The sequence below is a fragment of the Pseudomonas sp. PS01297 genome (genome assembly GCF_029959305.1).
GTDB classification, from domain to species: domain Bacteria; phylum Pseudomonadota; class Gammaproteobacteria; order Pseudomonadales; family Pseudomonadaceae; genus Aquipseudomonas; species Aquipseudomonas helleri.
The window spans coordinates 113512-171182 of record NZ_JASCPQ010000002.1 but is presented as its reverse complement, the minus strand read 5'-3'; the positions used below and the strand labels follow the sequence as shown (position 1 = coordinate 171182).

Below are 57671 nucleotides of genomic sequence, written 5' to 3'. Positions count from 1 at the left end.
TCCAGAGTGGTGGCGCCAATGATGTTGCTGGTCACGAACGGTTGTTGGGTGACATACGCCAAGGCCATTTGTGCCGGATCCAGCCCGTGTTCGCGGGCCAGTGCGATGTAACGCTCGCTGGCGGCAACCGACTGCGGGTTGGAATAGCGCGAAAAGCGGCTGTAAAGGCTCAGGCGGCCTTTTGCCGGGCGGGCGCCGCCGTTGTACTTGCCGGTCAGCATACCAAACGCCAGCGGCGAGTAGGCGAGCAGCCCGCACTGTTCGCGGATGGCGATTTCCGCCAGGCCCACTTCAAAGCTGCGGTTAAGCAGGTTGTAGGGGTTCTGGATCGACACCGCGCGTGGCCAGCCACGGCTCTCGGCCAACTGCAGAAACTTCATGGTTGCCCACGGGGTTTCGTTGGACAGGCCGATGTGGCGGATTTTGCCAGCTTTGACTTGTTCGTCGAGGGCTTCGAGGGTGTCCTCCAGCGGGGTGAAGTCTTCGTCGGCTTTGTGCGTGTAGCCCAGTTGGCCAAAGAAGTTGGTGCTGCGCTCGGGCCAGTGCAACTGGTACAGGTCGATCCAGTCGGTTTGCAGGCGCTTTAGGCTGGCGTCCAGCGCTTGCACGATGTGGGCGCGGTTGTGTTTCAAGTTGCCGTCACGGATGTAGTCGATGGTGTTGCCCGGGCCGGCAATTTTACTGGCCAGTACCCAGTCGGCACGGTCACCACGGGCCTTGAACCAGTTGCCGATGTAGCGCTCGGTGGTGGCGTAGGTCTCGGCTTTGGGCGGGACGGGGTACATCTCGGCGGTGTCGAGGAAGTTGATGCCGGCGTTTTTCGCGTACTCGATTTGCTCAAAGGCTTCATCTTGGGTGTTTTGCTCACCCCAAGTCATGGTGCCGAGGGCAATGGCACTCACATTGAGGTTGCTGCGGCCTAGCTGGCGGTAGTCCATCGGTCACTCCTTCGGGGAAAGAATCATAAAAGCAGGTTGTAATTTTTTGCGCAATCTGGATAATCGTCGACCTCTTTCTGCAGTGGAAGTGATGCGCCGCCTGCCGAAGAATCTTGCCGTTGAACGGACGCGCTGACCCGAGCCCCCGATAGCGTCTGTATCCGGCTGCCTTTGACTTGTCAAAGTACGCACTATTCAGTAAGATCCGCCGTCTAATTTACAGGGCGGCCCCTGAGGCTATAAAGAATGAAAACTTTTACTGCTAAACCAGAAACAGTAAAGCGCGACTGGTTTGTCGTCGACGCTGCTGGTCAGACCCTGGGTCGTCTGGCCACCGAGATCGCGAGCCGTCTGCGTGGTAAGCACAAGCCTGAATTCACTCCGCACGTTGACACCGGTGACTACATCGTTGTTATCAATGCCGAGCAGATTCGTGTTACTGGTGCTAAGACCTCTGACAAGATGTACTACTCTCACTCCGGTTTCCCGGGCGGGATTAAGTCGATCAACTTCGAAAAGCTGATCGCCAAAGCTCCTGAGCGCGTGATCGAGACCGCGGTTAAAGGCATGCTGCCTAAAAACCCACTGGGTCGCGACATGTACCGTAAGCTGAAAGTCTATGCGGGCGCTGCTCACCCTCATACTGCTCAGCAGCCCCAAGAACTGAAGTTTTAACGGAATAGTTCATTATGTCGGCGACTCAAAACTACGGCACTGGCCGTCGTAAGACTGCAACCGCACGCGTTTTCCTGCGTCCGGGTACTGGCAACATCTCCATCAACAACCGCTCCCTGGAAAACTTCTTCGGCCGCGAAACTGCCCGCATGGTAGTTCGTCAGCCGCTGGAACTGACCGAGACTGTTGAGAAATTCGACATCTACGTTACCGTTCTCGGTGGCGGTGTAAGTGGTCAAGCTGGCGCAATCCGCCACGGTATCACTCGCGCTCTGATGGACTACGACGAGACTCTGCGTAGCGCTCTGCGTAAAGCAGGCTACGTAACTCGCGATGCTCGTGAAGTTGAACGTAAGAAAGTCGGTCTGCGTAAAGCGCGTAAGCGTCCGCAGTACTCGAAGCGTTAATTCGCAGCTTCGTTCAAAAAGCCCAGCCTCCTCACGGAGCTGGGCTTTTTTTATGGGCGCAGAAAAGTTGCTGTGACAACGTGCCACATCCGCCAACTGCCTGTGCTGCAAGGGCTGCAGCCTGTCCCTCCCGGTAATTACCTTGTTTTAGTGTGGTCTTTTCATTACCATTCGGCAAAATTTTTATAAAGATTAGTTTGCTACTTACTAGATGCCTGATTTAACAGGCCGCAAAGCTGATGGGAGAGGACGGAATGAGCAAAGTCGACGTTAATGTCGGTCGGCGTCGCTTCCTCGTGGCAGCCACATCCGTGGTGGGTGCTGCAGGAGCGGTGGGGGCGGCGGTCCCGTTCGTGGGGTCGTGGTTCCCCAGTGCCAAGGCCAAGGCCGCTGGTGCGCCGGTAAAGGTCAATATCGCCAAGGTCGAACCGGGCCAGCAAATGGTTGCAGAATGGCGTGGTCAGCCAGTGTTCATCGTCCGCCGAACAGAAGAAATTCTGGCCAATCTGAAGAAAATCGATGATCGGCTTGCGGATCCAGACTCCAAACAGTCAGATCAACCGACCTACGTAAACCCCGAATTACGCTCGATCAAGCCCGAAATCCTGCTGCTGATCGGCATCTGCACCCACTTGGGTTGCTCGCCTACTTTCCGTCCTGAAGTGGCTCCTGCCGACCTTGGCAAGGATTGGGTGGGAGGATATTTCTGCCCGTGTCATGGTTCGCACTATGACCTGGCGGGCCGCGTCTACAAGGCTCAGCCTGCCCCGCTAAACCTGCCTGTGCCGCCTTATTACTATGAGTCGGACAACATTATTGTCGTTGGCCTTGATGGGGAGACCGCGTAATGAGCAAGTTCATGGATTGGATTGATGCTCGCTTCCCGGCCACCAAAATGTGGGAAGACCACCTCAGCAAGTACTACGCACCGAAGAACTTCAACTTCCTCTACTTCTTTGGCTCTCTCGCCTTGCTGGTGCTGGTCAACCAGATCGTTACGGGCGTGTGGCTGACCATGAGTTACACGCCGACGGCAGAGGACGCGTTTGCCTCGGTCGAATACATCATGCGTGACGTCGAATACGGTTCGATTTTGCGTCTGCTGCACTCCACGGGGGCATCGGCGTTCTTTATCGTGGTGTATCTGCACATGTTCCGTGGCTTGCTCTACGGCTCTTATCAGAAGCCGCGCGAACTGGTCTGGCTGTTCGGCATGATGATTTATCTGGCTTTGATGGCCGAAGCATTCATGGGCTATTTGCTGCCATGGGGGCAAATGTCCTACTGGGGCGCCCAGGTGATCATCTCGCTGTTTGGGGCGATCCCGGTGATCGGTAATGACCTGACGCAGTGGATTCGCGGTGACTACCTGATCTCCGGCATTACCCTGAACCGCTTCTTCGCGCTGCACGTTGTCGCACTGCCCATCGTGATTTTGGGGCTGGTGGTGCTGCACATTCTGGCGCTGCATGAAGTGGGCTCGAACAACCCCGACGGCATTGATATCAAGAAGTACAAGGACGAGAACGGCATCCCGCTGGACGGCATTCCGTTCCACCCGTACTACACCGTAAAAGACATTGTCGGCGTTGTGGTGTTCTTGTTTATCTTCTGCTCGATTGTGTTCTTCTTCCCTGAAATGGGCGGCTACTTCCTCGAAAAACCTAACTTTGAGCAGGCTAACGCCTTCAAGACGCCGGAGCATATTGCCCCTGTCTGGTACTTCACGCCGTTCTACGCGATCTTGCGGGCCATCCCGGACAAGCTCATGGGCGTGATCGCCATGGGCGCTGCGATTGCGGTGCTGTTTGTGTTGCCCTGGCTGGACCGCAGCCCTGTTAAATCCATGCGCTACAAAGGCTGGATGAGCAAGATCTGGTTGTGGGTGTTCTGCATCTCGTTCGTGATTCTGGGTGTATTGGGTGTGTTGTCGCCGACCCCGGAGCGCACATTGTTGTCGCAGGTGTGTACGTTCCTGTACTTCGCCTACTTCATTCTGATGCCGTTCTACACCCGGCTTGAGAAGACCAAACCGGTTCCGGAAAGGGTGACTGGCTGATGAAAAAGTTATTTGCCGTATTAATGCTTGTGATGATGCCGGTGCTGTCCTTTGCGTCCGAACAGGGCGTGCACCTTGACAAGGTCGACATCGATGTTTCTGACAAGGCCGCGTTGCAAGATGGTGCGCGTACCTTTGCCAACTATTGCATGGGCTGTCACAGCGCCAAGTTTCAGCGTTACGAGCGGGTGGCTGACGATCTGGGGATCCCTCACGATGTCATGCTGAAGAATCTGGTGTTCACCGGCGCCAAAATTGGCGATCACATGAACATCGGCATGCAGCCTGAAGACGCCAAGACGTGGTTTGGCGCGGCGCCGCCTGACTTGACCCTGGTTGCTCGCGTGCGCGGTACAGATTGGCTCTACAGCTATCTGCGTTCGTTCTATGAAGACCCGTCGCGCCCTTGGGGTGTGAACAATACGGTCTTCCCGAATGTGGGCATGCCAAACGTGCTTGCGCCGCTGCAAGGGCGTCAAGTTATCGGTTGCAAGCAAGTACAGATCGTCGAAGACGGCAAGAAGCAGTATGATCCGCTCACCGGCACGCCTTTGACACATGAAGCGTGCGACCAGCTGACAGTGTTGCCCAAGACCGGCACGCTGACTGAAGAGCAGTTCGACGAGAAGATCAAGAACCTTGTGACCTTCCTGGCCTATTCGGCCAACCCGGTGAAGCTGGAGCATCAGCGCATCGGTACGTACGTGCTGCTCTATCTGGCCTTCTTCTTCGTCTTCGCTTATTTGCTCAAGCGCGAATACTGGAAGGATGTGCACTGATACCGTTACATGCATTGCTGTTAATCGTGCGCGCCCAAGGGTGTCTCTAAAAAGGTAACAGTGCAGGACACAGTGAAAGCGGGGCCAACTTGGCCCGCTTTCGCGGTTCTGCTGTTATGGGAGGCATTTCTTGGGCGCGTTCGTTTTTCCGCTCCTGATAATTTCAACAAGCGAGGAGGACCGCCATGGGCGTGACCAATCGGTTGGCCTGTTACTCCGACCCCGCCGACCACTATTCCCACCGAGTACGTATTGTACTCGCCGAGAAAGGTGTCAGCGCCGAGATCATCAGTGTGGTGGCGGGTCGTCATCCGCCAAAACTGATCGAAGTGAATCCGTACGGCAGCCTGCCAACCCTGGTCGATCGCGACCTGGCGTTGTGGGAATCGACTGTCGTGATGGAATACCTGGATGAGCGTTACCCGCATCCGCCGTTGTTGCCGGTGTACCCGGTAGCGCGGGCCAACAGCCGTCTGCTGATGCACCGGATCCAGCGTGACTGGTGCAACCTGGTCGACTTGATCCTCGATTCGCGTACCAAAGAGCCGGCACGTGTGCAGGCGCGCAAAGAATTGCGCGAGAGTCTGACCGGCGTGTCGGCATTATTTGCAGACAAACCTTTTTTCCTCAGTGACGAGCAAAGTCTGGTCGACTGCTGCCTATTACCGATACTCTGGCGCCTGCCTGTTTTGGGTATTGAGTTGCCGCGGCCTGCCAAGCCGCTGCTTGACTATATGGAGCGCCAGTTTGCGCGTGAGGCTTTCCAGGCAAGCTTGTCTGGTGTCGAACGCGACATGCGCTAAGGCTTTAGGAGCCCTTGATGAATTCAAGTCGACCTTATCTGGTGCGTGCGCTCTATGAGTGGATTGTGGATAACGATTGCACTCCGCACTTGCTGGTTAAATCGGACTACCCGAAGGTGCAAGTGCCTCAGGGTTTTGCCAGTGACGGACAGATTGTCCTGAACGTATCCCCGAGCGCCGTGCGTAACCTGCACATGGACAACGAAGCAGTCAGCTTTGACGGGCGTTTTGGAGGTGTGCCACACACGTTGTACGTGCCGGCAGCTGCCATTCTGGGTATTTACGCCCGGGAAAACGGCCAGGGCATGATGTTTGATCTTGAAGAAGCGTTTGACGTGGATGATGAGATCGAGCCGGACGACGACAGCCCGCCACCAGACACCGAGCCGCCGCGCCCTAGCGGACGGCCAAGCCTCAAAGTGGTGAAGTAACAAAAAAGGCGACCTGCAGAGGTCGCCTTTTTTGTGGTCGCTGTCCCGTCTTGTAGGAGCGCGCTTGTCTCGCGATCTTTTGATCTTTAAAGATCGCGAGGCAAGCTCGCTACAGGTAATTAGTCAATGTACTCAAAGAGTTTGACGATCTTCTGCACGCCGGACACGCCTTGTACCAGGTTGGTAGCGCGGGCGGCTTCTTGCTGGGTGACCAGGCCGAGCATGTAAACAATGCCGTTCTCGGTCACGACTTTAATGCGCGAACCCGGAATGGCGTTGTCAGTCAGCATTTGGGTTTTGATCTTGGTGGTCAGCCAGGCATCGTTGTTGCGCGCCAGGATCGAGGAGGGCGCCATGACTTGCAGCTCGTTGTTGACCTTTTTGACCCGTTGCACAGCCGCAGCGGCTTGTTCAGCCTGGGCCTTGAGGTCGGCGCGTGGGGTTTGGCCTGCCAGCAGCACGATGCCGTTGTAGCTGGTGACAACGATGTGCGAGCCGTTATCCAGATCCGGGTTGGCCTTGGCGACGTTGACGGCCACTTTGGTTTCAATCAGTGAATCATCAATTTTGCTGCCGAACGTGCGGGTGCCACGGTCGTCTTCAATCGGTGTGTCACGGGTAGCGGTCAGCACTGAACTGCAACCCGCGGTCAGGCCGAGGCACAGCGTCAATGCCACGAGGCTAAGGCGCTTAAAAGTCATTCTTCACTCCCAAACAGTTGGCTGTCGATCAGATCGCACAGGCAGTGGATCGCCAGCAGGTGGACTTCTTGAATGCGTGCAGTGACAGTGGACGGAACGCGGATTTCCACGTCCTCAGGCAGTAGCAGCGAGGCCATGCCGCCGCCGTCACGGCCGGTCAGGGCGACTACGATCATTTCGCGATCATGCGCCGCTTGAATGGCCTGAATGATGTTGGCTGAGTTGCCGCTCGTGGAGATCGCAAGCAGTACGTCGCCGGGTTGGCCGAGGGCGCGGATCTGCTTGGAAAAAACCTCGTTGAAGGTGTAGTCGTTAGCGATCGAGGTAATCGTCGAGCTGTCAGTGGTCAATGCAATGGCAGGCAAGCTGGGGCGCTCGCGCTCAAAGCGGTTGAGCAGCTCGGACGAGAAGTGCTGGGCGTCACCGGCTGAGCCGCCGTTGCCGCACGAGAGCATTTTGCCTTCGTTGAGCAAGGCGTTGACCATCACTTGGCTGGCAAGCTCGATGTGCGGAGCAAGTACCGCCATCGCCTGCTGCTTGGTGTCGATACTGGCCTGAAAAAGCTGGCGAATCCGGGATTGCATGTCCATCTATGTGACCTTAATTAGGGCGGCTGGTCGGGCGTGATCCAGGTGTTCCTGAGTGACTTCCCGGCACAAAAATGTGCAGCCCGCAAAGCAAAGCAAAATCGTTTTAAAAAGGGTGCTGAAATCGGCCCTGCAGCGTTTTAGCTGTCAAAGGCGTTCCGTAGCCAGTTCAAGTGAGGTGTTGCGCTATCCATGGCTACCACGTCGAATCGGCACGGGTAGTTGGCCCAGCGTGATTCGCGTTGCAAGAAGTACTGGGCGGCCATAATCAGCTTCTGACGCTTGCGAGCATCAACGCTGGCGAGTGCGCCACCCCATTGCGCATGTTGTCGGTAACGAACTTCGACGAATACTACTGTATCGCCGTCAAGCATGACCAGATCCAGCTCGCCGCGCTTGCATAGCCAATTTTGCGCCAGCAAGCGTAAACCGTGTTGCTCAAGATGCCGTAGCGCAGTGCGCTCGGCATCTTTGCCTGTTTGCTGGCTTGAGCGATCGGGCATCAGTTGGGTGTGTCAGGCAGGCGATGAATCTGCCCGTTGGCGAACTCGGCCCATGGCAACTGACGCTGAATGTGCTGGCTGGAGTCCATGCTGAGGCTACCGGACAAGCCGTCGACACGGTTTTCAGGCAGTGCCTTGAGCTGGCCCAGACGCGACGACAGTTCGAAAGCGTCTACGCCCATGGCGTACAGGCGGCCCAGGCTACCACCGGCTTGGGGCCATTGCGCTGCTACTTGCTGGCGCAGTGGGTTGGCGGTGTCGAGCAGCCAAGGGGTTTCGCAGAAGCGGATGCCGTTCATGTCGTTGTACTGGTTCTGGTCGCCGCTGGCACTGAAGACGTGCGAGGTGGCGTAAACCGGGATATCACCAGCGTACTGGTAGTTCAGGGTCGGTTTGATCTGTTGGGCTTGCTGCGGCGTTGCGGCCAGGAAGATGAACTCCATGTCCTGACGGCGCGATGGCTGGCCAGAGCCGCCAGCGTTACGCAGTTGCACCAGATCGGCGACCTGTTGTGCCAGGGCAACCGGCTTGTCGATGTGTTCGACACCGACAATAGTGCCGCCGTTGGCTTCCCATTCCTGACGGAAGGCTTTAAGTACGCGGTCGCCCCATTCGCCTTGCGGCACCATGGCGCCTGCGCGGGTCAGGCCGTCGGCATGGGCGCGGCGAGCCACTTCGCGGGCTTCGTCTTCAGCCGCCAGACCAAACTGGAACAGTTGTGCCGGGCCTTGGCCGCCTTCGCTGTAGTTAAGGGCCAGGGTGGTAATCGGCAGTTGCTGGTGCATGTTCAGTTGCTTGACCAGGGATTTCTCCAGCGGGCCGACCACCAGTTGCACGCCATCGGCCTGGGCCTTGCGATAGAAGTCATCCAGCGAGGTCAGGCGCGAGCTGTCATAGAACTGAACGCTCGGCGGGTTTTGACCGGCTTGCTGGGCTTGATAGTAGGCCGCCATGAAGCCGTCGCGCAGTGCCTTGCTGACAGAGGCCAGTTGGCCGTCTTGAGGCAGCAGCAGGGCGATTTTGGTCAGCGGTTGGCTGGCCAGTTCCTTGAGCTTGATCAGCGTGGCTGGCAGTTGAATGGCTGCCGGGTGCACCGGGTTTTGTGCGCGCCATTGATCGATGGCGTTTTGCTGGTCTTGCAGGCTGCTGGCGCTCTTGATGGCTAGCGCCAAAGACATCCAGCCGCCCAGTACACCAGGCTCGGGCGTGCGCAGTTGGTCAGCCGGCAAGGCGGCAACCAGTGCCCAGATGGCCTCGTTGTTACTGTTGGCTGCGTCGTCGGTCAGGCTCTGGCTCATGGCAACACGCTCGCGCGCGGCGGCCAGGGTTTGACCGTCCGCCTCCAGCGCCAGGGCGCGAACCTTGTGGGTGCGCATTTGCAGGTCGGCCGGCATCTCATTGAGGCGCGAGACGCTTGGGTGATTCAGGGCGACCAGAGCGTCCTTGGGCTGATTGCGGCTCATCGCCAGTTCAGCGGCCAGGGTGCTGGCAAACACCTGTTGTGCAGGCTTGAGCTGATCCAGCGGCACTTGCGCCAGAATTTGCGCAGCGCGCTGGTTGTTGTGTTGGCGTATGGCAAGGTCGGTTGCGGACAGGCGCAGCAGCGCTGCTTTTTCCGGGTCCTTGCTCGCAGAGGCCTCTTGCAGCAGCTGTTCAAGGCTGGCATCGGGCGTACGTGGGAGTTCGCCAAGGCTGGACGAGGGCGAGCTGGCGCAGGCCGCCAGCAAGGCAGCGAGGCAGAGGGCAGTGAACAGCCGCAGGCAAGCGATCATGTAGTGTTCCTGATACTCGAACAAAAGAGTGGCGAAGTGTACCCAAGCGCTGGCCGGGACGCGATCTTACTGGTGATAAAGCTTCACTTTAGATGAGTTATGGCCACTGCGATGGGCAGTGTTTTGCCGGTTGAGACTTTTGGCCGCTCCTTTAAGGGTGCGTCCAGCCAGGCTCTACGCGTTACAATGGCGCCTTTAACTCTCATGAGGTGCGCGTTTTGACTGCTCCAGGTGCTTTGAATTCCGTTGTTGGCTCACTTTATGTGGTGGCCACGCCCATCGGTAACCTGGACGACATCAGTGCGCGTGCGCTCAAAGTGTTGCGCGAGGTATCGCTGATCGCGGCCGAGGACACGCGCCACTCGCTGCGTCTGATGCAGCATTTTGGTATTACGACGCCGCTGGGCGCCTGTCACGAGCATAACGAGCGGGATGAGGGGAACCGCTTCATCCAGCGCTTGCTCGCCGGTGAGGACGTGGCGTTGATCTCAGACGCGGGGACGCCGCTGATCTCTGATCCAGGCTACCACCTGGTGCGCCAGGCACGTGCGGCCGGGGTCAAAGTGGTGCCGGTGCCGGGTGCGTGCGCCTTGATTGCCGCTTTGTCGGCCGCGGGCTTGCCCTCTGACCGTTTTATCTTCGAAGGCTTCTTGCCGGCCAAGGCTGTGGGCCGTCGCTCGCGTCTGGAAGCAGTAAAGGAAGAACCGCGTACGCTGATTTTCTATGAGGCGCCGCACCGTATTCTGGAATGCCTGCAAGACATGGAGTCGGTGTTTGGTGCTGATCGCCCGGCATTGTTGGCGCGGGAGCTGACCAAGACCTTTGAAACTCTCAAGGGCTTGCCTTTGTCCGAACTGCGCGCTTTTGTTGAGGCAGACAGCAATCAACAGCGTGGCGAATGCGTCGTGCTAGTTGCCGGCTGGACAGCTCCCGAGGCTGATCAAGTTGTCAGCAGTGAAGCCATGCGCATTCTTGATTTGTTGCTTAAAGAGATGCCGCTCAAGCGTGCGGCTGCATTGGCTGCTGAAATAACCGGTGAGCGCAAAAACGTGTTGTACCAAGTTGCGCTTGATAAGCAGAAAGCAGAGTAACGAGTAGTGGCGTTTAGCCTTGATTTAAGAATCGGGCTTTAAATATAGCCGCAGAAGTTTGGTTGTCGGGCGCTAATGCACGCTTTAAAGCTTGTTCTATACGCTGCGTACAGTTAACCTTCGCGCCGGAGAGTCGATTGGACAGTCGCTGCCCTCTATGAAAATTAGGGGGGGGAGGAAAGTCCGGGCTCCATAGGGCGAAGTGCCAGGTAATGCCTGGGAGGCGTGAGCCTACGGAAAGTGCCACAGAAAATAACCGCCTAAGCGCTTCGGCGCCGGTAAGGGTGAAAAGGTGCGGTAAGAGCGCACCGCACGTCTGGCAACAGTTCGTGGCTAGGTAAACCCCACTTGGAGCAAGACCAAATAGGGTCCCAAGGCGTGGCCCGCGCTGGGACCGGGTAGGTTGCTAAAGATGTCCAGTGATGGCCATCGTAGACGAATGACTGTTCAAGACAGAACCCGGCTTACAGATCGACTCTCCACCTTTTTCCCCCTGCTTGTTTCGCAAGCAGATATGCATGTAGACATGCTCGCTTCACCCCCTCGCTTTAGTTGCATGAAGAACCGCTCATCTTAATGTCAAAAAAACCTCACTCTTAAGAAACCACTTTAAGTTTGAAGTCCTGCGCATTGAATTAGCTGCGGATCGCCCCTCCAAAAAACCTTTCGCTTATTGCTGTACGTCTATTTACCCACCTAAATCTCAGTAATGTAAGGATTTTCCTTCGGGCCGCGCCTTGACGGTGTGGTAGGGGCATTCCTATAGTGTGCGCAAGTGGCGAAAAGTGGCATAAAGTGGGTTTTCCAGACGTAAAACGCTAATATTTGGAGTGCCGCCTCGTGTTTCGCGGAGCTAACGCAATCAGTCTCGATGCCAAGGGCCGTCTCGCAATGCCGAGCCGGTACCGTGACGAGCTGAATTCGAGAAGCTCCGGGCAACTGATTGTGACCATTGATGCGGTGGATCCCTGCTTATGTGTGTACCCGCTCGATGAGTGGGAATTGATTGAAACCAAGCTGCGGGCGTTGCCGTCGTTACGTGAAGAAAACCGACGTTTACAACGCTTGTTGATTGGTAATGCCGTCGATCTTGAGCTCGATGGCAGTGGTCGTTTTCTGGTGCCGCCGCGTTTGCGTGAGTATGCCAAGTTGGACAAGCGCGCGATGTTGGTGGGCCAGTTGAACAAGTTTCAACTGTGGGACGAGGATGCCTGGGAAGCCGTTTCTGCCGCTGACCTTGCAGCCATTCAACAACCGGGCGCGATGCCTGATGAACTGCGTGATTTAATTCTGTGACTATTGATAGCGACTTCAACCACATCACCGTACTGCTCGATGAAGCCGTAGAGGCTCTCGCCGTACGTCCTGATGGATGCTATCTGGATGGCACCTTTGGTCGCGGCGGACATAGCCGCCTGATACTCCAGCATCTTGGCCCCCAGGGGCGTCTCCTCGGGTTTGATAAAGATCCACAAGCGATTGCGACCGGGCAAGCGCTAGCGGCCGAAGACGGCCGCTTTGTCATTGTGCAGCGCAGCTTTGCTGAAATGGGATCCGAAGTGGCCGAGCGCGGCCTGGCCGGCAAGGTCAGCGGTGTCTTGCTCGACCTGGGCGTGTCTTCGCCACAGCTTGACGACCCGGAGCGTGGCTTCAGCTTCATGAATGACGGCCCGCTGGACATGCGCATGAACCCGAATGCGGGCATTAGCGCGGCGGAGTTCGTCAACACCGCCTCCCACGAAGAAATTACCCGTGTGTTCAAGGAGTACGGCGAAGAGCGTTTTTCCGGTCGCATGGCCCGTGCCGTGGTCGAGCGCCGTGAAATCACGCCGTTTGAGCGCACTGGCGATCTGGCTGAAGTGCTTAAAGTTGCCAACCCGGCTTGGGAAAAGGGCAAGCACCCTGCGACCCGTACGTTCCAGGGCCTGCGTATTCACGTCAATAACGAACTCGGAGACCTGAAGGCCGGTCTTGAAGCGGCGCTGGAGTCGCTGGAAGTCGGCGGCCGTCTGGTTGTTATCAGCTTCCACTCCCTCGAGGACCGTATCGTCAAGCTGTTCATGCGTGATTTGGTCAAAGGTGAACCGGACAACCTGCCCCGTGGCTTGCCTGTCCAGCACAAAGCCTTTGAACCCAAGATCAAAATTCATGGCAAGGCGCAGTTCGCTTCTGAAGCCGAACTCAAAGCCAACCCGCGCTCGCGCAGCGCTGTCATGCGCGTTGCGGAGAAGCTTCGTTGAACAACCTTTACGCCAAACCCCTCCCCGGCGGAAGCTTCTTCATGCTGCTGCTGTTTGTTGTCGTGCTGGTTTCAGCCGTGGGCGTTTCTTATAGCGCGCACTGGAACCGCCAATTGCTCAACACCCTGTATGGGGAGCTGAGCGTGCGCGACAAGGCCCAGGCAGAGTGGGGCCGCTTGATCCTTGAGCAGAGCACCTGGACTGCCCATAGCCGTATCGAAACCCTGGCCAGCGAACAACTGAAGATGCACATCCCCGGTGCAGCAGAAGTTCGGATGGTGACGCCATGATCAAACTCGAAGGCGCGCTCTATCCGTGGCGTTTTCGCGTGGTGCTGGGTTTACTGGCGCTGCTGGTAGGCGCGATCGCTTGCCAGATTATCTACCTGCAAGTGATCGACCACGATTTCTTGAAAGGTCAGGGTGATGCCCGCAGCTTGCGGCACATCACTATCCCGGCACACCGTGGCTTGATTACCGACCGTAATGGCGAGCCTTTGGCGGTCAGTACGCCGGTGACCACGCTGTGGGCCAACCCAAAAGAAATGCAGGCGGGTAAAGATCACTGGCCGGCATTGGCACGCGCGCTTGGGCAGGACCCTAAAGTGCTGACTGCGCGCCTTGAGCAGCAAGCCAACAAAGAATTCATTTACCTCGTTCGTGGCCTGACGCCCGAGCAGGGGCAAGTCGTGCTCGACCTCAAGGTTCCGGGCGTTTACGGCATTGAAGAGTTCCGCCGCTTCTACCCGGCCGGTGAAGTCACTGCGCACATGGTGGGCTTTACCGATATCGATGACAAAGGCCGTGAGGGTGTCGAGCTGGCCTATGACGAATGGCTGGCCGGTGTGCCGGGCAAGCGACAGGTTATCAAGGACCGACGCGGTCGTCTGATCAAAGACATTCAAGTCACCAAAAACGCCAAGGCAGGGAAGACCTTGGCGTTGTCGATTGACCTGCGCCTGCAATACCTGGCCAACCGCGAACTGCGCAATGCGCTGGTCGAAAACGGCGCCAAGGCGGGCAGCCTGGTGATCATGGACGTGAAGACCGGCGAAATCCTCGCCATGGTCAACCAGCCGACCTACAACCCGAATAACCGTCGCAACCTGCAACCGGCGATGATGCGTAACCGCGCCATGATCGACGTGTTCGAGCCGGGTTCAACGGTTAAGCCGATTTCGATGAGTGCGGCGCTGGAAACCGGTCGCTGGAAACCAACCGACAAGGTTGAGGTGTATCCGGGTACCTTGCAGTTGGGCAAATACACCATCCGTGACGTATCGCGCACTGAAGGCCCGGTGCTGGACCTGACCGGCATCCTGATCAACTCCAGTAACGTGGGTATGAGTAAGGTCGCCTTCGATATCGGTGGCGAAGCGATTTTCCGTCAGATGGCGAAAATGGGCCTGGGCCAGGACACCGGTCTGGGCTTCCCTGGCGAGCGTGTGGGTAACCTGCCTAACTACCGTGAGTGGCGCAAAGCCGAAACCGCGACCCTGTCTTACGGCTACGGTGTTTCCGTGACCGCGATCCAGTTGGTTCACGCGTTCTCGGCATTGGCCAACAACGGCAAGCTGGCACCGCTGACCTTGCTCAAAGCCGACAAGGACAAGCCCGTACAAGCCACGCAAGTCATGCCGGAGCAGGTCGCCAAGACCTTGCAAGGCATGCTCCAGGAAGTGATCGAAAACCCGCGTGGTGTCTGGCGTGCCAAGGTGCCGGCGTATCACGTCGGCGGCAAGTCGGGTACAGCGCGTAAAACCTCGTCCGGCGGCGTTAAAGGCTACGCGGTCAACTCTTACCGTTCCCTGTTTGCCGGTTTTGGCCCGATGAGCGATCCGCGCTACGCGATCGTGGTCGTGATCGATGAGCCGAGCAAGGCGGGCTACTTCGGTGGTCTGGTATCGGCGCCGGTCTTCAGCAAAGTGATGTCCGGAACGTTGCGCCTGATGAACGTGACCCCGGACAACCTGCCGACGGCAGCAGAGCAACAAGCTGCGACCGCTGCAGCAGCCAAAGGAGGGCGCGGCTAATGTCCCTGAACCTGATCAAGATTTTCCCAAACGCGGGTCACGACGTGATGATCCGTGAGTTGACCCTCGACAGCCGCAGTGTGCGTGCCGGTGATTTGTTCCTCGCGGTGCCGGGCGCCAAGCTCGATGGTCGTGAACACATTGCCGATGCCTTGCAGCGTGGCGCAGCCGCCGTGGCCTATGAAGTCGAAGGCGCTTCGGTGTTGCCGATTACCGACGTACCGCTGATCCCTGTCAAAGGCTTGATCGCCCAACTGTCAGACCTGGCCGGGCGCTTTTATGGTGAACCAAGCCACGCCCTCAATCTGGTGGGTGTTACCGGCACCAATGGCAAAACCAGCGTGACGCAACTGGTCGCCCAAGCGCTTGATCATCTGGGCCAGCACTGCGGCATCATTGGCACGCTGGGAACCGGTTTTTACGGTGCGCTGCAAAGCGGGCGCAATACCACGCCGGACCCGATTGCGGTGCAAGCCATGTTGGCCGACCTGAAAAAGGCCGGGGCCAAAGCCGTTGCCATGGAAGTGTCGTCCCACGGGCTGGATCAAGGTCGTGTCAGCGCGTTGGCGTTCGACGTGGCCGTGATGACCAACTTGTCCCGCGATCATCTGGACTATCACGGCACCATGGAGGCTTATGCAGCCGCCAAGGCCAAGCTGTTTGCCTGGTCTGATCTGCGCTGCCGGGTGGTGAACCTGGATGACGAGTTCGGCCGTCAACTGGCGAGCGAAAAACACCCCTCGAAACTGATCAGTTACAGCCTCGAAGACAGCAGCGCTTACCTGTATTGCCGCGACGCGGTGTTCGATGACGACGGTGTGCGCGCCACGTTGGTAACCCCGCAAGGCGAGCACCTGTTGCGCAGCACCTTGCTCGGTCGTTTCAACCTGAGCAACGTCCTGGCGGCGGTTGGCGCGCTGCTCGGTCTCGATTATGCGCTCGATGAAATTCTCAAGGTTTTGCCCAAGCTGGACGGCCCGGTGGGTCGCATGCAGCGCCTGGGCGGCGGCAGCAAGCCGCTGGTCGTGGTCGATTATGCTCACACCCCGGACGCCCTGGAAAAAGTACTGGCGGCCCTGCGTCCTCACGCCAAAGGTCAATTGCAATGCCTGTTCGGCTGCGGCGGTGACCGTGATCGCGGCAAGCGCCCGATCATGGCTGAAGTGGTCGAGCGGTTGGCTGACGCCGTACTGGTGACAGACGACAACCCGCGCAGCGAAGACCCGGCGCAGATCTTCAGCGATATCCGTGCAGGCTTTGCCAACGCTGACAAGGTGACCTTTGTCGCCGGTCGCGGTGCTGCCATTGCCCAGATCATCGCCAATGCCCACGCCGAGGACGTCATCGTGCTGGCCGGTAAGGGGCACGAGGACTATCAGGAAATCAACGGCGAACGCCACGATTTCTCAGACCTGGTCGAAGCTGAAAAAGCCCTGGACGCCTGGGAGGCTGCACATGCTTAAGCCGTTGCTGTTGAGCGAAGTGGCAGCCACCCTGAACGGCCGTTTGGTCGGTGAAGACGCGCGTTTCAGCGGCGTCAGCATCGACAGTCGCGCCATTGGCCAGGGCCAGTTGTTCATAGCCCTGACTGGCCCGCGTTTTGATGGCCATGACTACTTGAATGACGTCGCTGAAAAAGGCGCCGTCGCAGCCTTTGTTGAGCGCGAAGTGCCTGAGTCGGCCTTGCCTCAACTGGTGGTCAAGGATACCCGTGTCGCGCTGGGCCAATTGGGTGCGCTGAACCGTGCCGGCTACGACAAGCCTGTTGCGGCCATCACCGGCTCCAGCGGCAAAACCACGGTTAAGGAAATGCTTGCCTGCATCCTGCGCACGCGTGGCCCGGTGCTGGCGACCAAAGGCAACTTGAATAACGACTTGGGTGTGCCGCTGACCCTGCTCGAACTAACTCAGGAACACACCTCGGCGGTCATCGAACTGGGTGCTTCGCGCATCGGCGAAATCGCCTACACCGTGGCCATGACCAAGCCCCACGTTGCGGTGCTGAACAATGCCGGCACCGCCCACGTGGGTGAGTTCGGCGGCCCTGACAAAATCGTCGAGGCCAAAGGTGAAATTATTGAAGGCCTGGCGGCAGATGGCATCGCCGTGCTCAACCTCGATGACAAGGCTTTTGCCATCTGGCACGCCCGTGCAGCCGGTCGCCAGATGCTCAGCTTCTCGCTGAAAAATCCTGAAGCAGATTTTTACGCCAGTGACTTGAGCCTGGATGCGCGGGGTTGCCCACGTTTTACCTTGCACAGCCCGCAAGGTATCGAGCCGGTTCAAATCAACCTGTTAGGCACCCATAACGTGGCCAACGCTTTGGCCGCCGCGGCCGCTGCCCATGCGCTGAGTGTGTCGTTGTTCGGCATCAAAACCGGCCTTGAGGCCGTGCAGCCGGTCAAAGGGCGTGCGGTCGCGCAAGTGACTAGCACAGGCCTGCGAATTATTGATGACACTTACAACGCAAACCCCACCTCAATGTGCGCTGCCGTTGATATACTCGCCGCCTTTTCCGGTCGTACCGTCCTGGTACTCGGAGACATAGGCGAGCTGGGTGAGTGGGCGGAGCAAGGACATCGTGAAGTAGGCGCTTATGCCGCCGACAAGGTTTCAGCGCTCTATGCGGTGGGACCGCTGATGGCTCATGCCGTCGCTGCATTTGGACACCAGGCTCGTCACTTTGCCAATCAGGCTGACCTGATCACGGCACTTCGCACTGAGCACGAAAAAAACACCACTATTTTGATCAAGGGCTCGCGCAGCGCAGCGATGGAAAACGTCGTTGCGGCACTGTGCGGTTCCTGCGGGGAGAAACATTAATGCTGCTGCTTCTAGCGGAGTATCTACAACAGTTCTACAAGGGCTTCGCAGTCTTCCAGTACCTGTCCCTGCGCGGGATTCTGGGCGTACTGACCGCGCTGTCGTTGTCGTTGTGCCTGGGCCCGTGGATGATCCGCACCTTGCAAAACCGTCAGATCGGCCAATCGGTGCGTAATGATGGTCCGCAATCACACCTGTCCAAATCCGGCACCCCGACCATGGGCGGTGCGTTGATTTTGTCGGCCATTACCATCAGCACCCTGCTGTGGGCTGACCTGAGCAACCGTTATGTGTGGGTCGTGTTGCTGGTGACCCTGCTGTTTGGCGCCATCGGCTGGGTTGACGACTACCGCAAGGTCATCGAAAAGAACTCGCGCGGGCTGCCAAGCCGCTGGAAGTACTTCTGGCAATCGGTGTTCGGTCTGGCTGCGGCGATCTTCCTGTACGTGACCGCGCCAAGCGCCGTCGAAACCACCCTGATCCTGCCGATTCTTAAAGATGCCAGCATTCCACTGGGCATCGGCTTTGTCGTGCTGACCTATTTTGTGATCGTCGGTTCGAGCAACGCGGTCAACCTGACTGACGGCCTCGACGGCCTGGCGATCATGCCCACCGTGATGGTCGGCGGCGCGCTGGGTATCTTCTGCTATCTGTCGGGCAACCTGAAATTCGCTGACTACCTGCTGATCCCGTATGTCCCGGGCGCCGGTGAGTTGATTGTATTCTGCGGCGCACTGATTGGCGCCGGTCTTGGTTTCCTGTGGTTCAACACCTACCCGGCACAAGTGTTCATGGGCGACGTCGGCGCACTGGCACTGGGCGCTGCGCTGGGCACCATCGCGGTCATCGTGCGTCAAGAAATCGTGCTGTTCATCATGGGCGGTGTGTTCGTGATGGAAACCCTGTCGGTGGTCATCCAGGTCGCGTCGTTCAAGCTGACTGGCAAGCGGGTGTTCCGTATGGCGCCGATTCACCACCACTTTGAACTCAAGGGCTGGCCTGAGCCACGCGTGATCGTCCGTTTCTGGATTATCACCGTGATCCTCGTGTTGATCGGCCTTGCCACGCTGAAGCTGAGGTAGAACCTGTGTCTCTGATCGCTTCTGACCACTTCCGCATCGTTGTCGGCCTCGGCAAGAGCGGCATGTCCCTGGTACGCTTTCTGGCGAGCCGGGGTGTGTCGTTTGCCGTGGCAGACACGCGGGAAAATCCCCCGGAGCTGGCCACGCTGCGCCGTGACTATCCGCAGGTGGACGTGCGTTGTGGCGAGCTGGACGTCGAGTTCCTGTGCCGCGCCGACGAGCTCTACGTGAGCCCCGGCCTGGCTCTGGCGACGCCTGCGCTGCAAGCGGCCGCTGCCCGTGGGGTGAAACTGTCGGGCGACATCGACCTGTTCGCGCGTAACGCAAAAGCGCCCATCGTGGCAATCAGTGGTTCCAACGCGAAGAGCACTGTGACCACGCTGGTGGGCGAAATGGCCGCGGCGGCCGGCAAGCGTGTGGCCGTGGGCGGCAACCTCGGCACCCCGGCGCTGGACCTACTCAGCGATGACATCGAGTTGTACGTGATGGAACTCTCGAGCTTCCAGCTCGAAACCACCAACGATCTCGGCGCCGAAGTCGCCACCGTGCTTAACATCAGCGAAGACCACATGGACCGTTACAGCGGCCTGCCGGCGTACCACTTGGCCAAGCACCGGATTTTCCGTGGCGCTCGCCAAGTGGTGTTCAACCGTCAGGACGCGCTGACCCGTCCGCTGATGGGCGAAGGCCTGCCGTGCTGGTCGTTCGGCTTGAGCGTTCCCGATTTCAAGGCGTTCGGTCTGCGCGAAGAGCAGGGCGAAAAATACCTGGCCTTCGAATTCCAGAACCTGATGCCTGTGCGTGAATTAAAAATCCGTGGCGCACACAACCAGGCCAACGCCTTGGCTGCGCTGGCGCTGGGGCATGCCGTGGGCTTGCCTTTCGACGCCATGCTGTCGAGCCTGCGCACTTTTGCCGGTCTCGAACATCGCTGCCAATGGGTCCGCGAACTGGACGGCGTGAGCTATTACAACGACTCCAAAGCCACCAACGTCGGTGCTGCCCTGGCCGCCATTGAAGGCTTGGGTACGGACATGGACGGCAAGTTGATCCTGATCGCCGGCGGTGACGGCAAGGGCGCTGATTTCAGCGGCCTGCGCGATTCCGTCGCCAAACACTGCCGCGCCGTGGTGTTGATGGGCCGCGATAGCGGTCTGATCGCTGATGCGTTGGGTGATGCGGTTCCGCAAATTCGGGCCACTTCGCTGGACGACGCCATTGAGCAAAGCCGTGCACAGGCTCGCCCAGGTGACGCGGTACTGCTGTCGCCCGCGTGCGCCAGCTTTGACATGTTCAAAAATTACGAAGAACGCGGCCACCTCTTTGCGCGCGCAGTGGAGGCATTGGCATGATCTTCGGCTTCCTCAAACCTTATCCTTCGCCCTTGATCACGGGCCGTGGCATAGACCTCGACTTCCCGCTGCTGGCCGGTTGCCTGGCGCTGCTGGGCCTGGGGCTGGTGATGATCACCTCGGCATCGTCCGAAGTGGCGGCGTTGCAGTCGGGTAACACGCTGTACCACATGATCCGGCACCTGTTTTACATCGTGCTCGGTCTGGGCGCGTGCATCATGACCATGATGGTGCCGATTGCGACCTGGCAGCGTCTGGGCTTCATGTTGCTGATCGGCGCCTTTGGCTTGCTGGTCATGGTGTTGCTGCCGGGCATTGGCCGTGAGGTCAACGGTTCGATGCGCTGGATCGGTTTCAGCTTCTTTAACGTGCAGCCTTCGGAAATCGCCAAGGTGTTTGTGGTGATTTACCTCGCCGGCTACCTGGTGCGTCAGCAAAAGGAAGTGCGCGACAGCTGGATGGGCTTCTTCAAGCCCTTCATCGTGTTGCTGCCCATGGCCGGTCTGTTGCTGATGGAGCCTGACTTCGGCGCCACCGTCGTAATGATGGGCGCAGCGGCGGCCATGTTGTTCCTCGGCGGTGTGGGCCTGTTCCGCTTCGCATTGATGGTGGCGTTGGCAGTGGGCGCGGTGTTCGTGCTGGTTCAAGCACAGCCGTACCGGATGGCGCGTCTGATTACCTTTACCGACCCATGGTCCGACCAGTTTGGTTCGGGCTATCAACTCACCCAGGCACTGATCGCGTTCGGTCGCGGCGAGTGGTTCGGGGTGGGCTTGGGCAACAGCGTACAAAAGCAGTTCTACCTGCCCGAAGCGCACACCGACTTCGTGTTCTCGGTATTGGCTGAAGAACTCGGCGTGGTCGGTTCGTTGCTGACCGTGGCGCTGTTCGTGTTCGTCTGTGTGCGCGGCATGTACATCGGCATGTGGGCAGAGCGCGCCAAACAATACTTCTCGGCTTACATGGCGTACGGCTTGTCGTTCCTGTGGATCGGCCAGTTCCTGATCAACATCGGGGTAAACGTCGGTTTGCTGCCGACCAAAGGCCTGACCTTGCCATTCCTCAGTTATGGCGGCAGTTCGTTGGTGATTTGCTGTGTGTGTATGGGTTTGTTGCTGCGCATCGAGTGGGAGAGTCGAACCCACCTGGGCAGCGAAGAGACCGATTTCAAAGAAAGCGACTTCGCAGAGGAGCCGAACCATGGGCGCTAATGTGCTGATCATGGCGGGCGGCACCGGCGGGCATGTGTTCCCGGCGCTGGCTTGCGCGCGTGAGTTTGAAGCGCGTGGCTACACCGTGCACTGGCTCGGAACACCGCGAGGCATCGAAAACGAACTGGTTGAACCGGCAGGCTTTACCCTGCACCGGATCAACGTCACGGGCCTGCGTGGCAAAGGCAAACTGTCGCTGCTCAAAGCACCGTTTGTGTTGCTCAAGGCCTTGTTCCAGGCACGCACAATCATCCGCCAACTCAAGCCCGTGTGCGTGCTCGGGTTTGGCGGCTATGTGACCGGGCCGGGCGGCCTGGCGGCCAAAACCTGCGGCGTGCCGGTGATCATTCACGAGCAGAACGCCGTGGCCGGTACCGCCAACCGTTTGTTGGTGCCGATGACGAGCCGTGTGTGTGAAGCCTTCCCGCAGACATTTGCTGCTTCGGACAAGCTGCGCACTACCGGCAACCCGGTGCGCCCCGAACTGTTCACCCTGGCGCCCCGCGCTGCACTCGAAGGGCGCAAGGCGCGCTTGCTGGTGCTGGGCGGCAGCCTGGGCGCCGAGCCCCTGAACAAATTACTGCCTGAAGCCTTGGCCAACGTAGCGGCTGAGCTGCGCCCTGAAGTGTTTCATCAGGCGGGCAAAAAACACGATGAAATCACCGCCCAGCGTTACACCGCGGCCGGTGTCGAGGCGGATGTTCAGCCCTTCATCAAAGACATGGCCCACGCTTATGGCTGGGCCGACCTGGTGGTTTGTCGCGCAGGCGCGTTGACCGTCAGTGAACTGGCTGCGGCCGGTCTGCCTTCGCTGCTGGTGCCGTTGCCCCACGCGATTGATGACCATCAGAGCCGTAATGCTGACTTTTTGGCACGGGAGGGCGCGGCCTTCCTGATGCCGCAAGCGACAACTGGCGCGGCCGAACTGGCGGCTCGCCTGACAGAGGTATTGATGCAACCGGAACGACTCAACAGCATGGCGGCCAACGCGCGTCGCCTGGCCAAACCTGATGCCACCCGTAACGTTGTCGACATCTGCCTGGAGGTGGCCAATGGTTGAGAATCAAAAAGCCATGCCGCAACCGGAAATGCGCCGTATCCGTCGTATCCACTTCGTCGGTATCGGCGGCGTGGGCATGTGCGGGATCGCTGAGGTACTGCTGAACCTGGGCTATCAGGTGTCGGGCTCTGACCTCAATGCATCGGCTGTCACCGAACGCCTTGAGTCGTTTGGCGCGCACATCTTTATCGGCCACCGTGCCGAGAACGCTGCCAACGCCGATGTACTGGTGGTGTCCAGCGCTGTAAACACCTCCAACCCGGAAGTCGCCAGTGCGCTTGAGCGCCGCATTCCGGTAGTGCCACGGGCCGAAATGCTGGCTGAGCTGATGCGCTATCGCCACGGCATCGCCGTTGCCGGCACGCACGGCAAAACCACCACCACCAGCCTGTTGGCCTCGGTGTTCGCGGCCGGTGGCCTGGACCCGACGTTCGTGATCGGTGGCCGTCTGAATGCAGCAGGCACCAATGCCCAGCTGGGCACCAGCCGTTACCTGATCGCTGAAGCTGACGAGAGCGATGCCAGCTTCCTGCACCTGCAACCGCTGGTTGCGGTCGTCACCAACATCGACGCCGACCACATGGCGACCTACGAAGGCGACTTCAACAAACTGAAGAAAACCTTCGTCGAGTTCCTCCACAACCTGCCGTTCTACGGCTTGGCTGTGCTGTGCCTGGACGATCCGGTGGTGCGTGAAATCCTGCCGCTGGTTAAACGTCCAACCGTGACCTACGGCTTCAGCGAAGCCGCTGACGTGCGCGCAATCAATGTGCGCCAGCAGGGCATGCAAACCTTCTTTACCGTGCTGCGCCCAGATCGCGAGCCGCTGGATGTGTCGGTCAACATGCCGGGCAACCACAACGTGCTGAATGCCTTGGCCACCATCTGCATTGCCTCCGATGAAGGCATCAGCGATGAAGCCATCGTTCAGGGCTTGTCGGGCTTTCAGGGCGTGGGTCGACGTTTCCAGGTCTACGGCGAACTGCCAGTCGACGGCGGCAGCGTGATGCTGGTGGACGACTACGGTCACCACCCGACCGAAGTTGCTGCAGTGATTAAAGCCGTGCGCGGTGGCTGGCCTGAGCGCCGCCTGGTCATGGTCTATCAGCCGCACCGCTTTAGCCGGACCCGCGACCTGTACGACGATTTCGTGCAAGTGCTGGCCGACGCCAACGTGTTGCTGTTGATGGAAGTCTACCCGGCGGGCGAAGAGCCGATTCCGGGCGCGGACAGCCGTCAGCTGTGCCACAGCATCCGTCAGCGTGGCCAGTTGGACCCGATCTACATCGAGCGCGGCGTTGAGCTGGCGCCGATCGTCAAGCCGCTGCTGCGTGCGGGCGACATTCTGTTGTGCCAAGGGGCGGGCGATATCGGCCGTCTGGCACCGCAACTGATTAAAAGTCCGTTGTTCGCCGGCGCTGTGATCGCTGCCAACGAGGGGAAACTGAAATGACTGCTGCCTACGCCACGCTGTTTTCGACCATCGCCCCCGCCGATTTCGGCCGGGTAGCGGTGCTCTTTGGCGGCAAAAGTGCTGAACGTGAAGTGTCCCTGAAATCGGGTAATGCCGTTCTCAAGGCACTGCTGGACGCAGGTGTGAATGCCTTCGGTATCGATGTGGGCGATGACTTCATCAGCCGTATCACTGCTGAAAAAATCGACCGCGCCTTTATCATCCTCCACGGTCGTGGCGGTGAAGACGGCAGCATGCAAGGCCTGCTGGAATGCTTGGGCATTCCTTACACCGGCAGCGGCATTCTGGCGTCGGCCTTGGCCATGGACAAGCTGCGCACCAAGCAGGTGTGGCACAGCCTGGGGATTCCAACGCCGCGTCACGCCGTGTTGAGCAGCGAAGCCGATTGTATTTCTGCGGCGAAGGAACTGAGCTTCCCTTTGATCGTCAAACCGGCCCATGAAGGTTCAAGTATCGGTATGGCCAAAGTGAACAGTGCAGACGAATTGATCGTCGCCTGGACTGACGCCAGTAAGTACGACTCGCAAGTGCTGGTTGAGCAATGGATCCACGGTCCTGAGTTCACCATCGCCACCCTGCGTGACCAAGTGTTGCCACCTATCGCACTGGGCACGCCGCATACGTTCTACGACTACGACGCCAAATACGTGTCTGAGGATACTCAGTACCGGATTCCGTGCGGCCTTGATAGCGACAAAGAGCAAGAGCTGATGGAACTCACGGCCAAAGCCTGTGAGGCGATCGGGATTGCCGGTTGGGGCCGTCTGGACGTGATGCAAGACGTCGATGGCCAGTTCTGGCTGCTTGAGGTCAACACCGCGCCGGGCATGACCGACCATAGCCTGGTGCCGATGGCGGCCAAGGCGGCGGGTCTGGATTTCCAACAACTGGTGCTGTCGATTCTGGCCGCCAGTGTTGAGTCACGAGGTTAAGACCATGCCAGGCGCATCGCTTCGTCATCAGCAACCTGTCCCCGGCCGCAAGCCGGTGCCACGGGGTGCCAGCCGGATGGTGGCTAAAGAGCCGATGTCGGTGCGTGTGCCAAAAGCCAATTTTGGCTTTTTGAAAGTGCTGTTTTGGCCTGTGTTGCTGGTGGCCCTGGGGTTCGGTACGTACGAAGGCGCACAACGCCTGATGCCGTACGCGGACCGCCCGATCACCAACATCAATGTGCAGGGTGACTTGACCTACATCAGTCAGCAGGCCGTGCAACAGCGTATTGCTCCTTATGTGGCTGCGAGTTTCTTCACGGTCGATCTGGAAGGCATGCGCACTGAGCTGGAACAAATGCCATGGATTGCTCACGCCGAAGTCCGTCGGGTGTGGCCGGACCAAGTGGTGATTCGCCTTGAAGAGCAACTGCCGGTTGCGCGCTGGGGCGATGAAGCATTGCTGAATAACCAGGGCCAGGCGTTCACCCCGCGTGAGCTGGCCAACTACGAACATTTGCCGCAGCTGTTTGGCCCACAACGGGCCCAGCAGCAAGTGATGCAGCAGTATCAGGTGTTGAGCCAGATGCTGCGTCCGATGGGTTTTTCAATTGCCCGGCTGGAATTGCGTGAGCGCGGTAGCTGGTTCCTGACCACCGGAGCCGGCAGTGCAGGGCCTGGGATCGAGCTGCTGTTGGGGCGCGATCACTTGGTAGAAAAAATGCGTCGCTTCATAGCCATCTATGAAAAAACGCTGAAAGAACAGATTACAAACATTGCGCGCATTGATTTGCGTTATGCCAACGGATTGGCCGTCGGCTGGCGGGAACCTGTGGCACCCACGATAGCCCAACCCGCTGTCGCGAAGAATTAAGAAGAGGCAGGACCCATGGCAAATGTGCAAAGCGGCAAAATGATCGTTGGTCTCGATATCGGTACCTCCAAGGTGGTGGCGCTGGTAGGCGAGGTTGGTGAAGACGGCACGATCGAAATCGTCGGTATTGGCACGCATCCGTCCCGGGGCCTGAAGAAGGGCGTGGTGGTCAACATCGAGTCCACCGTGCAGTCGATCCAGCGCGCGATTGAAGAAGCGCAGCTGATGGCCGGTTGCCGGATCCACTCGGCGTTCGTCGGCGTTGCGGGCAACCATATCCGCAGCCTGAACTCCCACGGCATCGTTGCCATCCGTGATCGTGAAGTGAGCACGGCTGACCTTGAGCGCGTACTTGACGCTGCCCAGGCAGTGGCCATTCCGGCAGACCAGCGTGTGTTGCACACCTTGGCGCAGGACTACGTGATCGACAACCAGGAGGGCGTTCGTGAGCCGCTGGGCATGTCGGGCGTACGTCTGGAAGCCAAAGTGCACGTGGTGACTTGCGCGGTAAATGCTGCGCAGAACATTGAGAAATGTGTGCGTCGCTGTGGCCTTGAGGTGGATGACATCATCCTCGAGCAACTGGCGTCGGCTTACTCGGTATTGACCGATGACGAGAAAGAGCTGGGCGTGTGCCTGGTCGACATCGGCGGTGGCACCACGGATATCGCGATCTTCACTGAAGGCGCTATTCGTCACACTGCGGTGATCCCGATTGCGGGCGATCAGGTCACCAACGACATCGCGATGGCGTTGCGTACCCCGACCCAGTATGCCGAAGAAATCAAAATCCGTTACGCCTGCGCACTGGCCAAACTGGCCAGCGCGGGTGAAACCATCAAAGTACCGAGCGTGGGCGACCGTCCTCCGCGCGAGCTGTCCCGCCAGGCCCTGGCCGAAGTGGTTGAGCCGCGTTACGACGAATTGTTCACATTGATCCAGGCAGAGCTGCGTCGCAGCGGCTACGAAGACCTGATCCCGGCCGGCATCGTGCTGACCGGTGGCACTTCGAAAATGGAAGGCGCTGTCGAGCTGGCGGAGGAGATCTTCCACATGCCGGTTCGCCTGGGCGTACCGCACAGCTTCAAAGGCTTGTCCGACGTTGTGCGCAACCCGATTTACTCCACCGCTGTGGGCTTGTTGCTGTACGGGCTGCAAAAGCAGTCAGACGGTATTTCCATATCGGGTATCAGCAACCGCGACAGCTACAGCAGTGAAGAACAAAAAGCCCCTGTGTTCGAGCGCCTCAAGCGCTGGGTTCAGGGCAACTTTTAAAGCTTGAGCAGTAAAAGATTCAAAAGCAGTAGAAGTAGGCGAAATAACTAGAGAATGTAAGGAGAGGGACCATGTTCGAACTCGTAGACAACATCCCGCAGAGCCCGGTAATCAAAGTTATCGGTGTTGGTGGTGGCGGTGGCAATGCTGTTAACCACATGGTTAAGAGCAACATCGAAGGCGTGGAATTCATCTGCGCCAACACTGACGCACAAGCGCTGAAGAACATTGGCGCGCGTACCATCCTGCAATTGGGCACCGGTGTGACCAAAGGCCTGGGTGCTGGCGCCAATCCTGAGGTCGGTCGTCAGGCCGCTCTGGAAGACCGCGAGCGCATCGCTGAAGTGTTGCAGGGCACCAACATGGTGTTCATCACCACGGGCATGGGCGGTGGTACCGGTACCGGTGCTGCGCCGATCATTGCCGAAGTGGCCAAGGAAATGGGCATCCTCACCGTTGCGGTGGTGACACGTCCGTTCCCGTTTGAAGGTCGCAAGCGCATGCAGATCGCTGACGAAGGTATTCGTCTGCTGTCCGAAAGCGTTGACTCGTTGATTACGATTCCGAACGAAAAACTGCTGACCATCCTCGGTAAAGACGCCAGCCTGCTGTCGGCTTTCGCCAAGGCCGATGACGTACTGGCCGGTGCCGTTCGCGGTATCTCCGACATCATCAAGCGTCCGGGCATGATCAACGTCGACTTTGCCGACGTGCGCACCGTGATGAGCGAAATGGGCATGGCAATGATGGGCACTGGCTGCGCCAGCGGTCCTAACCGTGCACGTGAAGCGACCGAAGCGGCTATCCGTAACCCGTTGCTCGAAGACGTGAACCTGGAAGGCGCTCGCGGCATCCTGGTAAACATCACTGCCGGTCCTGACCTGTCTCTGGGTGAGTACTCCGACGTGGGCAGCATCATCGAAGCGTTCGCTTCTGAACACGCAATGGTCAAGGTCGGTACGGTTATCGATCCGGACATGCGCGACGAACTGCACGTGACCGTGGTTGCTACCGGTCTGGGCGCGAAAATCGAGAAGCCGGTCAAGGTTATCGACAACACCGTTCAGGCATCGTACGCAACGGCTTCGGCCCAGCCAGCGCCTTCGCGTCAAGAACCGCGTGTCGAGCGTCAGGAGCTGCCAGCGGTTAACTACCGTGACCTGGACCGCCCAACCGTGATGCGTAATCAGGCTCAGCATGGCGCAACAGCGGCTGCGAAGCTGAATCCGCAAGATGATCTGGACTACCTGGACATCCCGGCATTCCTGCGTCGTCAGGCTGATTAATGAAATCAATCAGGGGGATTCAGGTGATTGGTGTTCAGCAAAGGCTCGGTCTGCTATTATCGCCAGCCTTTGTTGATACCAGTTCGCAATTTGCGCTGAAGCGGCCAATGCCATGATTAAACAACGCACCCTGAAAAATATTATCCGTGCCACAGGTGTCGGCCTGCACTCCGGTGAGAAGGTCTACCTGACCCTCAAGCCTGCGCCTGTGGACACCGGCATCGTGTTTTGTCGTGCAGACCTTGACCCTGTGGTGCAGATTCCTGCTCGCGCGGAAAACGTCGGCGAGACGACGATGTCGACCACGTTGGTCAACGGCGACGTAAAAGTAGACACGGTAGAGCATTTGCTCTCGGCCATGGCTGGCCTTGGGATCGATAACGCCTACGTCGAACTCTCCGCGTCTGAAGTCCCGATTATGGACGGTAGCGCCGGACCTTTCGTGTTTTTGATTCAATCTGCCGGCCTGGAAGAACAGGACGCGCCGAAGAAGTTCATCCGTATCCTGCGTGAAGTGACAGTGGAAGATGGCGACAAGCGCGCTACTTTCGTCCCTTTCGAAGGCTTCAAGGTGAGCTTCGAGATCGATTTCGATCACCCGGTTTTCCGTAACCGCACCCAAAGTGCAAGCGTGGATTTCTCAAGCACTTCGTTTGTAAAAGAAGTCAGCCGCGCGCGTACCTTTGGCTTCATGAGTGACATCGAGTACCTGCGCAAGCACAACCTCGCACTCGGCGGCAGCGTGGAAAACGCGATCGTAGTCGACTCCGATGGTGTACTGAACGAAGACGGCCTTCGCTACGAAGACGAATTCGTGAAGCACAAAATCCTCGACGCCATTGGCGATCTCTACCTGTTGGGCAATAGCCTGATTGGTGAGTTCAAAGGCTTCAAGTCTGGCCATGCCCTGAACAACCAGCTGCTTCGCAAGCTGATTGAGCAGACCGATGCATGGGAAGTCGTGACCTTTGAAGACGCCAGCACTGCACCGATCTCGTACATGCGTCCGGTTGCGGCAGTTTAAGTAAAACTTCATTCTCTAGTTTTTGAAGGCCACCCTCGGGTGGTCTTTTTTTTGGACTGGTGTCTAACGTAAATGTGCAGGAGCGAGCTTGTCTCGCGATCTTTTGATCTTGGCTGGGGCAGCTTCGCCACCCATCGCAGCCTTCGTGCCTCGGCAGCGGCTACAAGCCGGACGTAGCCTCGCAAAGCTCGTCAACTGCTACGGGCGGTGCACATTTGTAGGCGCAAGCTTGCTCGCGATCTTTTGATCTTGGCTGGGGCAGCTTCGCCACCCATCGCAGCCTTCGTGCCTCGGCAGCGGCTACAAATCGGACGTAGCCTCGCAAAGCTTGTCAACTGCTACGGGCGGTGCACATTTGTAGGAGCGAGCTTGCTCGCGATCTTTTGATCTTGGCTGGGGCAGCTTCGCTACCCATCGCAGCCTTCGTGCCTCGGCAGCGGCTACAAGCCGGACGTAGCCTCGCAAAGCTCGTCAACTGCTACGGGCGGTGCACATTTGTAGGCGCAAGCTTGCTCGCGATCTTTTGATCTTGGATGGGGCAGCTTCGCCACCCATCGCAGCCTTCGTGCCTCGTCAGCGACTACAAATCGGACGTAGCCTTGCAAAGCTCGTCAACTGCTACGGGCGGTGCACATTTGTAGGAGCGAGCTTGCTCGCGATCTTTTGATCTTAAAGATCGCAGCTGCCGTCAAAGGTCATGTGCATGGGGGGCTCGCCTACACCAATGGCGGTTTCACCGCATTCAACCCCGTCTCATTGATGTTCACGACTCGGTTGCGTCCGGCCTTCTTGGCTTGATACAACGCCTTGTCAGCAGCGCTCAACAACGCGTCCTGGGTTTCACCCGGCTTGGCATAGCGGGTGCACGAGCCCAAGCTGATGGTCAGCTTTTTATGCTCCGGTAACACCGGGGGCATTTGCTCGACGGCGAGGCGGAGTTTCTCGCACAGCAGGCGCGTATTGGCCGCCTCAGTTTCGGTCAGTACCACGGCAAACTCTTCGCCCCCGTAACGGGCCGCCAAGTCAGAAGGGCGGCGCACATGGGCCTTGATCACGGCGGCGACCTGGCGGATGGCTTCATCCCCTGCCTGATGGCCGTAGAGATCATTGAAAGCCTTGAAGTGGTCAATATCTATCATCACCAGCGACAGCGGGCAGCCTGTGCGTTGCGCCCGGCGCCATTCCAGATCCAGGGCCCGGTCCAGTGTGCGGCGGTTGGCCAGCCCGGTCAGCGGGTCGGTTGACGCCAAGGCGGCTAGATCACGCTCGGCATGAAGGCGCAAATTCAATTCGCGAATCAGCAGCCAGGTCAGCCACAACAGGCCCAGGCATAACAGTAGCGTGACGCTGCCGATCACTAACGCCGTGTGCTGCCAATTACTGAAAATGCTCGAGGCCGCTATCGCCACTACCACGATAATGGGCAGGTCGTGCACCTGAGCGAAGGTGTACAGGCGCTCGTGGTGATAAATGCCGGACATGGCGATAAAACTGCCAAAGCGCTCATTTAAAAAACGCCGGAAGTTGGGCGCCTGGCTGAGGTCCTGGCCGATTGAGATTTTACTGGTCGGCGGGTACTGCAACATCAGCGTGCCATCCGTGTCGAGCAAGCTGATATTGCCACTGGGGCCAATGTCCAGGCCTCTAAACAGATTCTGGAAATACGATATTTTCAGTTTTCCGACAGCGACCCCGGCAAAAGTCCCGTCCTCAGCCACCAGTCTGCGACTGAGATAGATGATCCATTCGGGGCTGTCTGAACTGGCGAGATAGGGGTGACTGATGAACAGCTCATCGCGGGTGCTGTTTTGTTGCACGCTGAACCAAGGTTGTTGGGTGGCGTTCGCGGGGATGCTGACGACTGGTTTTGAGCGGGCAATCAGCTTGCCTTGAGCATCCAGTACAAAAAAACCGAAAGATGAGGGTGCTTCGTTGGTTCTGTCGAAGAGCAGGGATTGCCGGGTCTGGGCAGGCAGCGTCGCCAAGGCCTGGGTGTGCAGCAGGTCGATGAGGTTAATCAGTGCGGAGTCATAAATAGAGAAGGTATTGCGAATGTCGCGATTGATCAGTTGCACGATGTTCAGGGCGGAACGCTTGGCATCTTCTTCGGTGTTGCGGTATTCCCGGACCAGCAAATAGCTGACGATGCCGAGAATGACCAAGGCTGAAAATGTCGTTGCCCCGATCAATGTGCGGCGGGTAATGACAGGAGTGCGCGCAGAATACTTAATGGCTTTACCCTCAAGGCTATAAATCGTGCCTGCCTCTAAGGTACAGCGCTGGAGGTTTAAGGCCAGCTAAAAAGCTGGCCTTAAGGTCACGATTTAAAAGATGTTCAGAGGATAGTCAACAATCACGCGGTATTCATCGACATTGTGATCGACTGTTTCATACGCCGCGTTTCCACGGTTGGTTGCCCAGCGCAGGGTAAAGCCCAAGTCTTTGGCCTTGCCTTCCTGAACCACGTATTTGGCGCTCAGGTCACGCTCCCAGTGGAACGCGTTTTTGCCGTTGGGGTTGTACCAGTTGCTGTAACCGATGCTGTTCGGATCCGCCTTGGTCAGGTCCACTTCACCGCGTGAATACGAGGCGCTGGTGGTCAGGCCAGGGATGCCGAGGCCAGCAAAGTCATACTCGTATTGCAGTTTCCACGAGCGTTCGTTCGGGCCGTTGAAGTCCGAATACTGCTGCGAGTTATCCAGGTAAATACTGTCGCCCTGGTTGATGTAGTCAAACGGCGTGTTGCCGTTGACGCGTTGGTACACGGCGGTGACTTTGTGCCCGTCCATCCCCACTGCAAAGTGCAGGCTGAAGGTGTTGTTGTTGATGGCGCCCAGCAGCGCGTTGCCTGTGTCCTGCGTGTGGTAGTAGTGGAAGCCAGGGTTCAGGGTGATGCCGTTGCTCAGCGAATGGGTGTAGTCCAGATCGTAGTAGTACTGGTTCCAGACGTTTTGCAACTGCGAGGCATACAGGTTGCTGGTGACCCCCGGGATGCCGCTGAAGGCTACGCCAGCCCAGGTCAGGTGCTTGGTGGTCTGGTCGTTCAGGTTGCCGTAGGTGGTGGTCAGACGGCGCATGCCGCTCTGGTTGTAGGGCTTGTCGTAAGTAACTTGACCGCCTTCCAGCATCCAGCCCGCAAAGCTGTGGTTGGTCAGGCTGATGCCCTGGAACGTTTGCGGCAGCATGCGGGTTTCACCGCCTGCGATCACCGGGTTGGTGATGAACAGGTCACCGGCTTTCAGTTCGGTATCAAACGCACGAATTTTCAGCGCCGCACCGCCCGACGAAAAGTCGGTGGGCGCATTACCGTTGCCGCCACCGATCGGCAGGATACTGCTACCGCTGGTCCCGCCACCGCCATCCAGCTTGAGGCCGAGCATGGCGTAGGCATCCAGACCAAAACCGACCACGCCAGGCGTGTAGCCCGAGGCGAATTTGGCAATGAAACCTTGGCCCCACTCCTTGCCGTCATGGGTGTCCGGGCTGTGGATGTCGTGGTTCATGTAGTAGTTGCGTAGATGCAGGTCGAGGGTCGAGCCGTCGATGAACCCCTCTTTTGAGGTGTCGTCATCTGCCTGTGCAATCAGAGGGATCGTTGCAGTCAGTGCGATGAATAGGGGACTGAGTTTCAGCGCTTGTTTCATCAGTCGGTTGCTCCTTTAAAGTGACGGCAGTTTTTATTTTCTTTGAGAATTCAGTTCTTATTTGTAGGCGCTTCACGGTCTGTGCGCCTTTTTTTAAAACAAAAAAAAGCCGCTATCATAGCGGCTTTTGAAACAATCAGTCACATGCGTGTCATCAGACTGACTGGGTCGGGAAATATTTGCACGTGAAATCAGCTGTCTTTTGGTTCATCTGCCGGGCTGACTTTGACCTGTGTTTGCTGGGATTTGACATCATTTTGATGGCTGGCAGCGAGCTCGGTTTGACGCTGTTCAAAGGCCGCTGCGCGGGCCTCGTTCTTGGCGATGAACGCAGGGGATTCTTCTGCCATGGCCAGAGGCGACAACATCATAGACGACAAAACGAAAACGCTAGCCATACCCATACTGGTGGACATTTCAGGACCTTCTTGCAGAGCAAGTGTTGTGTGATGGGCTAAATCTATAGTGCCGACGGGGATTGAAACAGCGTCATTCCGTACAAGGACTGTTGCGATTTAAGTAACAAACTGGCGTAGATTGACAGGCAAGCAACGCCCGGCTGCCTCAAAACCTCATGACCTTAAGTGTTTGGCATAAAGAATGTGTTAAGTGTGGATTCGCCCTTTACCCCATAGCTGTTTGTGCCATATAGCTCGGTGTTGTACATCTTGCCCGGCACTAGATTCGGCACCGAAGCTTTGGTGGTAGTGCCAGTCACTCGTACGTGTTGCTTGGTGCCCGTGTCCTGTTCCTCTAAGATTAAATTTATGACCTCTGAGAAATGTATGTATTGCCAAGCGAACGTTGCAATGCCGAATTGAACGTAGGTAAAACCTATTGATTCTTTGGTAGGGCGATAAGAAGGCGTGTCCTTGTTGGAGGTATTTGCGTGGAACGCGGCTGTTCTCGAATGGTTGCCACTGCTATCAACAGCATAAACATATACTTCATAGTTAATATTTTTAGCCAGTGAGACAGTGGTTTGAAGAGCGCCCAGGACTGGAGGGTCTAGTACCTTGTAGAGTTGATTGTTAATGATTACTTCGTAGTGCGATATTCCACGATTGTCCGAAGAAGCGTTCCAGAAAATGTAGAGTCTACCTTCCCTGTAGCGATAGAGGCACAGCAGGTTGGCAGGCACCGTGGGGTATTCCTGATCCCAGACTGGATCACCATACATAAAGGTATAGTTGGAATTGTAGGCTCTTGCTCCCTTGGTTCCGTAGGCATTAATACCCCAGACAAACACATGATAATTTTTGAGAGGGATTAAGTTATCAAACGTATAAGTCAGATCGCTGCCAGCATAAAATGCTTCTCGAAGCGGTTGTCCGATAATTTTTCCGTCCACACCGCTTTCCCCGCCTTGAACATCCTTGGTGTCGTAAAGGTGGATTTTATATTTGACAATGTTATGGCTGCCCTTCCAGGTGGTAACGCCAGTAGTGAGTTCCTGGCGAAGTACTGTTTGCCCATTGATAGGTGTTGTTGCATGGCTGCTGGTTTCTTTTGTACTGCCGGGATAGGTGATTGAGGTGGACTGGTTACCCTCTTGGTCTACGGCGAACAGAGTCAGGGTATAGTCCCATGAACGATTCACGGGTATAGTGTTGCCGCTGTAGAAAGATTCATAGGTTTTTTCGGTATCCGTTTTAATGATCAACGTGTGGGTGCGGTAAATTTCCCCACCGTCAAAATTAACCGTTAATTGCTGAGTGATCGGGTCATATGAAGTGTTCAGATTGGACGGCGAGGGCGGAGGCGTCACACTGGGTTGATAGGCGTTAATGCGCTTGATGGCGTAATCGCTAGTCAGTCCGAAACTGTTGACTGCATGCGCGGTTATCAAGTAGGCGTCATAGTTGGGGAGGTTGCTAAACACCACACCTAATGCCCAGCGAGAGGCGGTATTACGTAGAATAGGCTCTCCTACGGGTTTGCCGTCTACAATGTCTTTTTCAGCATAAATTTCAAAAATATAGTGATCGGCATTATAGATGGAGTGCTTGATAAGCATTGAACACGCATATTTGCCGTCACGCTGAGAATAAACAATTTCAGGGGGCAACGGTTTATCGCTCTCTGTTGGTGGATCCATTCCTTTAAGGGGTTTGACCAATGGCGTTGAACGGTTACCGGCCACGTCGACGGCATACAGTTTAAATTCGTACTCCTGTCCTTTGCGGACCTCGAACTCTAGCTGTTGCTGCGGGGTGCGAAGGTTATCAAGCTTGATTTCATCTCCACCATTGAGTGAGTAGAGGTAGTGGTCAACACCAAAATTGTCAGTAGAGGCATTGAAGTTTATGAAATAGGTGCTCCACCCGCCATGCCAGAATTCATTGTAAACGGTGGGCTGAGACGGGGGCTCTTTGTCATTCAGTCGTTCAGATTTATACAGGTTGGCGCTGATGCAGTAGGGGACAATGGAAGAGTTTTCAATAAAATCCACATTAATGATGTTGCTGTTAATTAATGCTTGAGCGTGAGGCTCGAATTTTTTGTTGATGTAGTCTGAAATGTCCATGGCGCCATAGAGTTTTTTATACCTGACGACTTGCAATGACCATAGCTTGGATTTATAGGTCTCAACGGTATTCTTATCAATATAGATATCAAGTTCTTGCTCGGAGGGAATGTCCTTGCCTACCCAGTAGTGTGGGATGTTACTCCAGATCGCAGGCTGTGCGCCAAACGCGTTCGTCGCGATGATAATGTTGTGGCCTGCGTAGCGGGTGCGAATGTCCCCGAGTGTTAAGTCGGAGGCAGATCTGGGCACAATTTTTGTTGAACTGTCAGTGCCTGAAAACCCTTGAGTCAGTTGTGTTAGCAAACGCTCATAGTCGCTGGGTCGAAAGTTTTTAAATTCTTGAAAATGTAAAATAATGAGTTCGTGTTTTTTTGAGTTGTAGTCGTTTTTGAAAAATGCATTGCAGTCTTTAATGAGCCCCAGTACAGATCGGTTAGATGAAAAGGGCCCGTGGAAAAAATCGAATCCATATAACGTGCCATTGAAAACTCTTGCATTGACACGCAAATCGAACACGCGCGCACCCTGTGCGATCTGGAAAGGAAAAGTATCATTTTGACAAGTTACCCAGCCCTCTACAGGGCCTGATATCCCTTTTTTATCCATCCCAGCATTGTGTGTAGAGGGGAGGCTGAGCTGGTGTAGTTTTAAATTGTCGAGACTGCTGCCGAGGTCGGTCATCCAGGTGGATAAATTATAATCAGGTGTCTTATTTGATATTTTTTTCATGGTGATAATGGCTCTTAATGAGTGGGGCAAATTAAAAGCCTATCGACAGGCATAGGGTATTTCTACTGGTGCTTCTGATAGGTGTCTGAAGCTTTTGCCGATTTTATAATGCTTCTAGTTTGGTTTTTTTCGTGATGTTAGTAGTCGTGACTTGGGTATAAGTTCGTACGGCGATGCCCGCAGTAAATGCCCAGGCGACGTTAAGTGACTGTCTAAGTTGTTGTTTTGGCGCTAATAAATAAAAGTGCGCTGGAAAACTTCGTTACTTAACTGAATCGAAACATTCAGTCATCTGGATAACGCATATTTTAAATTTCATCATGTTGGCAAATGCAGCCCAAAGGTATTGCGCCCTTCGCCAGTGCGCACAAACACTTCGCCACCGTGCATCTGCGCGATGGCTTTGACGATGGCCAGGCCAAGGCCGTGGTTGGCAACGCTGTTGTGGCGTGACGCGTCCACGCGGTAGAAGCGCTCGAACAGGCGCGGTAAATGCTCGTCGGCAATCGGTTCGCCCGGGTTGCTGATACTGATGCTTGCCTGATGCGCGTTTTGCTCGATCTGTACATCAATCTGCTGCCCGGGTGCGGTGTGCTGCACGGCGTTGCTCAGCAAGTTGATCAGCGCCCGGCGCAGATGGGCTTTCTCGATGTTGACCTGGGCATCGCCGCTGACCCGTACCGCAACGTGGGCGTCTTCGAGAATGAACTCCAGATAGTCCAGCGTGGTGGCTACTTCATCTGCCAGCGAGGCGCGGGTCAGTTTGCTGGCTTTGCTGCCTTGGTCGGCACTGGCCAAAAACAACATGTCATTGATGATGCTGCGCAGACGCTCCAGTTCTTCGAGGTTGGATTGCAGCACTTCAAAGTAATGCTCCGCCGACCGCCCGCGGGTCAGCGCCACCTGGGTCTGGCCAATCAGGTTGGTCAGCGGTGAGCGCAGTTCATGGGCCACGTCGGCATTGAACGACTCAAGGCGGGTGTACGCCTGTTCAACCCGGTCCAGGGTTGAGTTGAAGCCATTGACCAAGTGATCCAGTTCAGGCGGCAGCGGTGACAGATGCAAGCGCCCGGACAAACGCGGTGGCTCAAGTTTCTGGGCTTTTTCAGACAGCGTGATCAGCGGCTTGAGCCCGATGCGCGCCACCCAATAACCCAAGGCAGACGCCAGCAAAACGCCAATGATCGCCAGGCTGATGAGTGCCATCAGCAGGTGGTGCTGGGTTTGGCGAAAGGTCTCGGTATCGATGCCGATCAGAAACCGCAGCGCCGGGCGTTGTTCCTTGGCCGGGATCTGGCTGATCAACACCTTGAACGGGTACGCCTCGCCGGGCAATTGCAGGTCGCGCACGCCCGTCGGGCCTTGGGCGAACGCGCGTATTTGCGCGTCAGGCGAGCCATATTCGTAATGGGGGTCATTACTGATGGCCCAAAAGCGGATGCGTTTGTCTTCTTCACTGAGCAAGGTGAATTTGGAGGTGATCTTGGCCCAGTGATCGGGGTTGCCGAAGCGATTGATCGACGATTCCAGCACGCTGAACCGCGCATCCAGTTCGGCTTCGGGCAGCATGCTGATGCCCTTGTCGACTTGCTGGTACAGCGCCCCGCCAATCAACACAAACACCAGCAAGGCCACCAGCGTGAACAATACGCTCAGGCGCATCGCGATGGAGTTCAGACGGTTAAACACCACGACGCTCCAGCACATAGCCCATGCCACGAATGGTGTGCAGCAATTTGTGTTCGAAAGGCCCGTCCAGCTTGGCCCGCAGGCGCTTGATTGCGACCTCTACGACGTTGGCATCGCTGTCGAAGTTGATGTCCCAGACCATCTCGGCAATCGCCGTTTTAGAGAGGATTTCACCCTGGCGCCGGGCCAGCACGCTGAGCAGCGCAAACTCTTTGGCCGTCAGGTCCAGACGGCTTCCAGCGCGGCTGGCCTTGCGGCTGATCAGGTCGATCCACAGGTCATCGACCGTCACCTGCACTGGTTCATGGCCGCCGCTGCGTCGGGTCAAGGCTTGCAGCCGGGCGACCAGTTCCAGAAACGAAAATGGCTTGCCCAGATAATCATCAGCGCCTTCGCGCAGGCCGCGCACCCGGTCTTCAACGCGCTCGCGCGCGGTCAGCATGATCACCGGTGTTTGCTTGCGCGCACGCAAGGCGCGTAACACGCCAAAGCCATCGAGTTCCGGGAGCATCACATCGAGCACAATCACCGCGTAATCGCTTTCCAGCGCCAGGTGCAACCCCTCGACGCCATCGCGTGCGACATCCACCGTGTAGCCCTGCTCTGTCAGCCCGCGATGCAGGTAGTCAGCGGTTTTTTCTTCGTCTTCAATAATTAGAACGCGCATAACCTGCCTCAGTGATCCGTCGCCATTGAGCGGGCGGGTTGGGATCGATGGAACATCCGTTCGAGCCACAAGTATATGACGGGCGTGGTAAACAGCGTCAGCGCCTGACTTACCAGCAAACCGCCGACCACGGCAATACCCAGCGGCTGGCGCAACTCAGCGCCGGTGCCGTAGCCGAGCATCAGCGGCAAGGCGCCCAGCAGGGCGGCGAGGGTGGTCATGATGATCGGGCGAAAACGCGTCAGGCAGGCTTCATAGATTGCCTCTTCAGGGCTCAGCCCGCGGGTGCGCTGGGCATCCAGGGCAAAGTCGATCATCAGGATGCCGTTTTTCTTGACGATCCCGATCAGCAGCACCAGCCCGATCAACGCCATGATCGAAAAGTCCTGGCCACATATCCACAGCATCAACAGCGCGCCCAGCCCTGCCGAGGGCAGCGTCGAGATGATCGTCAGCGGGTGCACGAAGCTTTCGTACAGCACCCCCAAAATGATGTACACCGCCACCAGTGCCGCGAGAATCAGCCACGGCTGGCTGGCCAGCGAGCTTTGGAAGGCCTGCGCGGCGCCCTGGAAATTGCCGCTGATGGTGCTTGGCATGCCAATCTCGTTTTTCGCCTGATTGAGCATCAGCACCGCGTCACCCAAGGCCACGCCGGGGGCGAGGTTGAAGGACAGGTTGGCGGCCGGGAACATGCCGTCATGGCTGATCGACAGCGGGCCGCTGGTGGGCGCATCCACCTTGGCCACCGCCGAGAGCGGCACCATTTCGCCGGTCAAGGGTGAGCGCAGGTAGAAGTAGTTCAAGCTTTCGGCTTTGCCACGCTGCTTGCTGTCGACTTCCAGGATCACGTTGTACTGGTTGGTTTGCGTCTGGAACTCATTGATCTGACGCTGACCAAACGCGTCGTAGAGAGCTTCGTCGACATCGGTGGCGGTGAGGCCGAAGCGTGCGGCGGCTTTGCGGTCGATGCTGATGTGGGTGATGCTGCCGCCCAGTTGCAGGTCATTGGACAGGTCACGAAAAGCCGGGAGGGTGCGCAGTTTTTCGGTCAGGCGCTGAGTCCAGGTATTGAGCGTCGGCCCGTCGTTGCTTTTGAGCACGTACTGGTACTGGCTGCGGCTTGGCCCGGAGCTCAGGTTGATGTCTTGCCCGGCGCGCAGGTACAACACGATGCCCGGCACCTTGGCCAGTTGCGGGCGGATACGGTCGATAAATTCGCTGGCCGACACATCGCGCTCGCCGCGGTCTTTGAGGGCAATCCAGAAGCGCCCGTTGGCGATGGTCTGGTTGCTGCCGGTCACGCCCACCGAATGCGAAAACGCCTGCACCGCCGGGTCGTCGCCGACGATCTTGGCCAGCGCCAAATGCTTCTGGGTCATGTCCGAGAACGAAATATCCGAGGCGGCTTCGCTGGTGCCCAGCACAAAACCGGTGTCTTGCACCGGGAAGAAGCCCTTGGGGATCAGCACATAGCCGGCAATGGCCATCGCCAATGTCACGCCAAACACGCCCAGCATCAGCCGCTGGTGGGCCAGTGCGCGTTTCAGGCCGGTGTCATACAAGGCCAGCAACCGCTCGCCAAAGCCGGGTTTGGCGTCGGCGTGATGCACCGGCGCGCGCATAAACAGCGCGGCGAGGGTGGGCGCCAGGGTCAGTGACACCAGCACGGAAATAACGATAGTTGAGGTGGCGGTCAGGGCGAACTCTTTAAACAGTCGCCCGACTACACCGCCCATAAACAGCAGCGGAATAAACGCCGCCACCAGCGAGAAACTGATCGACACCACGGTGAAACCGATCTCGCTGGAGCCTTTGATTGCCGCATCGCGCATGCTTTCGCCCGCTTCGAGATGGCGATGAATGTTCTCCACCACCACAATCGCATCGTCGACCACAAAGCCCACGGCCACCACAATCGCCACCAGCGTCAGGTTGTTCAGGCTGAACCCGAGCACGTACATCAAGGCAAAGCTGGCAATCAGCGACACCCCCAGCACGGCAGACACAATCAATGTGGCAGACCATTGGCGCAGGAACAGCGCCATGACCGCGACCACCAGCAGCACTGCGATCAGCAGGGTGATTTCCACTTCATGCAACGAGGCGCGGATGGTCTGGGTGCGGTCGCTCAGCACCGTGACCTCGACCGAGGCCGGGAGCATGGCTTGCAGGCCGGGCAGGGCGGCCTGGATGCGGTCGACGGTTTCCACAATGTTGGCCCCCGGCTGGCGTGAAATCACCAGGTTGACCCCTGGCTGGTGGCCCGACCAGGCTTGCACGTAATCATTCTCGGAGCCGTTGATCACCCGCGCCACGTCGCGCAACTGCACCGGGGCGCCGTCTTTGTATGACACGATCAACTGGCCGTACTCGTCGGCATCGAACAATTGGTCGTTGGTCGCCAGGGTCGAGATGCTCGATGGGCCGTACAGCGCGCCCTTGGCCAGATTGAGGCTGGTTTGCTGCAACGCCAGACGGATATCGGCGAGGGTCAGGCCAATGGCGGCCAATTTGTCTGCGCTGGCTTGTACCCGGATCGCCGGGCGTTGCTGGCCGGTGATGTTGATCTGGCCTACGCCGTCGATCTGGCTGATTTGCCGGGCGAGCAGTGTTTCGACGTAATCGCTGAGTTCAGTGCCGGGCATTTGCAACGAGCTGATGCTGAGGATCAGCACCGGGCTGTCCGCCGGGTTGACCTTGCGCCAGGTCGGCAGCGTGGGCATGTCTTTGGGCAACTTGCCGGACGCGGTGTTGATCGCCGCCTGGACTTCCTGGGCGGCGGTATCGATGCTCTTGTCGAGGGTAAATTGCAGGGTCAGGGTGGTTGACCCCAGCGCACTGCTGGAGGTCATTTGGGTTACGCCGGGGATGGCGCTGAACTGCACCTCCAACGGCGTTGCGACCGATGAGGCCATGGTGTCCGGGCTGGCACCGGGCAGTTGCGCCGACACTTGTATCGTCGGGAATTCCGCCTCGGGCAGCGGCGCGACGGGCAAGCGTGGAAAGGCAATCAGGCCCAACAGCACTAACGCAAAGGTCAGCAGCACCGTGGCAATCGGGTGATCGACGCACCAGGCCGAGAGTGAGCGGCTGCGGGTCATGGCTGCACCGGCTGGGCGTGTTCGGTGTTAGCCAGGGCGGGCTCGCTCAGGGTTTCAATTTTTGAGCCGGGTTTGAGCCGCGACTGGCCGTCGCTGACCAGCGTATCGCCCGGTTTGACGCCGCTGACAATGTTCAACTCCGTGTCCTGATAGAGGACCTGCACGGGCACGGTTTCGACCTGGTCGCCGTTGACCCGGTACACGAAGTAAGTGTCCAGCCCGCGTTGCACAACGGGCGGGGGGACAACCAGAGCGTTTTGATCCAGCCCGGTTTGAATCTCGACATTCACCAGTTGCCCCGGCCAGAGCGCATGGGTCGGGTTATCGAACTGTGCCTTGACCTTGATGGTGCCGGTGGCGGCTGACACCTGATTGTCGATCAGGCTCAAGCGCCCTTCGCCCAACGGCGTACCGCTGTGGTCCGCGTCGCCAATAAAGGCTTTGACCAGGGCCGGATCCTTGGCGTTGAGCAGTTCATGCAGGGTGGGCAGCAACTGCTGGGGCAGGGAGAATTCGACGGCAATCGGGTCGAGTTGGGTCACCGAAAATAACCCCTGGGTATCACTGACCCGCAGGAAGTTGCCCGGATCCACAGCGCGGATCCCAACACGGCCAGTGACCGGCGAGTGAATTTGCGTATACGACAGTTGCACCTGCGCCGCTTCAATCGCCGCCTGATTGCCTGCTGCCGTGGCTTTTAGCTGATTGACCAGCGCCTGTTGCTGGTCGAGGGTTTGCTTGGACACACCGTTGTCGACGCTCAGCAACTGGTAGCGCTTGAGGTCGATCAGCGCTCCTTGCAACTGCGCCTGGTTTTGCTGCAGTTGGGCTTTGGCCTGATCCAGGCTGGCCTTGATTGAGCGGTCATCCAGAGTTGCGAGCAAATCACCGGCCTGTACCGTTTGCCCTTCTTTAACCAGCAACTGGGTGAGGATGCCGTCAATCTGTGGGCGAATGACCACACTGTGGAGCGACAGCACGGCGCCAATCCCGCTGACCGTGCGCGGCACGTCTTGCTGCACCACTTGAATGACCCGCACCGGCACGGCGGTAGCCGCGACAGCGGTGTGCGAGGTCGGGCGTTTGAGCAGCCAGAGGCCTGCGCCGAGCAGAACAATCACCAGCGTGCCGAGGACTATTTTTTTAGTTTGAATGCGCATGCCAGGCCGTGTGCGTGGAAAGGGGAGAGTCAGGGTTATAGCGGTTGAATCCGGTCAGCAGAGTGACTGCAAACTGACATTACGGACAGGAACATAAAAATAGTGTGATAACCGTCAAGAAAGAGCTGCCCACGTCGATAGTTTTGTAGAGGGTGCGCTCCAGCGTTCCCGCTCAGGGGGCGTGAACCATGAAGAAGATGGCGCTAAGTGTTGCTGCGTGTGCGTTGGTGCTGTTGGCTGGCGAGGCTGAGGCGCAGTCGGTTGTCAGAAGCGGGGTGATTCACTTTCAGGGGGCTATTGTGGAGTCTTCCTACGAGATTGCCCCGGCTAGCGAGATGAGCACGGGTGCGTCCGTCAAGCTGATAGAGGTCGAGCCCGGTGTTGTCATTGCGGTGAATATGGCCTCGCGAGGCGCCGGTGGCAGCGAGCCGCTCTTTTCCACGGCCTTTGAAGCGCTTAAAAACGAGCCACTAGCCAGTGATAACGTGTCGGCCAGCAAGCGCGGCGTGCTGACTATTTCCTACCGGTGACTGCTCGGCGGGTTGATCGGGCAGGTATACTGCGCGTCTTGCGCCAACTGGCCGATCACTCCCCCGTACTCCGGAGCTTTCATGACAACTCCTGCACAACCGGCTGCTCCTGATGCCGTGAGCGCCGAACCCACTGAAAACGAAGCAACTGCAGATACCGCGCAAAAGCCGGTGATCCCTGCGTTCACGTTTCCGTTCAAGCCTGCTGAATTTGCCAAGAACAAAGCCAATTCCAAAGGCCAGACCCATTACAAAAAAGGTGAAGGCCACGGCCACACCAAAACCCCTGGCGCAGCGCCTCCCGGTACTCGTCGCTCCATGGGCAAACGCTGATTGATGCCACAAAATGTGGCTTTGTGCCACTATTGGTCGGATAGGCCGTATTAATGCCTTTTGAAATGCGCTAGATCAGTATTTGGTTAATTGGGGAGCATAAAGTCGACGCCCCGCCGACTCTTACTCCCTAATAACTGAGCGTGCTGTCATGAAAATCAATCTACCGATTACCGGCCGAGCTGTTGATTTCGCACCCGACGCCAACATCCTTTCTACCACTGACCTGAACAGTGCCATCACCTACGCCAATGATGACTTCATCAAAGTCAGCGGTTATTCGCTGAGCGAGTTGCTCGGCAACCCGCATAGCCTGCTGCGCCACCCCGATATGCCGTCAGCAGCCTTCAGCCACATGTGGCAGACCCTCAAGGCCGGGCGCTCATGGATGGGCATGGTGAAAAACCGCTGCAAAAATGGTGACCATTATTGGGTCAGCGCTTACGTCACGCCGGTGATGAAAAACGGCGAAATCGTTGAGTATCAATCGGTGCGTACCTGCCCAAGCCCCGAGTGTGTGCAACTGGCCGAGGCCGATTACGCCGCGTTGCGCTCGGGGCGCACGCCGCTATGGCAGCGTCTGCCGCGGGTCAGGCTGGCGGGCAAGCTGGCGCTGTTTGTCAGCGCCGTGTTTGCCGGGGCGACGGCGCTGGGCACCGTTTTGCTGCCGTCTATCGACTGGCAGGCCGGCGTGGTCATTTGGTTGACCGGCAGCCTGTTGAGCTCGGTGGCGATTGCCTGGCTGCTGCGCCCACTTAACGCCTTGACCCGCCGCGCTCAAGACGTCGGCCATAACCCGCTAAGCCAGCACATCTATACCGGGCGGCGGGATGAGATGGGGCAGATCGCGTTTGCCCTGCAGATGCTTGAAGCGCAGACCGGTGCAATGGTGGGACGTATCGGTGATGCGTCGCAACGCTTGGCCGGGCATGCCAGTGAGCTGGTGCAGCACCTCCAAAGCAGCCACTCCAGCACCCTTAGTCAGCAACATGAAACCGATCAGGTGGCCACGGCGATTCATGAAATGAGCGCCAGCGTGGCGCAAGTCGCGAACAATGCTCAGCAAGCCTCGCAAGCGGCAGATCGGGTCGAAAACGAAACCCGTGAAGGGCATGAGTTGGTGATGCAGAGCCGCAGTTCGGTGCAGCACCTGGCAGGCGAGCTGGCTCGGGCAACCGAGGTCATCCACCACCTGGAAGGTCACAGCAGTGACATTTCATCGGTGTTGGAGGTGATTCGCAGCATCGCTGAGCAAACCAATTTGCTGGCGCTGAATGCGGCGATCGAGGCCGCCCGGGCGGGTGATCAGGGGCGTGGATTTGCCGTGGTGGCCGACGAAGTGCGCAGCCTGGCGCAGCGCACACAACACTCAACCAACGAAATCCAGCAGATGATCCTCACCTTGCAAGACGGCGCCCGGGCCGCCGTGCAGGTGATGCAGCAAAGCAGCCAGCATGCTGAAAACAGCGTCAGCCAGGCGCAGTTAGCGAGCAGTGCACTGGACGAAATCACTCAACAGGTGAAGAAAATCACCCAGATGAGCGTACAGATCGCCTTGGCGGTGGAAGAGCAAAGCGTGGTCAGCGAAGACATCAATCGCAACATCGCGGGTATTCGCAGTGCCGGGGATGTCACTGTGCTTGCCGGGCAGCACAGCCATCGCAGCTCCGGTGATGTGGCAGAGTTGGCTGTCAGCCTGCGTTCATTGGCGCAAGAGTTCTGGCAGACGCGGCGTTAGCGCTTACAGCGCTTCGCGCCGGATGAGTTGCATGCCGAATTTGGCGTAAAGCTGGCGGGCGGGGTGATTGTGTTCCATGACCTTGAGGTCGACACAGGCTTCACCGCGCTGCTGGAACGCGCTGAACACCTGATTGAGCAGGGCACCGCCCAAGCCCCGATTTTGCATGCCGGGGTGTACCACCAGGTCCTTGAGGTAAGCGCTGGTCCAGGCCAGGGCCACGCCGACCACCTGGCCGTCGAGCAGGCTGACAAAACACAGTTGCGGGTCGTATTCAGCGTCATGCAGCAGGTCGTGCTGCCAGCGCTCCAGCGGTTGCAGATCACCCAGACCTGCGCCATAGCCCTGTTCCAGCAGGGCGTGCACGCGGGGCAGCAACGCCGGGGTGAGGGCGCTCAGTAGCATGCCCTGCGGCCACGGCACGGGTGTCAGAGGCTGGCGCAGGTCTTTGCGCAGCAGCAAACAGTGATTACTCATTGAACTCAGACGCCTTGCTCGGCCACGGTACGGGCGGCAAGGATCAGGCATTGCGTGAGTTCCGGCGAGGAGAATTTGGTCAGCACCGCATTGGCCCCGGCCAGACGGGCTTTTTCGCTGTTCATCGCACTGTCGAGCGAGGTGTGCAGCAGCACGTACAAATGCGCAAAGTCCGGCGTTTCGCGCACGGTGCGGGTGAAGGCGTAGCCGTCCATCTCGGACATTTCGATGTCAGACACCAGCACATTGATTTGCTCTGGCGTGCCGTGCAGTTCCAGCAAGCGCTCAATGGCCTCTTTCGCGCTGCGGGCCGTGTGGCAATGCAGGCCGAGATTACGCAGGGTGATCACCGATTGTTGCAGCGCCACCTGGCTGTCATCGACCACCAGGATTCGCGCTTTGGCCAGCAATTGCGCGTCCTCCCGGCTGAGGGCTTCAGTGTTCGGCTCAATCCGGGCGGGCGTGATGCCATGAATCACTTTTTCAATGTCCAGCACCTGCACCAGCGCGCCGTCCACTTGCGTGACGCCGGTGATGTACGAGCGCTTGCCTGAACCGTAGGGCGGCGGGCGGATATCGGTGCTCAGGCAATGCACGATTTTGCTCACCGCTTGCACGTGCAAGCCCTGCTTGGAGCGACTGACATCGGTCACGATCAGGCAGCCGCCGTCGGGATCGAGCAACGGTTGTTCGCCAATGGCGCGGCTCAGGTCAATGACCGACAGCGAGGCCCCGCGCAACACCGCAATGCCTTTCACATGGGGATGCGACTCGGGCATTTTGGTCAGCGGCGGGCACGGAATGATTTCGCTGACCTTCAACAGATTGATCGCCATCAGCTTGCCGCTGCGCAACGTGAACAGCAGCAAAGACATCGAGTCGGCGCGGGCGTGGGTGGATGACATAAATACCTTCTGAGATAAGGGCAGCAATACAGGGTTATCGACCCGAACGCCGAATCCTGTAGGCGATCTCAACCTGTAGCCGCTGTCGAAGAATGAGGCTGCGATGGGTTGCGTAGCGACCCCAGGCGGAGGTCCTGCGACCAGCATCGCAGCCTCGTGCCTCGGTAGCGGCTACAGGGGGGTTATTTCAACCCCAAACGCTTGGCCATTCGGCCCAGGTTTGCCCGGTCCAGGCCCAGTTCGCGGGCGGCGCTGGCCCAGTTGTGTTGATGGCGCTCAAGGCAGGCGCTGATCAACTGGCGTTGGTAGTTCTCCGTGGCCTGGCGCAAGTCACCGATGACCGGCGGTAGCGGCTCTTGTTCTGCCACTGCGGGGCCGTCCTGCGGTGTCGGCAAGTCCAGGTCCGCGGCGGTCAGGGTCAAGATGCGCGGCCGGGTTTTGCAGTTACCCAATGCCTTGAGGGTGCTGCGGCCGATCAGGTGTTCCAGTTCGCGCACATTGCCCGGCCATGAGTAATGCAGCAGCGCGGCCTGGGCATCCGGGCTCAGGCGCAAGCTGCCCAGGCCCATGCGTGAGCGGTTTTGCTCCAGAAAGAAGCCGCTCAGTAGCAGCACATCGCGCCCGCGTTCGCGCAGGGCGGGCACGTTGAGCGGGTAGACGCTCAGACGGTGATAGAAGTCGGCGCGGTAGCGACCGCTGCGCACTTCTTCTGCCAGGTCGCGATTGGTCGCGGCAATCAGGCGCACATCGACGTGGTGTTCCTGATCCGAGCCCAAGCGCTGCAATTGCCCGCTTTGCAGCACGCGCAGCAGTTTGGCTTGCACCGTCAGTGACAACTCGCCCACTTCGTCCAGAAACAACGTGCCGCCATTGGCCAGTTCAAACTTGCCACGGCGGTCGCTGGTGGCTCCGGTAAAGGCGCCGCGCACATGGCCGAACAGTTCGCTTTCGACCAGGGTGTCGGGCAGGGCGGCGCAGTTCAGGCTGATCATTGGCTTGTCGGCGCGTGGCGAGGCGGCATGAATGGCTTGGGCGACCAGCTCTTTGCCGACCCCGGTTTCGCCTGTGATCAACACCGTCAGGTCGCTGTTGCCGACCAAGGCAATTTCTTCGAGCAGGTGTTTATGGGCGGCGCTCTGGCCAATCAGCTCTTTATTGGGCAAAGGATGAGCCTGGCGATACAACTCGGCTTTTTGCTGCTCATCGGCCACCCGCAGGGCCAGGCGCTCGATACGCTGGGCCACATTGACCGTGGCGGCAGCCAGACTGGCAAAGGCTTGCAGGGCATCCAGCTCAATGGGTTCGAAGCGTTTTGGGTCCAGCGCATCGAGGGTCAGCAGGCCCCAGGGGCGCTCGTCGACGAACAGCGGGCAGCCCATGCAGTCGTGGATCTCCAAGTGCTCGGCCAGCCCGTCGACCAGTCCGTCATACGGGTCGGGCAATTCGCAGTTGTTGGGAAAACGCGTAGGGCCGGGGCTGCTGAGCAGGATTTCAAAGCGCGGGTGCTCGCTGATTTTAAAGCGCCGCCCCAGCGTATCCAGGCTCAGGCCGTCTACCGCCAACGGCACCAGCCATTCGCCGTCCAGGCGCAGCAGGGCCGCGGCGTCGCACGGCAGCACAGCGCGCATGGCTTGCAACAAGCGCCGGTAACGTTCGCTTTCGGGCAGGTCGCGGGACAAGTCCGCTACCAGCGGGAGCAGGGCTGTGAGAAGCAATTTTGCAGTCATTTTGACCTCGTGTAGTCGAAGTGACTATAGAACAAGGTGTGTCATAGTGACTACATTGTTTTTAAGTGTTTGATTTTAAAGGTTTTTAAGGTTGGCACGAAAACTGATGGTTAAACGGTAATCCATTTTTCCCTACGTGTTCAGGAGTCAACTTTATGCTTACTGCTCAAGACCGTGCCATCGTTAAATCCACTGTGCCGCTGCTCGAAAGTGGTGGCGAGGCGTTGATGACACACTTCTATAACATGATGCTCACCGAATACCCGCAAGTGCGTCCGCTGTTCAATCAGGCTAACCAGGCCAGCGGTGACCAGCCGCGCGCCTTGGCCAATGGCGTCTTGATGTACGCCCGGCACATTGACCAACTGGATCAGCTGGGCGACTTGGTGGCGCGAATTATCAACAAACACGTTGCGCTGCAAATCCTCCCGGAACACTACCCGATTGTCGGCAGTTGCCTGCTGCGGGCCATTGAAGAAGTGCTGGGCAGCGACATTGCGACCTCGCAGGTGCTGGCCGCCTGGGGCGCCGCTTACAACCAACTGGCGGATATCTTGATTGGCGCAGAAGCCGCCATCTACGACGAAAAAGCCGCTGCACCGGGTGGCTGGCGCGGTGGCCGGGCATTCAAGCTGGCCGCCAAGCTAGAGGAAAGCGCAGAAATCACCTCGTTCTACTTCCGCCCGGTAGATGAGCAGCCGATCCTTGAGTTTGAACCTGGCCAGTACATCGGCATCAAGCTCAACATCGATGGCCAGGAAGTGCGTCGCAACTATTCGCTGTCGGCGCTGGCCAAAGTGGGTCGCTACCGGATCAGCGTCAAACGCGAGCCGGGCGGTGTGGTGTCGAACTACCTGCATGACCGCCTGCAAGTGGGTGACATCGTTGAGCTGTTTCCGCCTGCAGGTGAGTTCACCTTGGCTGCCAGCGAAAAACCTCTGGTGTTGATCAGCGGCGGGGTGGGCATCACACCTACGTTGTCGATGCTGGAGGCGGCACTGGCCACGCAACGGCCGATCCGCTTTATTCACTGTGCGCGAAATGCACAGGTGCATGCCTTCCGCGGCTGGATCGAAGAACTGGCCGCGCAGCATCCGCAATTGCAGCGCTTTTATTGCTATGAGCAGGCAGACCCTTTGGCTGACCATGTGGGGCTGCTGACGGAAGAGGTGCTGGGCGAATGGCTGGGCGAGGAGCGCGATGTCGATGCGTACTTCCTGGGCCCTAAAGGCTTTATGAGCGCCGTTAAGCGTCATTTGAAGGCGCTGGGCGTGCCTGAGCAGCAAAGTCGCTATGAGTTCTTTGGGCCGGCTGCGGCGCTGGAGTAAGCGACGGGGTTGAATGCGTCGCTGCCGACGATAAAGAGGGTTGCGGGGGCTTTGAGATAACGGCTTGCTCCGCAACCCTTCGCAGCCTTCGGCAGCGACTACGGGTTTGTGTACGACGACTTAATCATCTATTAATCCTTCTGCGACACCTTGCCTACACAGTTCTCCTACATTCAGGTCGATGTTCTGGGTGTAAACTGCGCGCCTTAGTGGCTGCGGCTTAACTCCAAAATAACCTGGCAAAGGGAAGCAGGATGACGGATGAAATGATACGACTGAGCCGCGAGAAGCGCTTTTTGGTCTTGCTCGGGGTTATCTGTCTGGCGCTGATTGGTGGCGCGTTGTATATGCAGATCGTGCTCGGTGAGGCGCCTTGCCCGCTGTGCATCCTGCAACGCTATGCTTTGCTGTTGATCGCGATCTTTGCCTTTATCGGCGCAGCGATGCCGACACGGCGCAGCCTGACCATTTTTGAAGTGCTGGTGGTGCTCAGTGCCATAGGCGGGGTGATCGCGGCCGGGCGGCACGTGTTTATCCTGGCCAACCCTGCGGTGAGCTGCGGCATTGACGTGCTGCAACCGATCGTTGACGGCCTGCCGCTGGCGACGGTGTTCCCGCTGGGCTTTCAGGTTGAGGGCTTCTGCTCTACGCCATACCCGCCGGTGTTCGGCCTGTCGCTGGCGCAATGGGCGCTGGTGGCCTTTGTGCTGACCAGCGTGCTGGTGCCGTTGGGAATCTACCGGAACCGCAAAAAACACGGCTAAAACGCCACGTTTGGATTGATCCGCCCCGCACTTTTCCTGAGAATGCGGGGCGTTTTTTTGTCCGCGCAAAAATGTCAACAGGATGTGAATCGGCACACTAAAGTGATAGCTGACTTGTGCGACATATTGTCACGCTAAAAGTGTCGCAGAGAGCGATTCCTGTAGGACAGGCGAGCACGAATTACGTTCGGAGCGATTTATCCCCTGATCGTTTTTTTTGCGGATCAGATGATTGAAATTGCCCTTGGGCGTCTCCATGGGAATCGGCTGTAAGCCTCTTCACTTGGGCGTTTGGGGGGATTCACTCGCCCTGTGCGTGCGCCAAAAAGGGGCATATCAGCTGCGGGCTTTTGACGTGCTACATGCATTTTAAGGAGGCATATGCCTGCGTAATGGGCAACAATAGTGAGGGATTGTTACTGGAGTCGAGAAGAATTATTTCTGGATGAGACATGGTTTGTAGAGAGCTTCCTAACTACAATCGCTTCCACTGAACGTCCAGCCTGCTCACCTCCGAGCCCAAGCGGGTAGTCGGCGGTCGTCTGGGCAGTTCACAACAGGCGTCACATGCGACTCCCAGGTACTGGCAACCCTTCTAAGTTCCGCCACAAATGGAATTGTCTGTAGTAAGGCGATTGACCACGTATCGAATAAGAAATCACTGCTAACCCGGGATTGCGTATTCACCTGAAGGTGATGAGCAGGCATTTATTCAAGCCCGGAAAAGAGCCAACCCTTGGTAGGGTGAAGTGTTGGCGAAAAAAACCAACTGCATTGTGCAAGCTGTTTTAGAGGTCGTGAGATGACTAAAAAAAGGTACCCCAGACTCCTTGGCTTATTGCCACTTTTCGGCACGTTGCTGCTGGGAGGCTGCAATTGGACATTGCTCGATCCGGTGGGGCAGGTAGGGATCGAAGAGCGGAATCTGATCATCACTGCAACATTGCTGATGCTTCTGGTCGTGGTCCCGGTCATCTTGATGACCCTGATCTTCGCGTGGAAGTATCGCGCGTCGAACAAAAACGCCACATACGCTCCAAAATGGTCGCACTCCACCAAGATCGAAGTCGTGATCTGGACTGTGCCAATTCTCATCATCATCGCCCTGGGCGTGATTACGTATAAGTCGACCCACGCGCTGGACCCTTACCGTCCGCTTGAGTCCGACGTCAAGCCGGTCACTATTGAAGTGGTAGCACTGGACTGGAAATGGGTATTCATCTACCCGGAGCAAGGTATCGCTACCGTTAACAAGATCGTGTTCCCAGCCAACACGCCTGTTAACTTCCGCATTACCTCTGACTCTGTGATGAACTCGTTCTTCATTCCAGGTCTGGGTGGTCAGATCTACGCCATGGCGGGTATGACGACTAAGCTGCACTTGATTGCCAACAAAAACGCAGAGATGGATGGCATTTCGGCCAACTACAGCGGCGCTGGCTTCACTGGCATGAAATTCAAGGCGATCGCGACTTCCGAGGAAGATTTCAACGCCTGGGTAGCTGAAGTCAAAGCATCACCTAAACAGCTTGATAACGCTGAGTACGCGGCGTTGGAAAAACCAAGCGAGAACAACCCTGTAGAGCTCTACTCCACCGTTACTCCGAACCTGTTCCAGCTCATCATCGACAAGTATGAAGGGATGAACCCAGGCAAGTTCGTGAAGCACGAGAAGAAAGAAGAGTCCGGGACCCAAGGTTTGGACAACACCTCGAATTCAGCTGCCGGGGCAGAGGAGTAAACGATGTTTGGTAAATTAAGTCTGGACGCCATACCGTTCCACGAGCCGATAGTGATGGTTACCGTCGCTATGATTCTGCTCGGCGGATTGGCGCTCGTCGCTGCAATCACGTATTTCAAGAAGTGGAACTACCTGTGGTCCGAATGGCTAACGTCAGTCGACCATAAGAAAATTGGCGTGATGTACATCATCGTTGCCATGATCATGCTTCTGCGTGGCTTTGCCGACGCCGTCATGATGCGTACCCAGTTGGCCATGGCCACCGAGGGTTCACCTGGCTACTTGCCGCCTGAACACTATGACCAGATCTTCACCGCTCACGGTGTGATCATGATCATCTTCATGGCGATGCCATTCTTCACCGGCCTGATGAACCTTGCAGTGCCGCTGCAGATCGGCGCGCGTGACGTTGCCTATCCATTCCTGAACTCCCTGAGCTTCTGGCTGCTGGTATCCGGTGTGGTACTGGTCAACCTGTCGCTGGGCGTCGGCGAATTCGCCAAAACCGGTTGGGTTGCTTACCCGCCTCTGTCGGGCCTGCAGTACAGCCCTGGCGTGGGTGTGGACTACTACATCTGGGCGCTACAGTTATCAGGGCTAGGTACGACGTTAACCGGGGTGAACTTCCTGGCGACCGTGCTGAAAATGCGCGCTCCAGGCATGAAACTGATGGACATGCCGATCTTCACCTGGACCTGCACCTGGGCAAACGTTCTGATCGTGGCTTCGTTCCCGATCCTGACCGCTACCCTGGCACTGCTGACGCTTGACCGTTACTTGGATTTCCACATTTTCACCAACGAACTTGGTGGCAATCCAATGATGTACGTGAACCTGTTCTGGGCGTGGGGTCACCCTGAGGTATACATCCTCATTCTGCCGGCGTTCGGGATCTTCTCTGAAGTCATCTCGACCTTCACTGGCAAGCGTCTGTTCGGTCACCACTCGATGGTTTACGCCTCCGGTGCGATCTCGGTACTGGGCTTCATGGTTTGGCTGCACCACTTCTTCACCATGGGTTCGGGTGCAAGCGTCAACGCCTTCTTCGGTCTGGCGACGATGCTGATTTCCATCCCGACGGGTGTGAAGCTATTTAACTGGCTATTCACCATCTACCGCGGCCGTCTGCAGTTCACCAGCCAGGTCATGTGGACCTTGGGCTTCATGGTGACCTTCGCAATCGGTGGTATGACCGGCGTACTGCTGGCCATCCCGGGTGCTGACTTCGTTCTGCACAACAGCCTGTTTGTAATTGCTCACTTCCACAACGTGATCATCGGTGGTGCTGTATTCGGCTACATCGCTGGTTTCAGCTTCTACTTCCCTAAAGCGTTCGGCTTCAAACTGAACGAGAAGTGGGGCAAGGCTGCATTCTGGTTCTGGATCATCGGCTTCTTCATCGCCTTCATGCCGCTCTATGCACTGGGCTTCATGGGCATGACCCGTCGTCTGAACGCCACGACCAACCCTGAGTGGGTGCCTTACCTGTACGTTGCTGCGGTTGGTGCTGCCCTGATTGCTGTGGGTATCGCTTGCCAGTTGATCCAGCTGTACGTCTCGGTTCGTGACCGTAACAAGCCAGAGAACGCCTGCGAATTCGGCGATACATGGAATGGCCACACCCTGGAATGGTCGACTTCGTCGCCACCTCCGTTCTACAACTTCGCTGTTGTGCCAACCGTTCACGGTATTGACGCATTCACCGAAGCCAAAGAAGACGGTACTGCTTACAAGGCTCCGGCCAAGTACTCGCCGATCCACATGCCTAACAACACCGCTACCGGTGTGGTAATGGGCGCACTGCTGACCGTGTTCGGTTTCGCAATGATCTGGCACATCTGGTGGCTGGCTATCGCGAGCCTCGCTGGCACCGTTGTGTACTTCGTTATACACGCTGCCCGTGATGACCAAGGCTACATGGTGCCGGTGGAAACCATCGAGCGCATCGAAGCCGAGCAGCACAAGCGTCTGTTGGCCGCCAAAGTAATTCCGGCCGACCGTGTTGAAACCAAGTTGGGGCAGGCATAAACCATGTCGAACATAGCGACCAATGCTGGACACGCCCATGACCATGGGCACGATGACCACCATCACGACGCGGGCGAGACTACCGTATTCGGTTTCTGGCTCTACCTGATGACCGACTGCATCATCTTTGCATCGCTCTTCGCGGTATACGCAGTACTGGTAGGTAACGTAGCGGGTGGCCCGTCGGGCCACGACATCTTTGAACTGCCGTACGTGCTGGGTGAAACCGCACTGCTGTTGTTCAGTTCGATCACGTATGGCTTTGCCATGCTCGCGTTCTACAAAGGCAACAAAGGCGGCGTTCTGGGCTGGTTGGCCATTACCTTCCTGCTGGGTGCCGGCTTCATCGGCATGGAAATCAACGAGTTCCACCTGTTGATCTCCGAAGGTTACGGTCCGCACCGTAGCGGCTTCTTGTCGGCGTTCTTCACCCTGGTCGGTACCCACGGTCTGCACGTGACCTGCGGTCTGATCTGGATGGCGATCATGATGTATCAGGTCAACCAACACGGCCTGACTTCGACCAACAAAACGCGTCTGAGCTGCCTGAGCTTGTTCTGGCACTTCCTGGACGTGGTGTGGATCTGCGTATTCACCGTTGTTTACCTGATGGGGACTCTGTAAATGGCTAACGCACATTCTGACGGCGCGAACCACGGCAGCGTGAAGTCCTACGCAACTGGCTTCATCTTGTCGGTGATCCTGACCGCAATTCCGTTTTGGCTGGTGATGAACCCGATCCTCGCCAAATCGACCACTCTGGCGATCGTTCTGTTGACCGCAGTGATCCAGGTTGTTGTTCACCTGGTGTACTTCCTGCACATGGACCGTTCCCCGGAGCAACGCAACAGCGTTGCAGCGCTGATCTTCTCGGCGCTGGTTATTGTTCTGCTGGTGGGCTTGTCCCTGTGGATTATGTTCAGCATCCACGCTGAAATGATGGCGAAGTGAGGTAAACCCGATGTCCTTTAAGCACTTTATCCAAATCACCAAACCGGGGATCATTTTCGGTAACGTGCTTTCTGTGGCAGGTGGGTTCTTCCTGGCCTCGAAGGGGCATTTTGATCTTGCCCTGTTCCTGGCTGCGGTGATTGGCACCTCTTTGGTGGTGGCGTCCGGTTGCGTGTTTAACAACTGCATCGACCGTGACATCGACATCAAGATGGACCGCACTAAAAACCGCGTACTGGTGCAAGGCCTGATCTCGGCCAAGGTGGCGTTGCTTTACGCCACCTTGCTGGGGGTTGCAGGGCTTGTACTGCTGTATCGCGTGGCCAACCCGCTGGCGGCCTTGTTCGCCGCGATTGGCTTCGTGATCTACGTCGGTTTGTACAGCCTGTACTTTAAGCGCAAGTCAGTACACGGCACGCTTATCGGCAGCCTGTCGGGTGCAATGCCACCAGTCATTGGTTACGTCGCCGTGAGCAATCACTTCGACATGGCCGCACTGACTTTGCTGGTGATGTTCAGCCTGTGGCAGATGCCGCATTCGTACGCTATCGCGATCTTCCGCTTCAATGATTACCTGGCCGCATCGATTCCGGTGTTGCCAGTGAAGCGCGGGATCAAAGTGGCCAAGAAGCACATCCTGCTTTATATCCTCGCGTTCCTGATCGCTACCCTGATGCTCACCCTCGGCGGTTACGCCGGCATGAGCTACATGGCCGTGGCAGCTGCGATGGGCATGTACTGGCTGTACATGGCGTGGACCGGCTACAAAGCCGTCGACGACAAGGTTTGGGCACGTAAGCTGTTCGTGTTCTCGATCTTCACCATCACCGCCCTGAGCGTCATGATGTCCCTGGACTTCAAAGTGCCGACCGAGTTGCTACTGACTTACGCGCACTAAGCCACCAGGCTTAAAAAACCCCGCCTTCGAAAGAAGCGCGGGGTTTTTTTATGGCGGTTGAAAACCCATCAGTCATGGATGCAGGCATATGGCCGGGGGGCAAATCTTCGGAAAGCTACGCGTACTACAAACCAAACGGATCCTTCTGACAGGGTGGTTCCGCACCCCCTCGGCATACTGGCTGAGCGCCGCTAACTGGCAATTTGACAGTTAGCGGGCACTCAACCTTCCTCCACCAGGATGCCGACATGACCCTATTACACAACAACGCTCACGCCTTGCTCGGTGCCTGCGTATGAAACGCATGAACATCACCGTCGGGTCCAGGACCACGGTGGGCGGCGTGGTGGTGACGGGCTGGGACCTGATGACAATCAACGATCAGATTCTGGCCCGCGAAGGTGACAGCATTGAGTGCCCGGTGTGCGGCAGCACGGGCGTTATCGTGCTGTGCGGCCCTCGCCATGATGAATCACTGGGAGGGCGGCAAGCTGCTCTGGAAGGGGATTTGTGCCAGTGCCTGTGCCGCCCTGCGCCGCGACTGATCCCTGACCAATACATCAGAGGCCAAGTGTTGGGAGATGCCAGAGGGCCTCAGCAGAGTTACATGGAGTATTTGGCTCAGTGGCCCGAATCGCCGGCACCCAAAAAAACAGCGCCCGCCAATGCCAATCCCGAGCTGGAAGAAGAGGACGAAGAAGAGGAACTGGAGTCCGGCATCACCCTGCATGTGGGCTTGTTCTTCGATGGCACCGGGAATAACCAGGGCAACAGCGAGGCGGCGCGAGGTTGCCTGGCCATTAGTTTGGGTATAGGTGAACAGGAAGGCGCGGATATACGTCAGCATTGCGCGAGCTTTGGCTTTGACGGTAAAGGAAACTCGCCGGATAACAGCTATAGCAACGATGTCACCAATGTGGCGCGGCTTTATGAGCTGTATCCGGATCATGCATATACGCAATTGCCGCAGGAAGCGGAAGAGGCTTTTTTAAAGGTCTATCTCGAAGGCATCGGTACAGTCACCGGGCAGGCTGACTCGCGCTATAGCCAGGCCAGCGGTCAAGGCAGCTCAGGGGTTGTGGCGCGAGTTGAGCAAGCGCCGGCGCTGATTTTGGAGCAGATTCGAAGGCTGCAAAAAATCAATCCCGGCATAAAAATTTGGCGAATTGTCTTCGACCTGTTTGGTTTCAGCCGTGGCGCTGCTGCCGCACGGCATTGCGCCAATGATCTGCTAAAGGGGCCGAAAAGCCTTATCGCCCAATCAATCCCTCCGGGAACGAAGGGCATGTCAGATGGCTTTAGATGGCGCCACCGAACAGA

Annotated in this window: 51 protein-coding genes and 1 other RNA gene (2 of these 52 only partly in view); 36 read left to right on the top strand and 16 right to left on the bottom strand. The window is 57.6% G+C overall.

The window, feature by feature from the left end:
- A protein-coding gene (locus tag QMX84_RS01780; RefSeq protein WP_262126367.1) for an NADP(H)-dependent aldo-keto reductase crosses the window boundary here: on the bottom strand, positions 1–938 show its 5' portion. It extends 103 nt beyond the left edge of the window; 938 of the gene's 1041 nt are visible here — the first part of the coding sequence; its start codon is at positions 936–938; its stop codon lies off the left edge, out of view.
- A 246-nt stretch (positions 939–1184) separates the two neighbouring features.
- On the opposite strand from QMX84_RS01780, the gene rplM reads away from it, so the two are divergent.
- From rplM to QMX84_RS01745, 7 genes are all read left to right on the top strand, one after another.
- On the top strand, positions 1185–1613 hold the full coding sequence (rplM, locus tag QMX84_RS01775; RefSeq protein ID WP_019408582.1) for a 50S ribosomal protein L13: 429 nt from the start codon (positions 1185–1187) through the stop codon (positions 1611–1613).
- 14 nt (positions 1614–1627) lie between these two features.
- Positions 1628–2020 carry a 30S ribosomal protein S9 gene (gene rpsI, locus QMX84_RS01770; RefSeq protein ID WP_048367211.1) on the top strand — a complete coding sequence of 131 codons (393 nt, stop codon included), beginning with the start codon at positions 1628–1630 and terminating at the stop codon, positions 2018–2020.
- 254 nt (positions 2021–2274) lie between these two features.
- Entirely contained in the window at positions 2275–2868 is a 594-nt protein-coding gene (petA, locus tag QMX84_RS01765; protein ID WP_048367208.1) for a ubiquinol-cytochrome c reductase iron-sulfur subunit, read from the top strand.
- A complete protein-coding gene (locus QMX84_RS01760; RefSeq protein WP_048367207.1) occupies positions 2868–4079 on the top strand; it encodes a cytochrome bc complex cytochrome b subunit in 1212 nt (403 codons plus the stop codon). The genes petA and QMX84_RS01760 overlap by 1 nt, the downstream gene beginning before the upstream one ends.
- Positions 4079–4858 (top strand): cytochrome c1, encoded by a 780-nt coding sequence (locus QMX84_RS01755; protein WP_282362959.1) that lies wholly within the window; start codon positions 4079–4081, stop codon positions 4856–4858. The genes QMX84_RS01760 and QMX84_RS01755 overlap by 1 nt, the downstream gene beginning before the upstream one ends.
- 185 nt (positions 4859–5043) lie before the next feature.
- A complete protein-coding gene (locus QMX84_RS01750; RefSeq protein WP_048389907.1) occupies positions 5044–5661 on the top strand; it encodes a glutathione S-transferase N-terminal domain-containing protein in 618 nt (205 codons plus the stop codon).
- A gap of 17 nt (positions 5662–5678) precedes the next feature.
- A complete protein-coding gene (locus tag QMX84_RS01745; protein WP_153335595.1) occupies positions 5679–6092 on the top strand; it encodes a ClpXP protease specificity-enhancing factor in 414 nt (137 codons plus the stop codon).
- 119 nt (positions 6093–6211) lie between these two features.
- Here the strand turns inward: QMX84_RS01745 and QMX84_RS01740 are convergent, their stop codons facing one another.
- The 4 genes from QMX84_RS01740 to QMX84_RS01725 all read right to left on the bottom strand — a co-directional run bounded on the left by QMX84_RS01740 (position 6212) and on the right by QMX84_RS01725 (position 9655).
- Complete coding sequence (locus QMX84_RS01740; RefSeq protein WP_048367202.1) at positions 6212–6793, bottom strand: BON domain-containing protein; 582 nt, start codon at positions 6791–6793, stop codon at positions 6212–6214.
- Complete coding sequence (locus tag QMX84_RS01735; protein ID WP_048367201.1) at positions 6790–7383, bottom strand: phosphoheptose isomerase; 594 nt, start codon at positions 7381–7383, stop codon at positions 6790–6792. The genes QMX84_RS01740 and QMX84_RS01735 overlap by 4 nt, the downstream gene beginning before the upstream one ends.
- A gap of 137 nt (positions 7384–7520) precedes the next feature.
- The gene (locus QMX84_RS01730; RefSeq protein ID WP_262126372.1) at positions 7521–7883 is read right to left on the bottom strand and encodes a YraN family protein; all 363 of its coding nucleotides are present in this window, start codon (positions 7881–7883) and stop codon (positions 7521–7523) included.
- On the bottom strand, positions 7883–9655 hold the full coding sequence (locus tag QMX84_RS01725) for a penicillin-binding protein activator (protein ID WP_262126373.1): 1773 nt from the start codon (positions 9653–9655) through the stop codon (positions 7883–7885). The genes QMX84_RS01730 and QMX84_RS01725 overlap by 1 nt, the downstream gene beginning before the upstream one ends.
- A gap of 236 nt (positions 9656–9891) precedes the next feature.
- On the opposite strand from QMX84_RS01725, the gene rsmI reads away from it, so the two are divergent.
- The 18 genes from rsmI (at position 9892) to lpxC (ending at position 29408) form a co-directional block, all read left to right on the top strand.
- Complete coding sequence (gene rsmI, locus QMX84_RS01720) at positions 9892–10746, top strand: 16S rRNA (cytidine(1402)-2'-O)-methyltransferase (RefSeq protein WP_282362968.1); 855 nt, start codon at positions 9892–9894, stop codon at positions 10744–10746.
- Positions 10747–10875: 129 nt separating this feature from the next.
- Positions 10876–11229, top strand: an RNA gene (gene rnpB / locus QMX84_RS01715) — RNase P RNA component class A.
- Between the two features lie 357 nt (positions 11230–11586).
- Positions 11587–12042: a division/cell wall cluster transcriptional repressor MraZ gene (mraZ, locus tag QMX84_RS01710; protein WP_048367195.1), complete on the top strand. Its 456-nt coding sequence runs from the start codon at positions 11587–11589 to the stop codon at positions 12040–12042.
- A gap of 2 nt (positions 12043–12044) precedes the next feature.
- A complete protein-coding gene (gene rsmH / locus QMX84_RS01705; protein ID WP_262126446.1) occupies positions 12045–12986 on the top strand; it encodes a 16S rRNA (cytosine(1402)-N(4))-methyltransferase RsmH in 942 nt (313 codons plus the stop codon).
- Complete coding sequence (gene ftsL, locus QMX84_RS01700; protein ID WP_282362958.1) at positions 12983–13276, top strand: cell division protein FtsL; 294 nt, start codon at positions 12983–12985, stop codon at positions 13274–13276. The genes rsmH and ftsL overlap by 4 nt, the downstream gene beginning before the upstream one ends.
- Positions 13276–15018 carry a penicillin-binding protein 2 gene (locus QMX84_RS01695; protein WP_173430617.1) on the top strand — a complete coding sequence of 581 codons (1743 nt, stop codon included), beginning with the start codon at positions 13276–13278 and terminating at the stop codon, positions 15016–15018. Before ftsL ends, QMX84_RS01695 begins: the two co-directional genes overlap by 1 nt.
- Positions 15018–16481 carry a UDP-N-acetylmuramoyl-L-alanyl-D-glutamate--2,6-diaminopimelate ligase gene (murE, locus tag QMX84_RS01690; RefSeq protein ID WP_282362956.1) on the top strand — a complete coding sequence of 488 codons (1464 nt, stop codon included), beginning with the start codon at positions 15018–15020 and terminating at the stop codon, positions 16479–16481. Before QMX84_RS01695 ends, murE begins: the two co-directional genes overlap by 1 nt.
- Positions 16474–17841, top strand: a complete 1368-nt coding sequence (gene murF, locus QMX84_RS01685; protein WP_282362955.1) for a UDP-N-acetylmuramoyl-tripeptide--D-alanyl-D-alanine ligase — start codon at positions 16474–16476, stop codon at positions 17839–17841. The genes murE and murF overlap by 8 nt, the downstream gene beginning before the upstream one ends.
- The gene (mraY, locus tag QMX84_RS01680) at positions 17841–18923 is read left to right on the top strand and encodes a phospho-N-acetylmuramoyl-pentapeptide-transferase (RefSeq protein WP_048367188.1); all 1083 of its coding nucleotides are present in this window, start codon (positions 17841–17843) and stop codon (positions 18921–18923) included. Before murF ends, mraY begins: the two co-directional genes overlap by 1 nt.
- A 5-nt stretch (positions 18924–18928) precedes the next feature.
- The gene (gene murD / locus QMX84_RS01675; protein ID WP_282362954.1) at positions 18929–20275 is read left to right on the top strand and encodes a UDP-N-acetylmuramoyl-L-alanine--D-glutamate ligase; all 1347 of its coding nucleotides are present in this window, start codon (positions 18929–18931) and stop codon (positions 20273–20275) included.
- Complete coding sequence (gene ftsW / locus QMX84_RS01670) at positions 20275–21486, top strand: putative lipid II flippase FtsW (RefSeq protein ID WP_262126447.1); 1212 nt, start codon at positions 20275–20277, stop codon at positions 21484–21486. Before murD ends, ftsW begins: the two co-directional genes overlap by 1 nt.
- Positions 21476–22546, top strand: coding sequence for an undecaprenyldiphospho-muramoylpentapeptide beta-N-acetylglucosaminyltransferase (gene murG, locus QMX84_RS01665; protein WP_262126377.1), 1071 nt, complete (start codon positions 21476–21478; stop codon positions 22544–22546). Before ftsW ends, murG begins: the two co-directional genes overlap by 11 nt.
- On the top strand, positions 22539–23999 hold the full coding sequence (gene murC, locus QMX84_RS01660) for a UDP-N-acetylmuramate--L-alanine ligase (RefSeq protein ID WP_048367183.1): 1461 nt from the start codon (positions 22539–22541) through the stop codon (positions 23997–23999). Before murG ends, murC begins: the two co-directional genes overlap by 8 nt.
- Positions 23996–24952: a D-alanine--D-alanine ligase gene (locus tag QMX84_RS01655; protein ID WP_153335591.1), complete on the top strand. Its 957-nt coding sequence runs from the start codon at positions 23996–23998 to the stop codon at positions 24950–24952. Before murC ends, QMX84_RS01655 begins: the two co-directional genes overlap by 4 nt.
- Positions 24953–24956: 4 nt before the next feature.
- Positions 24957–25823, top strand: coding sequence for a cell division protein FtsQ/DivIB (locus QMX84_RS01650; RefSeq protein WP_048367179.1), 867 nt, complete (start codon positions 24957–24959; stop codon positions 25821–25823).
- 15 nt (positions 25824–25838) lie between these two features.
- Entirely contained in the window at positions 25839–27098 is a 1260-nt protein-coding gene (gene ftsA, locus QMX84_RS01645) for a cell division protein FtsA (protein WP_048367176.1), read from the top strand.
- Between the two features lie 71 nt (positions 27099–27169).
- Entirely contained in the window at positions 27170–28384 is a 1215-nt protein-coding gene (gene ftsZ, locus QMX84_RS01640; RefSeq protein ID WP_048367173.1) for a cell division protein FtsZ, read from the top strand.
- A gap of 112 nt (positions 28385–28496) precedes the next feature.
- On the top strand, positions 28497–29408 hold the full coding sequence (gene lpxC / locus QMX84_RS01635) for a UDP-3-O-acyl-N-acetylglucosamine deacetylase (protein ID WP_048367172.1): 912 nt from the start codon (positions 28497–28499) through the stop codon (positions 29406–29408).
- 716 nt (positions 29409–30124) lie between these two features.
- On the opposite strand, the gene QMX84_RS01630 is transcribed toward lpxC, so the two are convergent.
- From QMX84_RS01630 to QMX84_RS01595, 8 genes are all read right to left on the bottom strand, one after another.
- Entirely contained in the window at positions 30125–31570 is a 1446-nt protein-coding gene (locus tag QMX84_RS01630) for a sensor domain-containing diguanylate cyclase (RefSeq protein WP_282362953.1), read from the bottom strand.
- Between the two features lie 162 nt (positions 31571–31732).
- The gene (locus QMX84_RS01625) at positions 31733–33052 is read right to left on the bottom strand and encodes an OprD family porin (protein ID WP_153330969.1); all 1320 of its coding nucleotides are present in this window, start codon (positions 33050–33052) and stop codon (positions 31733–31735) included.
- 191 nt (positions 33053–33243) lie between these two features.
- On the bottom strand, positions 33244–33468 hold the full coding sequence (locus QMX84_RS01620) for a hypothetical protein (RefSeq protein WP_048367167.1): 225 nt from the start codon (positions 33466–33468) through the stop codon (positions 33244–33246).
- A gap of 164 nt (positions 33469–33632) precedes the next feature.
- Positions 33633–36311, bottom strand: a complete 2679-nt coding sequence (locus QMX84_RS01615; protein WP_282362952.1) for a hypothetical protein — start codon at positions 36309–36311, stop codon at positions 33633–33635.
- Between the two features lie 318 nt (positions 36312–36629).
- Entirely contained in the window at positions 36630–37973 is a 1344-nt protein-coding gene (locus tag QMX84_RS01610; RefSeq protein WP_282362967.1) for a heavy metal sensor histidine kinase, read from the bottom strand.
- Between the two features lie 19 nt (positions 37974–37992).
- On the bottom strand, positions 37993–38667 hold the full coding sequence (locus tag QMX84_RS01605) for a heavy metal response regulator transcription factor (RefSeq protein WP_048367163.1): 675 nt from the start codon (positions 38665–38667) through the stop codon (positions 37993–37995).
- 8 nt (positions 38668–38675) lie between these two features.
- Positions 38676–41771, bottom strand: a complete 3096-nt coding sequence (locus tag QMX84_RS01600; protein WP_282362951.1) for a multidrug efflux RND transporter permease subunit — start codon at positions 41769–41771, stop codon at positions 38676–38678.
- Positions 41768–42931 carry an efflux RND transporter periplasmic adaptor subunit gene (locus QMX84_RS01595; protein WP_282362950.1) on the bottom strand — a complete coding sequence of 388 codons (1164 nt, stop codon included), beginning with the start codon at positions 42929–42931 and terminating at the stop codon, positions 41768–41770. The genes QMX84_RS01600 and QMX84_RS01595 overlap by 4 nt, the downstream gene beginning before the upstream one ends.
- A 188-nt stretch (positions 42932–43119) precedes the next feature.
- Between QMX84_RS01595 and QMX84_RS01590 the strand changes: the two genes are divergently transcribed.
- The 3 genes from QMX84_RS01590 (at position 43120) to QMX84_RS01580 (ending at position 45532) form a co-directional block, all read left to right on the top strand.
- Positions 43120–43461 carry a hypothetical protein gene (locus QMX84_RS01590; protein WP_282362949.1) on the top strand — a complete coding sequence of 114 codons (342 nt, stop codon included), beginning with the start codon at positions 43120–43122 and terminating at the stop codon, positions 43459–43461.
- An 81-nt stretch (positions 43462–43542) separates the two neighbouring features.
- Complete coding sequence (locus QMX84_RS01585; protein WP_282362948.1) at positions 43543–43794, top strand: hypothetical protein; 252 nt, start codon at positions 43543–43545, stop codon at positions 43792–43794.
- Positions 43795–43945: 151 nt separating this feature from the next.
- Positions 43946–45532 (top strand): PAS domain-containing methyl-accepting chemotaxis protein, encoded by a 1587-nt coding sequence (locus QMX84_RS01580; RefSeq protein WP_282362947.1) that lies wholly within the window; start codon positions 43946–43948, stop codon positions 45530–45532.
- A 3-nt stretch (positions 45533–45535) separates the two neighbouring features.
- Here the strand turns inward: QMX84_RS01580 and QMX84_RS01575 are convergent, their stop codons facing one another.
- From QMX84_RS01575 to norR, 3 genes are all read right to left on the bottom strand, one after another.
- A complete protein-coding gene (locus tag QMX84_RS01575; RefSeq protein WP_282362946.1) occupies positions 45536–46009 on the bottom strand; it encodes a GNAT family N-acetyltransferase in 474 nt (157 codons plus the stop codon).
- Positions 46010–46014: 5 nt separating this feature from the next.
- A complete protein-coding gene (locus QMX84_RS01570; RefSeq protein ID WP_262126391.1) occupies positions 46015–46914 on the bottom strand; it encodes a chemotaxis protein in 900 nt (299 codons plus the stop codon).
- Positions 46915–47096: 182 nt separating this feature from the next.
- The gene (gene norR / locus QMX84_RS01565; RefSeq protein WP_282362945.1) at positions 47097–48641 is read right to left on the bottom strand and encodes a nitric oxide reductase transcriptional regulator NorR; all 1545 of its coding nucleotides are present in this window, start codon (positions 48639–48641) and stop codon (positions 47097–47099) included.
- A 155-nt stretch (positions 48642–48796) separates the two neighbouring features.
- Here norR and hmpA point away from each other — a divergent pair, with 155 nt between their 5' ends.
- The 8 genes from hmpA to QMX84_RS01525 form a co-directional block, all read left to right on the top strand.
- Positions 48797–49969 (top strand): NO-inducible flavohemoprotein, encoded by a 1173-nt coding sequence (gene hmpA / locus QMX84_RS01560; protein ID WP_282362944.1) that lies wholly within the window; start codon positions 48797–48799, stop codon positions 49967–49969.
- A gap of 254 nt (positions 49970–50223) precedes the next feature.
- Positions 50224–50733 (top strand): disulfide bond formation protein B, encoded by a 510-nt coding sequence (locus tag QMX84_RS01555; protein WP_048367150.1) that lies wholly within the window; start codon positions 50224–50226, stop codon positions 50731–50733.
- A gap of 802 nt (positions 50734–51535) precedes the next feature.
- On the top strand, positions 51536–52474 hold the full coding sequence (cyoA, locus tag QMX84_RS01550; RefSeq protein ID WP_048367149.1) for a ubiquinol oxidase subunit II: 939 nt from the start codon (positions 51536–51538) through the stop codon (positions 52472–52474).
- 3 nt (positions 52475–52477) lie between these two features.
- Positions 52478–54502 carry a cytochrome o ubiquinol oxidase subunit I gene (gene cyoB, locus QMX84_RS01545; protein ID WP_282362943.1) on the top strand — a complete coding sequence of 675 codons (2025 nt, stop codon included), beginning with the start codon at positions 52478–52480 and terminating at the stop codon, positions 54500–54502.
- 3 nt (positions 54503–54505) lie between these two features.
- Positions 54506–55126 carry a cytochrome o ubiquinol oxidase subunit III gene (locus tag QMX84_RS01540; RefSeq protein ID WP_048367147.1) on the top strand — a complete coding sequence of 207 codons (621 nt, stop codon included), beginning with the start codon at positions 54506–54508 and terminating at the stop codon, positions 55124–55126.
- Complete coding sequence (gene cyoD / locus QMX84_RS01535; protein ID WP_262126393.1) at positions 55127–55453, top strand: cytochrome o ubiquinol oxidase subunit IV; 327 nt, start codon at positions 55127–55129, stop codon at positions 55451–55453.
- Between the two features lie 10 nt (positions 55454–55463).
- Positions 55464–56351, top strand: a complete 888-nt coding sequence (cyoE, locus tag QMX84_RS01530; protein WP_048367145.1) for a heme o synthase — start codon at positions 55464–55466, stop codon at positions 56349–56351.
- Between the two features lie 295 nt (positions 56352–56646).
- Positions 56647–57671, top strand: partial view of a DUF2235 domain-containing protein gene (locus QMX84_RS01525; protein WP_282362942.1) — the 5' portion only. The gene runs 817 nt beyond the window's last position; only the first 1025 of its 1842 coding nucleotides appear in the window; it begins with the start codon at positions 56647–56649; its stop codon lies beyond the right edge, outside the window.

What these genes read in the sequence shown, in the direction of transcription:
- rplM (WP_019408582.1), top strand. Translation starts at nt 1,185, where the DNA reads ATGAAAACTTTTACTGCTAAACCAGAAACAGTAAAGCGCGACTGGTTT.
- rpsI (WP_048367211.1), top strand. Translation starts at nt 1,628, where the DNA reads ATGTCGGCGACTCAAAACTACGGCACTGGCCGTCGTAAGACTGCAACC.
- petA (WP_048367208.1), top strand. Translation starts at nt 2,275, where the DNA reads ATGAGCAAAGTCGACGTTAATGTCGGTCGGCGTCGCTTCCTCGTGGCA.
- QMX84_RS01760 (WP_048367207.1), top strand. Translation starts at nt 2,868, where the DNA reads ATGAGCAAGTTCATGGATTGGATTGATGCTCGCTTCCCGGCCACCAAA.
- QMX84_RS01755 (WP_282362959.1), top strand. Translation starts at nt 4,079, where the DNA reads ATGAAAAAGTTATTTGCCGTATTAATGCTTGTGATGATGCCGGTGCTG.
- QMX84_RS01750 (WP_048389907.1), top strand. Translation starts at nt 5,044, where the DNA reads ATGGGCGTGACCAATCGGTTGGCCTGTTACTCCGACCCCGCCGACCAC.
- QMX84_RS01745 (WP_153335595.1), top strand. Translation starts at nt 5,679, where the DNA reads ATGAATTCAAGTCGACCTTATCTGGTGCGTGCGCTCTATGAGTGGATT.
- QMX84_RS01740 (WP_048367202.1), bottom strand. Translation starts at nt 6,793, where the DNA reads ATGACTTTTAAGCGCCTTAGCCTCGTGGCATTGACGCTGTGCCTCGGC.
- QMX84_RS01735 (WP_048367201.1), bottom strand. Translation starts at nt 7,383, where the DNA reads ATGGACATGCAATCCCGGATTCGCCAGCTTTTTCAGGCCAGTATCGAC.
- QMX84_RS01730 (WP_262126372.1), bottom strand. Translation starts at nt 7,883, where the DNA reads ATGCCCGATCGCTCAAGCCAGCAAACAGGCAAAGATGCCGAGCGCACT.
- QMX84_RS01725 (WP_262126373.1), bottom strand. Translation starts at nt 9,655, where the DNA reads ATGATCGCTTGCCTGCGGCTGTTCACTGCCCTCTGCCTCGCTGCCTTG.
- murE (WP_282362956.1), top strand. Translation starts at nt 15,018, where the DNA reads ATGTCCCTGAACCTGATCAAGATTTTCCCAAACGCGGGTCACGACGTG.
- murF (WP_282362955.1), top strand. Translation starts at nt 16,474, where the DNA reads ATGCTTAAGCCGTTGCTGTTGAGCGAAGTGGCAGCCACCCTGAACGGC.
- mraY (WP_048367188.1), top strand. Translation starts at nt 17,841, where the DNA reads ATGCTGCTGCTTCTAGCGGAGTATCTACAACAGTTCTACAAGGGCTTC.
- murG (WP_262126377.1), top strand. Translation starts at nt 21,476, where the DNA reads ATGGGCGCTAATGTGCTGATCATGGCGGGCGGCACCGGCGGGCATGTG.
- murC (WP_048367183.1), top strand. Translation starts at nt 22,539, where the DNA reads ATGGTTGAGAATCAAAAAGCCATGCCGCAACCGGAAATGCGCCGTATC.
- QMX84_RS01655 (WP_153335591.1), top strand. Translation starts at nt 23,996, where the DNA reads ATGACTGCTGCCTACGCCACGCTGTTTTCGACCATCGCCCCCGCCGAT.
- QMX84_RS01650 (WP_048367179.1), top strand. Translation starts at nt 24,957, where the DNA reads ATGCCAGGCGCATCGCTTCGTCATCAGCAACCTGTCCCCGGCCGCAAG.
- ftsA (WP_048367176.1), top strand. Translation starts at nt 25,839, where the DNA reads ATGGCAAATGTGCAAAGCGGCAAAATGATCGTTGGTCTCGATATCGGT.
- ftsZ (WP_048367173.1), top strand. Translation starts at nt 27,170, where the DNA reads ATGTTCGAACTCGTAGACAACATCCCGCAGAGCCCGGTAATCAAAGTT.
- lpxC (WP_048367172.1), top strand. Translation starts at nt 28,497, where the DNA reads ATGATTAAACAACGCACCCTGAAAAATATTATCCGTGCCACAGGTGTC.
- QMX84_RS01625 (WP_153330969.1), bottom strand. Translation starts at nt 33,052, where the DNA reads ATGAAACAAGCGCTGAAACTCAGTCCCCTATTCATCGCACTGACTGCA.
- QMX84_RS01620 (WP_048367167.1), bottom strand. Translation starts at nt 33,468, where the DNA reads ATGTCCACCAGTATGGGTATGGCTAGCGTTTTCGTTTTGTCGTCTATG.
- QMX84_RS01615 (WP_282362952.1), bottom strand. Translation starts at nt 36,311, where the DNA reads ATGAAAAAAATATCAAATAAGACACCTGATTATAATTTATCCACCTGG.
- QMX84_RS01610 (WP_282362967.1), bottom strand. Translation starts at nt 37,973, where the DNA reads ATGCGCCTGAGCGTATTGTTCACGCTGGTGGCCTTGCTGGTGTTTGTG.
- QMX84_RS01605 (WP_048367163.1), bottom strand. Translation starts at nt 38,667, where the DNA reads ATGCGCGTTCTAATTATTGAAGACGAAGAAAAAACCGCTGACTACCTG.
- QMX84_RS01600 (WP_282362951.1), bottom strand. Translation starts at nt 41,771, where the DNA reads ATGACCCGCAGCCGCTCACTCTCGGCCTGGTGCGTCGATCACCCGATT.
- QMX84_RS01595 (WP_282362950.1), bottom strand. Translation starts at nt 42,931, where the DNA reads ATGCGCATTCAAACTAAAAAAATAGTCCTCGGCACGCTGGTGATTGTT.
- QMX84_RS01590 (WP_282362949.1), top strand. Translation starts at nt 43,120, where the DNA reads ATGAAGAAGATGGCGCTAAGTGTTGCTGCGTGTGCGTTGGTGCTGTTG.
- QMX84_RS01585 (WP_282362948.1), top strand. Translation starts at nt 43,543, where the DNA reads ATGACAACTCCTGCACAACCGGCTGCTCCTGATGCCGTGAGCGCCGAA.
- QMX84_RS01580 (WP_282362947.1), top strand. Translation starts at nt 43,946, where the DNA reads ATGAAAATCAATCTACCGATTACCGGCCGAGCTGTTGATTTCGCACCC.
- QMX84_RS01575 (WP_282362946.1), bottom strand. Translation starts at nt 46,009, where the DNA reads ATGAGTAATCACTGTTTGCTGCTGCGCAAAGACCTGCGCCAGCCTCTG.
- QMX84_RS01570 (WP_262126391.1), bottom strand. Translation starts at nt 46,914, where the DNA reads ATGTCATCCACCCACGCCCGCGCCGACTCGATGTCTTTGCTGCTGTTC.
- norR (WP_282362945.1), bottom strand. Translation starts at nt 48,641, where the DNA reads ATGACTGCAAAATTGCTTCTCACAGCCCTGCTCCCGCTGGTAGCGGAC.
- hmpA (WP_282362944.1), top strand. Translation starts at nt 48,797, where the DNA reads ATGCTTACTGCTCAAGACCGTGCCATCGTTAAATCCACTGTGCCGCTG.
- QMX84_RS01555 (WP_048367150.1), top strand. Translation starts at nt 50,224, where the DNA reads ATGACGGATGAAATGATACGACTGAGCCGCGAGAAGCGCTTTTTGGTC.
- cyoA (WP_048367149.1), top strand. Translation starts at nt 51,536, where the DNA reads ATGACTAAAAAAAGGTACCCCAGACTCCTTGGCTTATTGCCACTTTTC.
- cyoB (WP_282362943.1), top strand. Translation starts at nt 52,478, where the DNA reads ATGTTTGGTAAATTAAGTCTGGACGCCATACCGTTCCACGAGCCGATA.
- QMX84_RS01540 (WP_048367147.1), top strand. Translation starts at nt 54,506, where the DNA reads ATGTCGAACATAGCGACCAATGCTGGACACGCCCATGACCATGGGCAC.
- cyoD (WP_262126393.1), top strand. Translation starts at nt 55,127, where the DNA reads ATGGCTAACGCACATTCTGACGGCGCGAACCACGGCAGCGTGAAGTCC.
- cyoE (WP_048367145.1), top strand. Translation starts at nt 55,464, where the DNA reads ATGTCCTTTAAGCACTTTATCCAAATCACCAAACCGGGGATCATTTTC.